At 56.4% G+C, this 50,902-nt stretch carries 48 protein-coding genes, 2 tRNA genes and 1 riboswitch (1 of these 51 running past the window's edge); of the genes, 37 read left to right on the top strand and 13 right to left on the bottom strand.

Features of this window, described 5'->3' with window-relative positions; all coding sequences use genetic code 11:
- The first annotated feature begins 62 nt into the window (after window positions 1–62).
- A tRNA-Leu gene (locus Q7U76_12175) sits at window positions 63–152 on the top strand.
- A gap of 642 nt (window positions 153–794) precedes the next feature.
- On the top strand, window positions 795–1,247 hold the full coding sequence (locus tag Q7U76_12170; GenBank protein ID MDO8357138.1) for a site-specific integrase: 453 nt from the start codon (window positions 795–797) through the stop codon (window positions 1,245–1,247).
- Window positions 1,248–1,340: 93 nt separating this feature from the next.
- On the opposite strand, the gene Q7U76_12165 is transcribed toward Q7U76_12170, so the two are convergent.
- The 3 genes from Q7U76_12165 to Q7U76_12155 all read right to left on the bottom strand — a co-directional run bounded on the left by Q7U76_12165 (window position 1,341) and on the right by Q7U76_12155 (window position 3,824).
- Window positions 1,341–2,405 carry a hypothetical protein gene (locus Q7U76_12165; protein ID MDO8357137.1) on the bottom strand — a complete coding sequence of 355 codons (1,065 nt, stop codon included), beginning with the start codon at window positions 2,403–2,405 and terminating at the stop codon, window positions 1,341–1,343.
- Between the two features lie 437 nt (window positions 2,406–2,842).
- The gene (locus tag Q7U76_12160; protein MDO8357136.1) at window positions 2,843–3,037 is read right to left on the bottom strand and encodes a hypothetical protein; all 195 of its coding nucleotides are present in this window, start codon (window positions 3,035–3,037) and stop codon (window positions 2,843–2,845) included.
- Window positions 3,038–3,269: 232 nt separating this feature from the next.
- On the bottom strand, window positions 3,270–3,824 hold the full coding sequence (locus tag Q7U76_12155; protein MDO8357135.1) for a hypothetical protein: 555 nt from the start codon (window positions 3,822–3,824) through the stop codon (window positions 3,270–3,272).
- A 123-nt stretch (window positions 3,825–3,947) separates the two neighbouring features.
- Between Q7U76_12155 and Q7U76_12150 the strand changes: the two genes are divergently transcribed.
- Window positions 3,948–4,355, top strand: a complete 408-nt coding sequence (locus Q7U76_12150) for a DUF423 domain-containing protein (GenBank protein ID MDO8357134.1) — start codon at window positions 3,948–3,950, stop codon at window positions 4,353–4,355.
- Here Q7U76_12150 and Q7U76_12145 read toward each other — a convergent pair.
- Both Q7U76_12145 and Q7U76_12140 read right to left on the bottom strand, forming a co-directional pair.
- Window positions 4,352–5,326, bottom strand: a complete 975-nt coding sequence (locus tag Q7U76_12145) for a hypothetical protein (GenBank protein MDO8357133.1) — start codon at window positions 5,324–5,326, stop codon at window positions 4,352–4,354. The genes Q7U76_12150 and Q7U76_12145 overlap by 4 nt on opposite strands.
- Window positions 5,327–5,398: 72 nt before the next feature.
- Window positions 5,399–6,196: a dienelactone hydrolase family protein gene (locus Q7U76_12140; protein MDO8357132.1), complete on the bottom strand. Its 798-nt coding sequence runs from the start codon at window positions 6,194–6,196 to the stop codon at window positions 5,399–5,401.
- A 187-nt stretch (window positions 6,197–6,383) separates the two neighbouring features.
- Here Q7U76_12140 and Q7U76_12135 point away from each other — a divergent pair, with 187 nt between their 5' ends.
- Entirely contained in the window at window positions 6,384–7,370 is a 987-nt protein-coding gene (locus Q7U76_12135) for a Gfo/Idh/MocA family oxidoreductase (GenBank protein MDO8357131.1), read from the top strand.
- A 121-nt stretch (window positions 7,371–7,491) separates the two neighbouring features.
- Here Q7U76_12135 and Q7U76_12130 read toward each other — a convergent pair whose 3' ends face one another.
- Entirely contained in the window at window positions 7,492–7,728 is a 237-nt protein-coding gene (locus Q7U76_12130) for an Lrp/AsnC ligand binding domain-containing protein (GenBank protein MDO8357130.1), read from the bottom strand.
- Between the two features lie 18 nt (window positions 7,729–7,746).
- Complete coding sequence (locus tag Q7U76_12125) at window positions 7,747–8,229, bottom strand: hypothetical protein (protein ID MDO8357129.1); 483 nt, start codon at window positions 8,227–8,229, stop codon at window positions 7,747–7,749.
- A 578-nt stretch (window positions 8,230–8,807) separates the two neighbouring features.
- Here Q7U76_12125 and Q7U76_12120 point away from each other — a divergent pair.
- Genes Q7U76_12120 through Q7U76_12110 form a run of 3 tightly spaced genes read left to right on the top strand, consistent with a single transcriptional unit; the run spans window position 8,808 to window position 11,024 of the window.
- Window positions 8,808–10,337, top strand: coding sequence for a YifB family Mg chelatase-like AAA ATPase (locus Q7U76_12120; GenBank protein ID MDO8357128.1), 1,530 nt, complete (start codon window positions 8,808–8,810; stop codon window positions 10,335–10,337).
- Between the two features lie 7 nt (window positions 10,338–10,344).
- Entirely contained in the window at window positions 10,345–10,560 is a 216-nt protein-coding gene (locus Q7U76_12115; protein MDO8357127.1) for a hypothetical protein, read from the top strand.
- Between the two features lie 38 nt (window positions 10,561–10,598).
- Window positions 10,599–11,024 carry a hypothetical protein gene (locus Q7U76_12110; protein MDO8357126.1) on the top strand — a complete coding sequence of 142 codons (426 nt, stop codon included), beginning with the start codon at window positions 10,599–10,601 and terminating at the stop codon, window positions 11,022–11,024.
- A gap of 23 nt (window positions 11,025–11,047) precedes the next feature.
- Here Q7U76_12110 and clpB read toward each other — a convergent pair whose 3' ends face one another.
- Entirely contained in the window at window positions 11,048–13,642 is a 2,595-nt protein-coding gene (clpB, locus tag Q7U76_12105) for an ATP-dependent chaperone ClpB (GenBank protein MDO8357125.1), read from the bottom strand.
- A 131-nt stretch (window positions 13,643–13,773) separates the two neighbouring features.
- Here clpB and Q7U76_12100 point away from each other — a divergent pair, with 131 nt between their 5' ends.
- From Q7U76_12100 to Q7U76_12015, 18 genes are all read left to right on the top strand, one after another.
- A complete protein-coding gene (locus tag Q7U76_12100; GenBank protein ID MDO8357124.1) occupies window positions 13,774–14,595 on the top strand; it encodes a hypothetical protein in 822 nt (273 codons plus the stop codon).
- Window positions 14,596–14,834: 239 nt separating this feature from the next.
- Entirely contained in the window at window positions 14,835–16,286 is a 1,452-nt protein-coding gene (locus Q7U76_12095) for an ATP-binding protein (protein MDO8357123.1), read from the top strand.
- Window positions 16,283–17,065, top strand: a complete 783-nt coding sequence (locus Q7U76_12090; protein MDO8357122.1) for a hypothetical protein — start codon at window positions 16,283–16,285, stop codon at window positions 17,063–17,065. Before Q7U76_12095 ends, Q7U76_12090 begins: the two co-directional genes overlap by 4 nt.
- A 10-nt stretch (window positions 17,066–17,075) precedes the next feature.
- Window positions 17,076–18,494 carry a sigma-54 dependent transcriptional regulator gene (locus Q7U76_12085; GenBank protein ID MDO8357121.1) on the top strand — a complete coding sequence of 473 codons (1,419 nt, stop codon included), beginning with the start codon at window positions 17,076–17,078 and terminating at the stop codon, window positions 18,492–18,494.
- Window positions 18,495–18,860: 366 nt separating this feature from the next.
- The gene (locus Q7U76_12080) at window positions 18,861–19,853 is read left to right on the top strand and encodes a hypothetical protein (protein ID MDO8357120.1); all 993 of its coding nucleotides are present in this window, start codon (window positions 18,861–18,863) and stop codon (window positions 19,851–19,853) included.
- Between the two features lie 91 nt (window positions 19,854–19,944).
- Entirely contained in the window at window positions 19,945–20,235 is a 291-nt protein-coding gene (locus Q7U76_12075) for a type II toxin-antitoxin system RelE/ParE family toxin (protein MDO8357119.1), read from the top strand.
- Between the two features lie 14 nt (window positions 20,236–20,249).
- Window positions 20,250–20,537 (top strand): HigA family addiction module antitoxin, encoded by a 288-nt coding sequence (locus tag Q7U76_12070; protein ID MDO8357118.1) that lies wholly within the window; start codon window positions 20,250–20,252, stop codon window positions 20,535–20,537.
- A gap of 299 nt (window positions 20,538–20,836) precedes the next feature.
- Window positions 20,837–21,088: an AbrB/MazE/SpoVT family DNA-binding domain-containing protein gene (locus Q7U76_12065; protein ID MDO8357117.1), complete on the top strand. Its 252-nt coding sequence runs from the start codon at window positions 20,837–20,839 to the stop codon at window positions 21,086–21,088.
- Entirely contained in the window at window positions 21,081–21,491 is a 411-nt protein-coding gene (locus tag Q7U76_12060; protein ID MDO8357116.1) for a type II toxin-antitoxin system VapC family toxin, read from the top strand. The genes Q7U76_12065 and Q7U76_12060 overlap by 8 nt, the downstream gene beginning before the upstream one ends.
- 373 nt (window positions 21,492–21,864) lie before the next feature.
- Window positions 21,865–21,963: riboswitch (SAM riboswitch) on the top strand.
- Window positions 21,964–22,082: 119 nt separating this feature from the next.
- A complete protein-coding gene (gene metK, locus Q7U76_12055; protein ID MDO8357115.1) occupies window positions 22,083–23,228 on the top strand; it encodes a methionine adenosyltransferase in 1,146 nt (381 codons plus the stop codon).
- 82 nt (window positions 23,229–23,310) lie between these two features.
- Window positions 23,311–23,613 (top strand): hypothetical protein, encoded by a 303-nt coding sequence (locus tag Q7U76_12050; GenBank protein MDO8357114.1) that lies wholly within the window; start codon window positions 23,311–23,313, stop codon window positions 23,611–23,613.
- A gap of 22 nt (window positions 23,614–23,635) precedes the next feature.
- Entirely contained in the window at window positions 23,636–24,280 is a 645-nt protein-coding gene (locus Q7U76_12045) for a hypothetical protein (GenBank protein ID MDO8357113.1), read from the top strand.
- Window positions 24,281–24,337: 57 nt separating this feature from the next.
- Window positions 24,338–24,736: a hypothetical protein gene (locus Q7U76_12040; protein MDO8357112.1), complete on the top strand. Its 399-nt coding sequence runs from the start codon at window positions 24,338–24,340 to the stop codon at window positions 24,734–24,736.
- A gap of 32 nt (window positions 24,737–24,768) precedes the next feature.
- Window positions 24,769–25,002, top strand: a complete 234-nt coding sequence (locus Q7U76_12035; GenBank protein ID MDO8357111.1) for a hypothetical protein — start codon at window positions 24,769–24,771, stop codon at window positions 25,000–25,002.
- A 48-nt stretch (window positions 25,003–25,050) separates the two neighbouring features.
- Window positions 25,051–26,145 carry a hypothetical protein gene (locus tag Q7U76_12030; protein ID MDO8357110.1) on the top strand — a complete coding sequence of 365 codons (1,095 nt, stop codon included), beginning with the start codon at window positions 25,051–25,053 and terminating at the stop codon, window positions 26,143–26,145.
- A gap of 135 nt (window positions 26,146–26,280) precedes the next feature.
- Window positions 26,281–27,138, top strand: a complete 858-nt coding sequence (locus tag Q7U76_12025) for a hypothetical protein (protein ID MDO8357109.1) — start codon at window positions 26,281–26,283, stop codon at window positions 27,136–27,138.
- Window positions 27,139–27,986: 848 nt separating this feature from the next.
- Entirely contained in the window at window positions 27,987–28,247 is a 261-nt protein-coding gene (locus Q7U76_12020; GenBank protein MDO8357108.1) for a hypothetical protein, read from the top strand.
- A gap of 18 nt (window positions 28,248–28,265) precedes the next feature.
- Window positions 28,266–28,502 (top strand): helix-turn-helix domain-containing protein, encoded by a 237-nt coding sequence (locus Q7U76_12015; protein MDO8357107.1) that lies wholly within the window; start codon window positions 28,266–28,268, stop codon window positions 28,500–28,502.
- Between the two features lie 184 nt (window positions 28,503–28,686).
- Here the strand turns inward: Q7U76_12015 and Q7U76_12010 are convergent, their stop codons facing one another.
- The 5 genes from Q7U76_12010 to Q7U76_11990 form a co-directional block, all read right to left on the bottom strand.
- Entirely contained in the window at window positions 28,687–28,941 is a 255-nt protein-coding gene (locus Q7U76_12010; protein ID MDO8357106.1) for a hypothetical protein, read from the bottom strand.
- Between the two features lie 706 nt (window positions 28,942–29,647).
- Window positions 29,648–29,722: transfer RNA gene (locus Q7U76_12005), tRNA-Thr, on the bottom strand.
- A gap of 202 nt (window positions 29,723–29,924) precedes the next feature.
- Window positions 29,925–31,409, bottom strand: a complete 1,485-nt coding sequence (locus Q7U76_12000) for a CYTH and CHAD domain-containing protein (protein MDO8357105.1) — start codon at window positions 31,407–31,409, stop codon at window positions 29,925–29,927.
- A 150-nt stretch (window positions 31,410–31,559) separates the two neighbouring features.
- Window positions 31,560–32,363, bottom strand: a complete 804-nt coding sequence (locus Q7U76_11995) for an outer membrane beta-barrel protein (GenBank protein MDO8357104.1) — start codon at window positions 32,361–32,363, stop codon at window positions 31,560–31,562.
- A gap of 188 nt (window positions 32,364–32,551) precedes the next feature.
- Window positions 32,552–33,427: a type II secretion system protein N gene (locus Q7U76_11990; protein ID MDO8357103.1), complete on the bottom strand. Its 876-nt coding sequence runs from the start codon at window positions 33,425–33,427 to the stop codon at window positions 32,552–32,554.
- 261 nt (window positions 33,428–33,688) lie between these two features.
- Here Q7U76_11990 and Q7U76_11985 point away from each other — a divergent pair, with 261 nt between their 5' ends.
- The 12 genes from Q7U76_11985 to Q7U76_11930 form a co-directional block, all read left to right on the top strand.
- Window positions 33,689–35,518 (top strand): ShlB/FhaC/HecB family hemolysin secretion/activation protein, encoded by a 1,830-nt coding sequence (locus Q7U76_11985; protein ID MDO8357102.1) that lies wholly within the window; start codon window positions 33,689–33,691, stop codon window positions 35,516–35,518.
- 20 nt (window positions 35,519–35,538) lie between these two features.
- The gene (locus Q7U76_11980; protein MDO8357101.1) at window positions 35,539–39,891 is read left to right on the top strand and encodes a filamentous hemagglutinin N-terminal domain-containing protein; all 4,353 of its coding nucleotides are present in this window, start codon (window positions 35,539–35,541) and stop codon (window positions 39,889–39,891) included.
- Window positions 39,892–39,910: 19 nt separating this feature from the next.
- Window positions 39,911–40,693: a MotA/TolQ/ExbB proton channel family protein gene (locus Q7U76_11975; GenBank protein MDO8357100.1), complete on the top strand. Its 783-nt coding sequence runs from the start codon at window positions 39,911–39,913 to the stop codon at window positions 40,691–40,693.
- 149 nt (window positions 40,694–40,842) lie between these two features.
- The gene (locus tag Q7U76_11970; GenBank protein ID MDO8357099.1) at window positions 40,843–41,259 is read left to right on the top strand and encodes a biopolymer transporter ExbD; all 417 of its coding nucleotides are present in this window, start codon (window positions 40,843–40,845) and stop codon (window positions 41,257–41,259) included.
- A gap of 258 nt (window positions 41,260–41,517) precedes the next feature.
- The gene (locus tag Q7U76_11965; GenBank protein MDO8357098.1) at window positions 41,518–42,153 is read left to right on the top strand and encodes a TonB family protein; all 636 of its coding nucleotides are present in this window, start codon (window positions 41,518–41,520) and stop codon (window positions 42,151–42,153) included.
- A gap of 699 nt (window positions 42,154–42,852) precedes the next feature.
- Entirely contained in the window at window positions 42,853–43,614 is a 762-nt protein-coding gene (locus Q7U76_11960; protein ID MDO8357097.1) for a hypothetical protein, read from the top strand.
- 72 nt (window positions 43,615–43,686) lie between these two features.
- Complete coding sequence (locus tag Q7U76_11955) at window positions 43,687–45,285, top strand: substrate-binding domain-containing protein (protein ID MDO8357096.1); 1,599 nt, start codon at window positions 43,687–43,689, stop codon at window positions 45,283–45,285.
- A 118-nt stretch (window positions 45,286–45,403) separates the two neighbouring features.
- Window positions 45,404–46,048: a hypothetical protein gene (locus tag Q7U76_11950; protein MDO8357095.1), complete on the top strand. Its 645-nt coding sequence runs from the start codon at window positions 45,404–45,406 to the stop codon at window positions 46,046–46,048.
- A 394-nt stretch (window positions 46,049–46,442) separates the two neighbouring features.
- Entirely contained in the window at window positions 46,443–47,093 is a 651-nt protein-coding gene (locus Q7U76_11945; protein MDO8357094.1) for a hypothetical protein, read from the top strand.
- A 308-nt stretch (window positions 47,094–47,401) separates the two neighbouring features.
- Window positions 47,402–48,628, top strand: a complete 1,227-nt coding sequence (locus Q7U76_11940) for a glycosyltransferase family 4 protein (protein ID MDO8357093.1) — start codon at window positions 47,402–47,404, stop codon at window positions 48,626–48,628.
- 61 nt (window positions 48,629–48,689) lie between these two features.
- Entirely contained in the window at window positions 48,690–50,075 is a 1,386-nt protein-coding gene (locus tag Q7U76_11935) for a lipid II flippase MurJ (GenBank protein ID MDO8357092.1), read from the top strand.
- Window positions 50,072–50,902, top strand: the 5' portion of a protein-coding gene (locus Q7U76_11930) for an O-antigen ligase family protein (GenBank protein MDO8357091.1). The gene runs 459 nt beyond the window's last position; the window shows 831 of its 1,290 coding nt (coding positions 1–831); it begins with the start codon at window positions 50,072–50,074; the stop codon falls past the right edge of the window. Before Q7U76_11935 ends, Q7U76_11930 begins: the two co-directional genes overlap by 4 nt.

Here is a 50,902-nt window from a genome sequence, read left to right as displayed (position 1 = left end):
GCAACACTGGCCTTGACCGACCTGGACCCCGATGCTAGAGTCCGGCCACTGCGGCTTTTGCTGCCGGAGTGGCGAAATTGGCAGACGCAAGGGACTTAAAATCCCTCGGTTCCAAAAGGACCATGCCGGTTCAATCCCGGCCTCCGGCACCAGTCGCTACCATTTTCCCAGCCATAACCCCTCGATAGTTCACAGACTATTCCTGCAACGTATGCAGCGGAAGCCGCTTGGATACGCTGTTTTCTTTGCGCTGCAACTGTTGCAGGCAAACACAATGTTGCGGGAAGTTGCGCCGCAACATGTGGAGGGAAGGGGACGCAGTGGGAATTAGACAACGAGAAACACGCTACTTTGTGGATGTGACCGTGCGGGGTGTGCGCCAAACAGCCACCTGTCTGCACTAAGCAGAGGCTGAGCAGAAGCAAGCAGACCTCCGCGTTTTCCTTCTCCGCAGTGTGCAACCTGAGGCTCCCCATACCTGGACGCTTAGGCAAGCCCTCGACAAAACCACAACGACCGCCTGATGACTACGCTGGACACCTGGCTATCATCGACAACAGTAACGCGACGATTAACCGCAAGCTCGCCGCCGTGTCTCGGATGCTGTCCCTTGCGGTGGAACGGGGAAAACTCCAGACCCGCCCCACAATTCAGCGGAAGCGTGAAGGGGAGGGAAGGATACGGTTCTTGAATGAAAGAGAGGAACTCCAGGCACTACACCTCCTCGACCAGTGGGGTAAGCGACCATCTAGAGGCCCTCTTGTTTTGGTCGATACCGGCAGCGTGGCGGGGAATTGTGGAGACTGGAAGGGCGGGACTGTGACACAGTGCAAGGTCTTCTGCGCATCTGGCAGTCGAAGAACGGTCGGCCCAGATCTGTGCCTATGACCGAACGAGTGAAGGCAATTATTGAAGGACAAAGGCTGAAGCATCACACAGGACCTCTCTTTCCAGGTTTTAGTAATTTCTGGTTTGAGCATGTCAGGAATCAGATACGTGAGCTGATGGGCGTGGAAGAAGATCGGCAGTTCGTGCCGTATGCGCTGAGGCATACGTGCTGCTCAAGGCTGGTACAGCGAGGAGCAAATCTTAGGGTGGTTCAGGAGTGGATGGGGCATAAGACCATTACGGTAACCTTGAGATCTGCCCACCTGTGTCCGACAAATTTTCTCAATGCTGTGAAGGTGCTGAATGCCAAACCAATCGTAGCGATGAAACCACTATCTCAGGCAGCATCGGTCGTCTAGGTCTTTCCGAGACTTACAATAAGTCCATGTCAGCACAGCGAAACGCCCACATAGTCTGGGTTGCCGTGCTCTGTCCGGAAACTCTTTCAGGAATTACTCCAAACAAGTTGCATTCTCATTCTTGGTTTTGCGTTGGTAGGCCAAAGTGATGATCTCGCTTTTCGGTATGGCAATTGCGGTCTCATCAGCTAAGTAGCCGTTTGGCAATACATAAAGTAGTTCCGAATTTTCATGAATCAAAGAAATGTTATGCATGACGCATTTCCAGTCCTCCCGACCCATTACCCTGCCGATTGCCTTTCTGTTGTCTGGCTTGATGGCTATTGATATCAGCAGCGGCTTTCCACCACCAAAATGAGGAGAGATGAGCGGATAGGTAAGTGTGGCGTAGGCATATATTGAGAGACATATATTACTAATCCCCCAAAATAGCCCATGTGTATTCTCGGAGGTAACCGACTCGACCTTCTGATCTGGGCGGAAACCTGATAAGAAGAACCACACTCCAATCAAAAACAAAGGAAAGAAGAAAAAGGCCTCTCCCAACCTTGCTGAAGCATTAACAAGCATCAGCAGTAATACAACCCGCGATAGCCGCCCCGTTTCCCACATGTGGATTCTCCACCAGAGCGACAACTTGCCAAAACGCGCTGGAAGCGGAAGAAGGGTGGTGTTAAAAGCGCCCACCACTAGCGCGAGTACAAAGGACGGGTACCGTAGAGCAGAAAGCCACCCGTCAATGGTATTGGATTTTGGTAGTAGCCAGTTGAGGTAAGCACCGGACATGCCGAAAATAAAAAAGATTATCCAGGCACTTCTTATTTCTGCATTGGTTACGTCACCAAGTAAATGCTTTTTCTTGGTTAGATGGATAAGTAGGAAAATTGCGCCGGTGAAACCAGTCGTTGCAGCGAAATAAAGCAAGCCTGCAGAAATATAACGTGGTTGGAGAAAGTCATACGGAACCATTCCGTACTGGAACAAAGATGAGTTAACAATAATAAACCCGATCAAATATGCTAAAGCAGCAGCGATGACCGTAAACGATGATAGATAGGTAACCCATTCAAGCTTGTCCGCTCTCAGCTCTCGCGGCGGAAGGACGGCCACTGGAGTCGGGGGTTGCGGTTCTTCTGTTGATGCCTGGATTTCATTCATAAGGGCGACAAAGTACTAAGGACAGTTACCCGCTCTCGATATCCTGCCGTTTCTGCCTCTAGGGGGGCTATTAAACGCTACTCTGTTATGTGGCGCAACCTCGCTATAGTTCGGGCAATCTGGACGGTGGTAGATGTGGCTTTTTCGGTTACCGATGACGGGGGTAGGAAGAAGTAGGAGGAGAGGAAGAAGGGTCTTGCTTGATAGCTCCCATGAGTATTTGTCTGTATAGAGTCGCTTGCTGTGTTCGTTCCGCATCACTCCCGATCAGGTTGGGAAGAGGGGGGGCGTTTAATTTTGGGGATAATTGTTTCACGGTATACGCATAGAGCACCCGCGCCACCTCACAGACACCAGAGGCGCGGCATAGCGTCACAGGAAGCGCCACAGACACTCCCGCAGGTTACGCCCTGTGGTGGTCTGTTGTGCTCAAGATGCTAGGAAAGAGGCGTCAATTGCAAATTCCCAGATTGGTCAATGATCAGCGTGTGGGATCCTTTACCAGAGGAGGCCTGGATCAAGACCTGATGACCAGCATTGATTGCCCGCTTAAGGATTTCAGGAATCTCAGATTCAGCCAAGGGGTTGTTTGTTTTGCCACTCATGAGGTCAGTAAAATCATCGTCAGTCATATTGGCCCTCCTTGAGTCTCGCCTAAGATAGCGGATTGTAGGAGCATACTTGATAAAGATCAATTTGCATGGCGGTTTAGGGATCTTTCAGCGGCTATTTACTAATCCCCTCGAAAACTGCCTGACAAAATCCCTGTGTTTCTGTGGCTCACCCGGCCTAACGTGTCTATTTACAATATACTCGGTTCCAAAAGGACCATGCCGGTTCAATCCCGGCCTCCGGCACCAGTCGCTACCATTTTCCCAGCCAGCCTCGACAGCCTGCAAAGTAGGCAAAGACGGCGATGCCCAGGATAATCGCCATCTGTATCACATGTTGCACCAACACATCCGGTGCAATCCATCGACTCATAAATAAGAGTCCGGCTGACACGATGGTGACCGCAAGTGTTGTGCGTTTCGGGCAGGGGCGAAGACGACGGCCCTCATAGGACAGGATAATCCACACCACGATCCACCCGAGTGCTCCGATAATCAGGGCACCGGCTAAGTCGGTGAGGCTGAGGAGGGTGCTGTCCTGAATGAGATTGAGGGATTTCCGCATCCCTAATTCCGGACGAATGCGGATCCATTCTCCGATCGTCAGGAGCATCCATACTGCAACTATTCCGAGGGCAAACCCTTCTTGGGTCATGCCGGAATCTTCGATCCGACGGTCGACCCTTCGGAATATGACGGTCGTCGCACCAGTGACTTTGCGGATCTGCGGAGTCAGATCGTACCCACATTCGCAAGTGGAGGTGGAGTCAGAATTGGTGAATAAACAGCGGGGGCATTCGAGCGGCATATCGAGACTCAGTGCTTTCTGCTAGAATCCACTGCCGATGCGGCTATCGGGATGTGGGACAAGTCCGCTATCGGATCTCTCTCTTGCCACAATAGCTTTTGAGAAATCTGCTCAGAGGATTCCATGATCAGTCGGTCGCTCTCTCAACGTTTTCTGGTACTGGGAACGGTCTTCGCCGGATCTGCTGTAGCCGCAGGCGCCTTTGGCGCCCATGCACTCAAAGAGATTCTGGACGCACACAGCCTGCAAGTATTCGATACCGCCACCCGCTATCAAATGTATCATGCCTTTGGGCTTTGTATAGTGTCTTGGGCAATTGATCGCTACCCGGAACAGCGACTTGAGCAGACAGGATGGCTCTTTACCCTCGGGATTCTTCTTTTTTCAGGCAGTCTGTATGTCGTGGCTCTGGCAGGGATACGATGGATGGGAGCTGTGACCCCGATCGGCGGGTTGGCATTCTTGGCAGGTTGGGTTCTTTTTGGTTGGAGAATCTGGCGGGATGCTTGTATCACGAGGTCTGCAAATTAGGGCGTACAGCCGGCTGTTCTCTTACCGCTGATTGATCCCCACCCTCCTTGGGAGTTCACAAAGGTCCCTTCGAGTCCCTTGCCTTCTTTGCTGAATTGCAGGCTGTCTTCTTGGACCCGACCATCGATTTCCCACCGTAGATAGACGTTCTCGCCCAACACGATTGTTTCTACGAGTCCCGGCAACGTCGCCTGCATATTTCCAGTTGGAGGAAAGAGCAATGACAGTTTTTGCTCTTGATGGTGTTGCTGATGGTTATGGATGATCCATTGCCAGGTTCCGCAGAGGCGGGCCTGCCCACGGAGCCCACGCACCCGATCCTTCCAATTCCGTATCCGATCCCATTCCTGATAGCTGGCTTGTATGGCGTCCACTTCCATACGAGTAGCTCGTTCTAAGACTGTGATGAACAGGGGCGATGCAGATTCTCCCTGATTCACCTTGGCCCATTCCGGGGAGGTTACCACAGCCGCGAGTTGATTCAGGGCCTCATGCCAGGAGGCATTGCCTTGTTGATCGAGCCATGCGTGAGATGGTGTGGTTCCGGATAGTCGTTCGGTTATCGTCGTGAATTGCTGTTCTGTCACAGCCTGCCGGATGGTAGCTGCCAACTGCCAGGCGGCTAGACTGCCCATCAGCCGCTGGACTGCCGTCGTCAAATCCGGCACCAGAAGTTCCTTCGAGAGTTTGGCAGGCAAAGCGGTGGCTCCCAATGTCCGCGCGGCATCCATCATGTGAATGGCGGGACCGATTGCCGACACAAAGAGGGTAATGGCTCCCTTGTCGGACTCCAGCTTAGCCAGTTGATCGGAATGAGCCTGGATGATCGATGAGAAACCCGGTATGGCAGTCGGAAGCAATTCGTCTGCCTTGGCATTCAGGCAGGCCCCGAATACAGAGACAATCAGGATGGCAAAGACGAAGCCGATATGAGATTGAGCTGGTCGAATGAACGGGATGTAATGGCGCATGACGTTACTGTATCCTGCCTCTGCTCGCAGCCTCAAGCCTGGACTCTTCACATCGCACTGTGGGGTATTTCGCTAAAGGCCCTGGAAGCAGGTTTTGAGAAAGGCCGCGGTTGCTTCCCAGGCTTCCGCCGTCGCATCGGCACGATAGCTCTCCACACGTTGCTCGTTGCAAAACGCATGGGGGGCATTGGGGTAGGTCCGGATCTCGACACGCTTTTTATATTCCGTCGCAGCGGCACGTAACCGATCGACATGCGAAGCCGGCGCCCACTGATCCAGCCCGGCTTGGTGATAGAGCAAGGGAGGATACAAGCTGCTGATCTCTGTTTCCAGTTGCGGCACTCGCCCGTAATAGGAGACTGCGGCTCGAAGCCGTTTCCGTTGACAGGCAAACCGGATCGCGTAGGATCCGCCCATGCCATAGCCGACGACGCCATGGATATTTTGCTTGATGTGGTCGCGCGTATTGAGAAACTCACAGCAGGAATTGATGTCTTGGAGAACGAGCGTCTCATTCAGCTTGCCCATCAGGGCATCGGCCACTTCTGCATTGGCCGTCACCATGCCGCCTAGCCGCCCATATAGGTTTGGGATGATGACGCCATAACCTTCACACGCCAATCTGGCACCGAGATCTTTGATTTGTGCGGTCAGACCCCATTCTTCGTGCAGGAGAACAAGCCCGGGGTAGAGTCCTTTGGGCTGAGGCCAAAACTGGACGCATTCCACATGGACGTGTTTCGAGACGCGTGTCTGGATATAGGGATCGACGGCGGCATCTGTCAGCGTAGGAATGGCGACGCCGCTTGGAAAGCGTGCCGTGCCGGTACCGATTTGATCTAACGTAAATGGGGCGATGGTGGATATCATTGCGGCAATCTCTTTTCCGTCAAGGCCATCTGAGTGTTGTCATCTTGAGACGGGATTCATGCGATGCGCGCGTACTATAGGGACCAGGTTGTCGGGTTGTCAATCTTGCGGCAAGGGGTGAGTGGTAGTTGACCCTGCTTGTGCGGCGGACTACAGTTTTCACATCGATAGGGTTTGGAGGGAGGCGATGTCACTGAAAATCGGTCTGATTGGTGTCGGTCGGCATGGCAGCCGGTACATCCATCACCTGCTCCATGATCTGCCAGAAGCGAGCCTCGTCGCGCTCGGTCGAAAACGAATCGGAGAGGGGCTACCGTCACTCTCGACGAAAGACATTCCTATCTATGGGGACTATCGCGATTTGATCGCCGACCCACGGGTAGAAGCTATCGTTGTGGTGACCCCTCCGTCGCTTTCATCTGAGATCTGTCTCCAGGCTGTGAAGGCGGGGAAGCCGATTCTTATCGAAAAGCCGTTAGCGCCGACAGGTCATGAAGCTGGGGCGATGGTGAGGGCAGCAGAAGAGGCAGGTGTAATGCTCATGACCGCACAGACCATGCGTTTCGACTCAACGATTCTGTTGCTGAAAGATCACTTGCCGGAGCTCGGTCGGCTCCGGTACGCCACCTTCACCAGCCGGATTGAAACGAAAGCCAGCGCTCAGGTTCAGGCATTGATACCAGGTCAACGCGGGGCGCTCTTGGAATTCGGGGTTCACCTGTTGGATTTGGTGCCCTTTCTCACCGGCGAGACAGTGGTCAATGTCCGGTGCGAATTGGACCAGCTCCCGACCATTGGACCAGAGACGATGGCGATCGTGCAGGCTCAGACGACGAGCGGTCTACGATGCGTCATGGACATTGCACGAGTGTCAGTAGGGCGGGTGGCGAGAACGGAATGGGTGGGAACTCATGGGCAACTTGCCGCCGATTGGTGTCACCATCGAGTGACCGCGGTCATCGGTGACCGCGGCCCTCAGGAATGGGTGGTCCAACCGCAGCAGACGATTCTTGCCACGCTCCGGGCTTTCGTCCATGCCATTGAGACGAAGACCCCTCCGCCTATCACCGGGCATGATGGCTGGCGAGCCGTCGAGGTGGCCGACGCCTGCTACCGTTCGGCAGAACAAGACGGGGCCACCGTCACCGTCACCTTCGACGCCCGTGAAACGTAACTCGTGGGAGGGCGGAGCTAATAGCAAATGGCCTATAGCCAGGATTCAGACAACTACAACTCTGTGTTGAATCTATAGACCTGCTATAGGCCATACGCCATACGCTATATGCTCTTTTCTTTTAGGCATCGGCGACGATGTGCGTATCGGTTTCTTCTACTCCCTCGATTTGATGAATCTTTGTGATCACGACATCCGAGAGGGCTCGTTCATCCGTGACGCTGATGAATACAATGATGTCAGGCCGTCCGAAGCAGGAATGGGCTTGCTCGACGCCGGGAAGGCGTTTGAGTACCTGGAGCACATCTTTCGTTCGTCCTGCTTTGACCTTGATTAGGATATACGCTTTCGTGGCCATGGTGTCCTCCTGTTGCGGTTACTGTGCGCCGCCCGGCATTTCCCGCCGTCGTTGCGCAAAGACCTGGTGAATATGCTGCCCCCCTTGTTCGAAGGCGATACGTGCCTTTGCGACGAGCTCCATCAACCAACCGAAATCCTCCAGGCTCACGTTGAATTGACGAAAGCCTGGCGTTAACCGCTCACGCTGATCGCTCGCCATGACACTCCAGGCTCCATTGAGCGCCTCCAGTACCTCTGAAGTCCAGCCTGACGAACGGAATCGTAACAGGGTTTCGTCTGTAGCGGCTTTCTCTTGTGCCGCCAACGCCTGATTCAGAAACCCTTGCACATTCGGATCGGTGCTCTTCATGAACACCGATTGAAATTGAATGACCGCCTTGATGACTCGATTTGCCTCGGGAGTGCCTTCAGGTGGAAGGACATCGGCATCTTGCAGGATCGCGAGTACGGCCATCGAGGCGCCAATTGGTCCGGAGGCGGTGCCTGTTCGACCAGGCATTTGGGCTTGGACAGGACTACCAGCACCCATGATGATGGCACCAAGGAGCACATAGATAGGGAGGGAACCAGGCAATATGATCTGTGAAGTACGTTTCGATAGGTACGACCACAGGGAGTGGGAGGGCACTGACATAGGAGGGATTATACAGAAGGGGAGGAGGGGGTACTAGCAGGATGCTGAAAAAGTCCGCCAGCAGCATTCTCGCATTGTTCAGACCCTCAACGGGGACCCGGCCGCCTCACCACTCGGCGGCGCGCACAGGCGTGGTGCTTCTTATTCGTCGCACCGTGCGCCCCGAGGGTACGTTGAGGGTCTTCACTCGCTGCGGCCTTGCTGAACGGACTTTTTGAGCATCCTGCGACAGTGTTCTCTTCATTGTGTTACACAAACGGACCCTCGAAGTTCTCGCGTGAGAACATATTTATTGCAGCCTACTGGAGTCCAAGTCGACGTCATTGCTGTAACCATAGTAGTCGAAATGGAACCATATTCCGTGGCCACTTGTTGTTTCGATTGAAACAGAGGGAGAGGGTTTCTATAATCCATCAGCCTTCCGTCTTGCACCGGAGTGATCCATGCTTGCTAAGGTTCTGAGTGCGGCGCTCGTCGGGATCGATGCGCATCTGATCGATGTGGAAGTCGATATTGCCGGAGGGCTTCCACAATTCTCGGTCGTTGGTCTTCCAGATGCCACGGTCAGAGAGAGCCGTGATCGGGTTCGCTCCGCGCTCAAGAATACGGGCTTTCATTTTCCTGCTAAGAAAATCACCGTCAATCTCGCTCCTGCCGGCATCAAGAAGGAAGGGTCCGGGCTCGACTTGGCGATTGCCATTGGGATTCTTGTCGCGGAAGAGGTTATTCCGGCTGAGCATGTACGAGGCTGCGTCTGTGTCGGTGAGCTCTCGCTGGATGGACAGATCAAGGCCATTACCGGTGCCTTATCCATTGGCATCGCCTGTCGGTTTGACCATCGTTTGCTCTTGCCGGCGGAGAATAGCCAAGAGGCCGCGATGGTCCAGGGCGTCATGGCCTATCCACTCCACACGCTCCCCGAGGCCGTGGCATTTCTCAATGGTACGGTTACGCTGACTCCGGCCCAGGTAGACCGGGACCGGTTCTTTGCCATGCGTCCTGCGGAGGATGACGACTATGGCGATGTAAAGGGGCAGGATCACGCCAAGCGTGCTCTGGAGATTGCTGCAGCTGGAGGCCACAATCTCTTGATGGTGGGGCCTCCCGGTTCCGGCAAGACCATGTTGGCCAAACGGCTCCCGACGATTCTTCCCCTCATGGAGCAGGAGGAAGCGATCGAGACGACTCGCGTCCATAGCATATCGGGACAATTGACGGCCGATCGTCCGCTGCTGACCGTCCGTCCCTTTCGCGCACCACACCATAGTATTTCCGATGCCGGACTTATCGGAGGCGGGACCGTTCCTAGGCCTGGAGAAGTATCGCTTGCCCATAATGGTGTGTTGTTTTTGGACGAATCGCCCGAGTTTCGACGTCCCGTCTTAGACGGATTACGACAACCTCTTGAAGACGGACATGTGACCTTGACCAGGGCCAGTGGCTCGCTCCGCTACCCAGCCCACTTCATGTTGATCGCGGCGATGAATCCCTGTCCTTGCGGTTATTATGGGGATCGCACGCGGGAATGTGTCTGCAGCCCGCAGCAAATCCGCCGCTATCGAGCCAAATTATCGGGGCCTCTCCAAGACCGTATCGACATGCATATCGAGGTTCCCCCGGTCTCCGTGCGCGATCTGCACGAGCAGGGCCCTATCCCCGAAAGTTCCGCCACGATTCGATCGCGCGTCCTGGCGGCACGTGATCGGCAGCTCCACCGGTATCGTCAGGATGGGATTCACACAAATGCCCAGTTGAAGCCGCGGCTCCTGAAGCGGTATTGTGGCCTGGCGGCTCCGGCTCAGGAGCTTCTGGAGCAGGCACTGACGAAGCTCGGATTGTCCGCTCGAGCCCATGGGCGCATCGTGCGTGTGGCGAGGACCATTGCCGATCTCGCGGGTTCTGATACGATTGAGCCTATGCATCTGGCCGAGGCGATTCAATATCGCAGTCTTGACCGTCGAATGGATTTTTGAGGTGTAGATGGTATCGACCCTGAAAGTGTTTCTCTGGTGGTTTGTGGTCGGCTCGACCATGGCGCTCGCCGTGATTCTCCTGCAAGGCGGCATTAGGGAGGTCATGCAGGCGCAGGGATCGGTCTGGGAGCTGAAGTTAGTCGAGCTGCTAACGACCATCATGGGAGGAGGACTGCTCGGTGGATGTCTCGCCTTGATTCTGGATCGTATTAAAAAGTCATAACCGATTCTTACTCACATTGAAGTGAAATGAGGCCAGAGATGGACGTGGAAGTAGGTTCGAACCTGTATCGCAACACCGACGGCACGATTGAAGTCGAGGGGATCCCGCAGATTCAGATCGCCTTGAAACCGGCCACTGGTGCATTACTCGTGAATTTTGCGTTGTTCGATGCGAACGGGAAAGTGACGGCGAAGCTCAACGATAGCACCTTGATGATCAATGAGAAACGAGCTTACGAAGTGAGCAGGACCCCGAAGAGTTTGCTGCTTACACATCTGGCCTCGGAAGCCGTTATCCTCAAGATGGAGCTCAAGACGCCGGACCTGGTGGCCTTCACAAAGGGGTCATTCCATACGATTAAAGGCCACCTGTTCGAAGTCTCTCCCACCGAATGGAAAATCGACAAGCTTCGCGCTACCGGCACAACGCAAGATGTGAAGGGCGGATCCGTCGTCCTCGGCTGAGACGCAGGACGACGGACCCTCTCTTAGGCTGTAACCGTCGGCACGATCACGATGTGCTGGTCTTTCAGGTCGACGGTCGCCGTATCTCCATCGCGCAACTCGCCCTTGATCAATTGACGCGCCATCGGCGTTTCCAATTCCTGTTGAATCAAGCGCTTCAAAGGCCTCGCTCCATAGATCGGATCGTAACCCCGCTCACCCAAATGTCGTAACGCGGCCGGTGTGATGGTCAGAGTGATTCGCCGTTCCGCCAAACGAGCCCGTAACCGCTCAAGCTGAATCTCCGCGATCTTCGCCAGTTGCTCCGTTTCCAGTGGATGAAATACCACCGTCTCGTCGACGCGGTTCAAGAATTCAGGACGGAAATGCTCTCGGAGCTCCACCATCACGAGGGAGCAGACCTCGTCATAGGACGCGCGCCGTTGCTGTGCCTCAAGGATCTGCGGGCTGCCGATGTTCGACGTCATGATCAAGACCGTGTTCTTGAAATCGACAGTCCGGCCCTGAGAGTCGGTCAATCGTCCGTCGTCCAAGACTTGAAGCAGGACATTGAAGACGTCGTGATGGGCCTTTTCGATCTCATCGAACAGGATGACGGAGAAGGGATGTCGCCGAACCGCTTCCGTCAGTTGGCCTCCTTCTTCATAGCCGATATAACCAGGCGGGGCTCCGATCAGACGGGCCACCGTATGTTTCTCCATGTACTCGGACATGTCGATCCGAATCAGGTTGGCGTCGTCATCGAAGAGCGTCGCGGCGAGCGCTCGGGCCAACTCGGTCTTTCCAACCCCGGTCGGACCGAGAAAAAGAAATGAACCGATGGGTCGGTTCGGGTCTTTGATGCCGGAGCGCGCGCGGAGAACCGCATCGGCTACCGCTTCCACTGCCTCATTCTGGCCGACCACACGTTGATGCAGTAGTTCTCCCAGCTTGAGGAGCTTTTCCGTTTCGCCTTCGACCAGCCGGGAGACGGGGATTCCCGTCCAACGGCTCACGATGGCCGCGATGTCGTCTTCATCCACCTCTTCTTTGAGCAACCGGCTTTCGCCCTGTTTCTGGCCGAGCTGTTCCTGTTCCAACGCCAGTTCTCGCTCAAGGCGCGGCAACTCTCCGTAGCGCAGCTCCGCCACACGATTCAGATCGTATGCCCGTTCGGCACGCTCCATCGATTGCTTGACCTCTTCCATGGCCTCTCGCATTTTGCGCAGACGGGCCACCGAGGCTTTCTCCGAGTCCCAGCGCGTTCTGAGCGCCTGTCGCTCTTCTTGTTTCTCGCCCAGTTCCAGCTCCAGCGTCGCCAACCGCGCCTGGCTGGCTTGATCCTGCTCTTTCCGCAAGCCCTCCCGCTCGATCTCCAACTGCATCACCTTACGGGAGACTTCATCGAGTTCCGCCGGTAAACTATCGATTTCCGTCCGCAAGCAGGCTGCCGATTCATCGACCAGATCGATGGCTTTGTCGGGAAGAAACCGATCGGCGATATAGCGATTCGACAGTTTTGCCGCAGCGACCAGCGCGGCGTCTTTGATGCGCACCCCATGGTGCACTTCGTAACGTTCTTTTAGCCCTCGTAGAATCGAGATGGTGTCTTCCACCGTCGGTTGATCGACCAGCACCGTCTGGAAGCGCCGTTCCAACGCGGCATCTTTCTCGATATGTTTCCGGTATTCATCCAACGTCGTCGCGCCGATCAAATGTAATTCGCCGCGAGCCAGCATGGGCTTGAGCAGGTTGGCTGCATCCATCGCCCCTTCCGCTGCGCCCGCTCCCACGACCGTATGCAGCTCATCGATGAAGAGCAGAATTTGCCCTTCCGATGTCTGCACCTCCTTGAGGACGGCTTTTAATCGTTCTTCGAATTCGCCGCGAAACTTCGCGCCGGCGACTAACGATCCCATGTCGAGGGTGATGACGCGCTTGTTCTTCAGACCTTCAGGCACGTCCCCTTTGATAATGCGAGAGGCCAGTCCTTCGACAATCGCCGTCTTTCCGACGCCCGGTTCGCCGATGAGCACGGGATTGTTCTTGGTTCGCCGGGAGAGAATCTGCACGACTCGCCGAATTTCTTCATCGCGCCCGATGACGGGGTCCAATTTTCCTTGTCCTGCCAACCGGGTCAGGTCGCGACCATATTTTTCCAACGCCTGGTAGGTGCCTTCCGGATCCTGGCTCGTCACACGTTGCGATCCTCGTACTTGTTGAAGCGCTCCCAACAACCGTTCCTTCGTCAGTCCCAGCTTTTTGAACACGCCTCCTTCTTGGACCATGGCGAGGATGACATGCTCGACACTGACATAGTCGTCTTTCAATGCTCGTTGTTCGTCTTCGGCTTTGCTCAACACCTGGCTGAGCCGCGATGCGACATGAAGTTGTCCGGGCGCTGCCCCGGCACCCTGCACTTGCGGCAACTTGGCGAGTGCCTGCTCGACTGTCTGGCGAACGGAGGGCACCGATAATCCTGCCTGTTCGAGGAGGGAGGAGGCGAGACCGCCTTCCTGCTCTATGAGCGCAAGGAGGAGATGCTCCACATCGATTCCTTGATGACTTCGCCGTGCGGCATGGGACGATGCGGCTTGGAGGGCCTCTTGTAATTTGATCGTCATGCGGTTCATGTCCATTGGATCACTCCTCTTCGCACATCGGTGTGTACTGCTCCCATTCACATAATCATAGGATAGGGGAAGTCAACGGCCCAGGAAGGGGCACGCCGCGGCTTGACCCGAGAAGTTCGCACAGACTATTGTCTCTCATGTCGCGCATTGTAGCTGAAACCATAGATCTCTATCGGAGCGCCTTCCGCAAAACCGGAGAGTCGCTCACCCGCGGATGGATGACGATGGTGGCGGTGGTTGGATTTGGACTGCTGCTGGTTCTCGCCAGCCAAATTGCCTCGCCCCTTGGCATGATCGGCGGCTTTTTGCTTGGCGCGGTGAACGCCCTGTTGGTCGGCGCCACCCTGAGCCTGGTCGAGCAATCGATTACCCATACACGCGTGCTCACCCTCCACGACATTGTTGACAGCATCGGTCACTACTTTGGGGATGTGATCGGCATCGGGTTTGTGCTCTGGTTGCCGCTCATGGCGCTCGACATGAGCCTGCAGACGAACCCCTATGGGCAACTCCTATCGTACGCCGTCCTCCTGCTCATATTTTTACTGCTGAACCCGGCACCGGAAATTGTCTATCAAGTGCGGCATGATTCTCCGCTCGACGTATTCAAGACCTCGTATGAGTTTGTTCTGGAGAATTGGATTGAGTGGTTTCTTCCATTTGCCCTGATCCTCATCCCGATCGTCCTCTCGCCCATGGGCCTGCAATCGTTTTTCTCCCTCTCCAGTCGAGTGGGGAGAGGGGCGGGTTTGGATTTTTTCCAACTCCTTGTGCTGCCGTTCACGATTCTCGGCAGTTGGCTGGACTATGTGGGAATCCCTTCGTCGATCAGCTGGTATCTTGGCCTGCTCCTTACCCCGCCGCTTGCCGTCGCCATGTTATTGTTTCGTGGCCATCTCTTTGCATCACTCCATGGCGTGTCGCGACGCCAGCGCCGATTTGCCTCGCCTTTCAAGTAGGGACGAGCGGTGTGGTAGGATATTTCAGCTTCCACCACTCCTGATTCAGACGCTGCTCAGCCATTCCTGGCTCCATTGCCCTCGCCAGGGTAAATGACACCGCAAGAATTTGTTTGCCTGATCCCTTGAGTGGCATGGGAAAATAGTGTATGGAAATACCTACAGTCTCTACAGTTATCCTCGCATCTCAAAGCCGGGAAAGAGCGTCGCTCGTGCGTTTATCTATATTTTGGCGAATCGTGCTTACGTCACTTGTCATCATTGTGATGATGGCAGGCGTAAATTTATACGCCCTGTTTCAGTTGCGCCAGCTGACGGCATTGAGTGCCAATATGGCGGCACATCATTACCCGGCGATCGAGTCGGCCAAACGTCTGCTCACCGTGCTCTATGCCCAGCTCAATAGCGAGAAGAAGTATTTGGCTGTACGCGATGCGACGTTCTTGCAGCATTTTGATGAAGAGGTCGACGAGTTCCATCGGGGAATCCAGGTCCTTGAAACCCAGGAATTGACGCCGCAAGGCCTGCAGTTGCTGAAGGAGGTTAAGCACCTTCAGCAAGAACGGCTCACGATCTTTCATACGGAGTTAGAATCGCACCACGTCCAGGGGTCTTCTGCGACCTTACCAGTCGACTATGAGCGGCGTCGCGACGCCTTGATGGATCGCATGAGCGCGACACTTCAACAGTTTATCGATCTGCACGAAACGGGTATCAGTGTCGGGGTTAGCCGGTCGCGGGAGAGTTCGGCGCAAGCAGAAGCCGTCACGGAGCAGCTGGTGCTGCTGGCGCTCGTGTTCGGGATTGCGCTCGCCGGCTTTGCCAGCTACACGGTGCTTCGCCCGCTCCGTCAATTGCAGAACCATATCAAACAAATCGGGCAGGGGGATTTTCGCACGTCGCTCAACATTCGAGCCCCCAGCGAGTTGCGAGACCTCGTCGATGCAGTGAATTGGATGGGAACCAAACTGCAAGAGCTCGACGATATGAAGGGGGAGTTTCTCGCCCACGTCTCCCATGAATTGCGCACGCCGATGGCTTCTATCCAGGAAGGCACCCATTTGCTCTTGGATGAAATTCCCGGTCCCTTGACGCAAGAGCAGCGCACAACCTTGCGTATCATGGCCGACAGCAGCCGAAGGCTCATTACCCTCATCTCGACGATCCTCGATCTCTCCAAGATGGATGCCGGGATGATGGAGTATCGAATCGTCCCTACGGATCTCAAACGCATCACGGATATCTCGGTCAATAAAGTCCGGCTGCTGGCCGATGCCAAACATGTGCAGCTGTTGGTCGAAGGGCCAGTACAGCGTGTGTGGGTCAAGGCCGATGCCCTTCGCATCGAGCAGGTGCTGGATAATTTGCTCTCAAACGCCTTGAAGTTCAGCTCGGAAGGGGGCATTGTAAAGGTGTTGATGAAGCCTGACCCGAAAGCGGGAGTGCTGGAAGTGAGTGTGTCCGATGGCGGACCAGGCATTCAGGCCGAAGACCTGCCCTATATTTTCGAACGCTTCTATCAAGGACGTACCAAGGCCAAACATGCAACGCCGGGGAGCGGTCTCGGGCTGGCACTGGCCAAAAAAGTGGTTGAAGCACACGGAGGACGAATTTGGATCGAAAGCGAAGCCAAGAAGGGGACGACCGTACGGTTTATTCTTCGGGCTGCAAAACCGGAAGGGTCGGCATGAAGGCGCTCCAGCACGGATTCATGGCAGCGATCCTGTCCTGTCTCTTCGTCACGGGATGTTCGACATGGCCTGCGCCCCCGCCCATGTCGCAGCCCTATTTCCTCGTCGATGCGGGAGAGGCGAAATCCCTCCATGCGCTGGCGAAAAAGCAGGATGCGCTCGCCCCGAAATGCGCCGAGCACAACTCCTGTGATCACGTCTACTTTTTGCGGGCTCTCCTGGGGCTTTACGAAAGTCGAGAGAGCGCCATCAGGAACTTTGAGAAAGTGATCGCCGCCGCGCCCAAGAGCAGCCTGGCCTCTTCCAGTAAGGTCTGGCTGCAACTGCTTCAGCATCGTGCCGTTCCCGTTGAGCAATCCTGGATGCAATCGGTCATGGCGGCACCGGCCATTTCAGAGAATCAGGTGATCCTGGCCCAGGCGTCAGATCGTCTGGTGCGAGACTTGCTTGATAGAGAGTTGACCGTCCAGCAATTGCGGGCCATGAAGGATGCCGATGCCCAAACGTTGGACAGTCTCCAGCGAGAGTTAGCCGAACGCGAACGGAAGTTGGACGCCGTGAGCGGCAAACGGGACAGCACAAAGGGTTCGGCTGAAACCGGCATTCTGTCATCATTACAAAAGCAATTGACGGATCGAGATAAGAAAATAGATGAATTGACGAGCCAGTTGGAGGCGCTGAAGCGTATCGACCAGGAAATGCGGGATAAAGTTCGTCCGATTCGTCCCCCATCGACTGGCACATCGCCTCCGACTATGCCTGAACAGACGATACCGTAGAAGGAATGTCATGGAAAAAGAGCATATTCTCGTAGTCGACGACGAAGAGGGCCTCCTGCATCTCGTGAAGATGCGGTTGACCGCCATGGGTTTTGCCGTGACCGGCTGCACCAGCGGGCGTGACGCGATCACGGCAGCCAAGAATAACCGGTTCGACCTGGTTATTACCGACCTCCGCCTGGGTAACGAAGATGGCTTAGATGTGACGGAGGAATTGTTGCGCATGCAGCCTGGCCTTCCGGTCATCATCCTGACGGCCCATGGCAGCATTCCCAATGCCGTGGAGGCGATGCAGCGCGGGGCCTTTGGCTATCTCACCAAACCGTTCGATGACAAGGAACTCAAGGCCAAGATCGAAGAGGGGCTTTCGCCGCAACGGATGCGGGGAGAAATCCAACGCCTGAAGTCGCTCGTCAACGAATTGTATGGTATGGAAAACATCGTCGCACGGAGTCCTGCGATGCAGCGATTGCTCCAACAAGTGGTGCAGGTGGCAGACTCCGATGCCACCATTCTGCTCTTTGGAGAAACAGGGACAGGCAAAGAAGTCTTCGCCCGCGTGATCCATTCGAACAGCCGACGGAATAAAGGGCCTTTCATTGCGCTCAATTGCGCGGCCATTCCGGAAGCACTCTTCGAGTCTGAACTCTTTGGACATGTGCGTGGCGCCTTTACCAGCGCCCATGGCGCCAAGCGAGGCCTCTTTCAATGTGCCAACGGCGGGACGCTGTTTCTCGATGAGATCGGCGAGATGCCGCTGTCCATGCAGGTCAAACTCTTGCGGGCCGTGCAGGAACGGGAAGTCCGCGAAGTGGGTTCTGAAACGACGACGAAGATCGATGTGCGGATTATTGCCGCGACCAATAAAGACCTCGGCGAAGCGGTGAAGAATGGTTCCTTCAGGAACGATCTTTTTTATCGCATTTCCGTCGTCCCGTTGTTTATCCCGCCGCTGCGTGACCGACGGGACGATATTCCCTTGTTGGCCCAACATTTTCTGACCGCGAGCGCCAAACGAGCCAATAAAGATTTGCGCGGCTTTACACCGGCCGCGCTCAATCGGCTGCTCACGCATCCCTGGCCAGGCAATGTCCGTGAGCTGGAGAATGTCATTGAAAAGGCTTCCGTGATGACGCGCCAGGACATGATTACTCCGGACCTCCTGCCTTCGATGGGCACTTCACCGGACGCGCCGCTGAAGCCGTTGACCGAAGCCAAGGAAGAGTTCGAGAAGACCTATCTCAAGAACGTCCTGCAATTGACCGGCGGCAATATCTCCCGCGCCGCCCAATTTGCCGGTCGCTATCGGGCAGATTTCTACAAAATGCTGAAGAAATATGGCCTGCATCCCTCAACCACGAAGGCGAAGGCGGAAGCCGACCTTGAAGATCTGGAAGAGGCAGGCGATCTCACGGAAGCCGAACGTTAGGCCGGTATCCCACGAGCTGAACGATTCGACGGAATAGAACCATCCATGAGTCACCCAGCCATCGACAGCCCCGATGACCGCAGCTCAATTGTGAGTGGAATGTAGGGGATCTGTCAGGTGGAAAGGGGGCGAATCGTCAGCGGAAGTTGTGGAGCTGGCGAGAGGAATTGAACCCCCAACCTGCGGTTTACAAAAAGCTACAGAGCCATTTTCAGACCCTTCCGTACCCTCATCAGAAGCAACAGAATCACTAATAGATTGGCCTGGTTAGATGAGTTCACCACGTTGCGCACTGTTGCGTGGTGAATGAGTGAAAAAGGCGTTTACGGTTACATTTATGGTTACACTTGCGAAAGTGAATTTACGATGAAAACAGAGAACGATCAAGCGCTGAAAGGGAGGAATGTCGAGAGAGGAATAGCGGCCGATGCGCCAGCTGGCAATCGCCAGCGGCGCACGGTCGCCGGTCCGCCGGCGGCTCCTAAACTTGTCAGAAAGACATTTCTCGTCGATCACACGGAATCCAACTCAGACACACAGTCAGTAGGCGGTACGACGTGGTCAGTCAAGATTCACGACTTTGGGAAGCAGTGGATTGAGAGTTCATGGGGAAAGGTTAATCTGCAACCGGGCAAGCGAGGCTTCAAGGGCAAGTCACTGAACAAAGAACAGAACGAAAAGCGTGCACGCGCGCGGGCGACCGGCGAGATCAGAAGGAAATGCCTTTCAATCGGAGCAGACCATCTGGTCACGCTGACCTATCGCGATAATGTAGAGAACCGAGAGCGAGTCTTGACCGACCTAGAACGCTTACGGCGCATGCTCGCGCGCGGTGGCTACTCAATGCCCTATGTGGCGGTGTTGGAATGCCAGAAGCGCGGAGCGATCCACCCGCATTTGGCTGTTCGTGGATTTCAAGATATTCGTCTTCTGCGCCGCTGTTGGTACAAGATCGTTGGAAAAGCTCAGGGCCAAGTAAATGTGAAGGGGCCACGGCCTGGAACCTCCCCGGTCAAACTGGCCCGCTATCTCTCCAAGTACATCAGCAAAGACATCGACAGCCAGCCGCGAGAGTTTGAGGAGCACCGGTACTTCTGCTCGCTAGGGATCAGAGTGCCAACAGAACAGTTTCAGATTGTTCTGACTCGCAACGCGAGAGAAGCGGAATCGAAACTCTTCTTCCTCATGTTCAACGACACGTTACGTCGAGTTGGAGACTACTGCATGGTCAGGCATTGGATTGGAGGGGCGGGGACGTTTGGATGGATCTCAGGCTTCGAAGACCCGACGTGTCACTGGATCAGAAACACAGCAAGCCCTCCGCAAGATCCGGGGCAGGAGTTACATTCGTCGATGTGAAGGAAGTGGGTGCCAACCATCCCCTACTTTACAAACCATCCCTTGACATGTACGGCTATACCGTACACAATGGAATGATGAAGGGAATTACATGCGCCTTACCAAATTTCGCCATAAAGGGCTCCTGCAGCTCTACGCAGAGGACAACCCGAAAGGCGTCTCTGCTTCCCATCTGGATAAGGTGGGAAAGCTTCTGTTAGCCCTTGAAACCGCCCTCACCCTTGAACAGGTGGGACGCTTTCCGGGCTGGAAGCTTCACCCGCTGAAAGGTGACATGAAGGGCTATTGGAGTTTAACCGTGACTGGAAACTGGCGCATTGTGTTCCGCTATCACGAACCAACAAACACCGTCAGCGACATTGATTTAATCGACTACCACTGAAAGGAGACTGTACAATGACCATGAAGAACCCGCCCCATCCGGGCGACCTTATCAGAACCGAGATCATCGACGCTCTGGGCTTGAGCGTATCCAAAGCCGCAGACATTCTCAAAGTTCGCCGCGCGACCCTGTCGGATCTTCTCGCCGGCAAGGCGTCTCTCTCCCCTGAAATGGCCCTCCGCATTGAGAAAGCGTTCGGCCCTGACATGGACCACCTTCTTCGGATGCAGCTTGCGTACGATGTGGCACAGACCCGCAGCCATGCCAAGAAACTCAGCATCAAGCGTTATGTCGCCGCATAGGATCATTCGCTAAGTTTCGCTCAATAGCGCCGGTCCATCCGTGGATCGGCGTTTTTCATTTTTACTCTCGTCAACGAACACCTGTGATTTCTCCTGTCCCGATTATCAACCCGTAGAGTTCCCTAACTGGGTTAGATGATTGCAAATCGCCGGCGGCAACGCGGGCGCACCATTGTTGGGGGGGGTAAGGGGGTGTCGTGAGACTCCCCCCGTGGTTCACCTCTTTTCAGGGTAGAGATTGACTCGATCGTGATGTAGTACTAAAATATAAAAGTACTACAATAGCGATGGAGGTTCACATGTTGGAATCTACGATAACCCGGAAGGGGCAGGTGACGATTCCCAAGGCGATTCGTGACCGCTTGGGAGTAAAAGAAGGGGAGAAGGTTCTCTTTGTGATGCGAGGTGAGGAAGTGGTCTTGAAAGTTATCAAGGGGACGATTCTTGATCTCAGGGGCTCAGTTCAGCCGTCAGCGCACCCGGAAGATTTTGAAAAGATTCGTCAGTCTGTGAAGCAGGCTGTTGCCAAGAGGGTGGTCGGGCATGGCTAGTCTCTTCGTGGACACCAATGTGTTTCTCCGTTTTCTGACCAACGACGACCCGGCCAAAGCCAAGCGCGCCGAGACACTGTTTCGCGATGCGCTACGTGGCAAGATCAAATTAGCGACGAGTCTGCTGGTCATCGCCGAGATTGTTTGGACACTGGAATCCTTTTACAAATTAGAGAAACCGGATATTGCCGCGAAAGTTGAGAAGATTCTGAATACGCCCAACCTGGAGTGTCCAGAAGCCTCGCTTCTCTTTATGGCTCTCGATCTCTATGTTCATGCAAACATTGACTTCATAGACGCATACAACGCCTTCCACATGAAAGCGCAGGGACTCACAGAGATTCTCACCTATGATCGGAAGCACTTCGCCCGCATTCCGTGGGTCCAGATTGGGGATTTGTGATCACACGGCAGTGGGGCTTTTGAAGAGGAGCAGAACCTATCAAGTGGTCTAGCTCTCTGCCCCTGTCAGCGGACACACGGGCGCCCCATCAAAGGGGAACGGAGGTGTCGAAGCCTCTCCCCGCTCGCAGTCATCCTGAGAATCCTTTCTCGCCCTGCTCGGTAAACTCTATGAACCTGAGTGTCTCACCCATATTGATACGGAGGGCTTTCCAGAGCCCGTTGTCGATGTGTTTGAAGGCTTGTTAAAACATGCAGGAGTTCTCCAGAGAGAGCTCTACGGCGATTAGCACTGCCGCATACTCATTTCCCAGCGGGAAAGCACCCCGTTTATAGGCTTGACATCAGTACAATAGAAGTTCATTAATAGATTATAAATATTAAGAGAGCGCGAGGGTTCTGGCCCAGCGACCGCTCGGCAACCTGGTGATAGCCGCCAAGGTGCCAATGCCAGCCCGGATAGGGAACGATAGGGCTCACGAGCAACCAACGGCGTGAGACCCCTCAATTCGAGGGGTTTTTTATTTCTACCCTCATATCGTCCTCCGCTGGGTGCCAGAACCCTCCTTCTCATTCACACAAGGAGGTTGTAGTGCCCATCAAGAACTTGGCTCATCTGAGAATCAGCCGCGACACGACGGCGATCTTCACCTCAGAATCTGTTGCCGAAGGCCATCCCGATAAGGTTTGTGATTTTATCGCAGACTCGATCTTGGATGCCTATCTCACCGAGGACCCTTCCAGCCGAGTGGCCTGCGAGGTTCTCTGCAAGAGCGATCTCGTCGTGCTGGCGGGCGAGATTACCTCACTGGCCACCGTGGATCACGAGAAAATCGCCCGCCAAGCCATTCGAGCGATCGGCTATACAGATACCACTGAATCGTTCAACGCTGATCATATTCGTGTTCTGCAAATTATCTCCAAACAGTCACCAGAGATCGCGCAGGGAGTTACGAAAGACAAGGGTGAGCAAGGCGCGGGCGATCAAGGCATCATGTTTGGCTTCGCCACCGACGAGACACCGGAGTTGATGCCGTTGCCTATTTTGCTCGCCCACCGCTTGGCGCAAGGATTGGCTGATGATCGCCACGGAGGGACTGTGCCCTGGCTTTGCCCCGATGCCAAGACCCAAGTCTCGGTCCTCTATGAAGGCAACACGCCCACACGCGTGACGGACATCCTCGTCTCGACCCAGCACCGAGCGGAGGTCGGACAAGACACCATTCACGCCTATGTCGCACACCAGTTAATCCCTCGCATACTGGGCACCTGGCATCACCAGAGCATTCACGTCATGGTCAATCCCACAGGGAGCTTTGTACATGGCGGCCCATCGATCGACTGTGGAGTGACGGGGCGAAAGATCATTGTGGACACCTATGGGGGAGCTGGCCGGCACGGGGGAGGAGCCTTCAGTGGGAAAGATCCCTCGAAGGTCGACCGCAGCGGAGCCTACTTCTGCCGTTATGTGGCCCGTCAGGTGGTCCAAGAGGGCTTGGCGCGAAAAGCCGAAGTGCAAGTGGCGTATGCCATCGGCGTTGCACAACCAGTCTCAGTCAAGGTGGACACCTTCGGAACCGGGGATGACAATGTCGCGGCAGACTTCGTGAAAGGATTCGATTTCCGGCCTGGCGCCATCATTGAACGGTTTGACCTCAACCGACCGATTTATCGGCAGACGACGAACTACGGGCATTTTGGGAAATCTGAATTGCCGTGGGAGCAAAGATACGTCTAGTTCGATGAGACATCGCTGATACAGAACAGAAGACACGCACACGTGAGAATAGTTGGAAAGAATATTCATACGGAGGTAACAAATGGCCACATCAAAGCAGACTGTACAAAACTCAAAGGGATCTCCCGAACGGCATCGAAGAACGGATGCTAAGGCTCCAGCGCAGGGGAGAATCGCCGCGCAAACACAGCAACAAGTGGCCACACAAATAGAGGCGCTGGTTGAACAGTTGGAGCAGGCGCCTGAGTCGAACCTGGACCAGTGGTATGCAGAGAATTTCGGAAAGTTGACGCAGACCATGGATAGAGTGTTCCAACTGCTGGGGATGCCGACTGCTGATTGTGAGAGTCAGGCAGCAATTGCAAAGAAAGAGGAGTCGCTATGAGTTTCATTGAATACGGATCTCTATGCTGCCGCGAGTTGCCATGATGAGTTGGAACCAGGAAGCCAATATCCGTTGCCTGCTGAGCTACACATGTCCGCAACTCTGGAGCCGGCTTGCGGCTACCAACGCCCCAGATCGTCGCCACTGCAGGGAGTGCAATCGGGATGTGTATCTTGCTCACGATGAGGAGGCATTTTTTCAACACGCGGCACACGGACATTGCGTGGCCGTCCTGATCATGCCTGAACCCTCATCCCGTCAGGAAGGTCATCTCCTTGCTCTCCAAGCCGGACATGGAGATAGCTTCGACTTGTTGCATCGGGCCTTGTGTAAGGAAGGGGTGACCATGAAAGTGATTCGCATTAGGATCGGGCTTCTCCAACCGGACGCATTGAGGTTGCAGAACCGCCTTGATCACCGGTTGGGACGCGATGAGGCGGATTCGACTCCGCCCGACGACGATTGCCATTACTGGGCTGAGGCCATCGAGGATGGCGACAAGTTCTACTATCTGGTCAATGACACCATATTAGAAATCTCCGAATACGAGTTTGGCAAAGTGATTCTCAATCCGTACCTATACTACTTCTCCACGGCCTTGAGGTTGCACAACAGAATCAAGCGGGCCAAGCAAGCTATAGAGAGTTGGCCGTTGGAAAGGACGTGACGCTGCCATGCTTTACCAGCTTGAACGATAGGACTTAATGCACATAGGGAGAAAAGCATGAACCTTCAAGGCCTCGCTCAGCAGTATCGTGGGACAACACTGCCCAAGTTGGTTGAGAGCCAAATCAAATCACTAAACGAAGACGCATTGGTGCACGCTATACGCGGCACCTACGAGCATTTTCCAACAGAATTTCGCCTACAGGTTGATGCTTTTACGCTGGCCTATCCCGGTATCAACTGGGCTGGCCCCCACATCGCTAAAACGGACCTAGGCGATATCTTCAGTGACGCTATCCAAGCCATAAAGGATATGGCTACTCAAGCTGGCGTTTCACTGAATGACGAACAAGTATTCGACGTGTTCAATCTCATTGTTATGAGAGTGTCGTATTTCGCCAACTCTAATCCAGATTTTCGCAAAAGCTTGGGTATAAAGAAGGATTGGTTTTCATGACCTTTAACTAATCATTTGATGGGACTTAAACCATGCTGCACACCGTCGCGGAAGCAGAACAATTGATCATCGCCGAATGGCGCGCTTGGTCCAACCAACGCAGCACTTACTCTGTCTATGCTATGCAGATCTTTTTTGGCTGGCTGCAGCAGGACAAGTCGTATCTGCTTTCGTTCCGATGCAGCGGTGACAAATGGCAAAGGGTTCACGGGTGGCTTCAGAGCGATGAAGACATCCAATCGAAAATTCGGAATCCAAGAGCCTAACTTGTTGTTCCCGTAGACCGTTTCTCACGAATATGGAGGAGGAATAGTATGAGCTTTCTGAGTAGTTTTTTTCGGAATGAAAAAGGTAAGCAGGTCGATCTTGAAAAGCTTGCGGTGCAATTCGACCAAGCACAGGACAAATATCTAAAAATGCTGATCGATGGCTTGTCGGCTTCGGAAGTGGAAGAAAGAAGGGCATGGGCGCGGGTGATAGCTGACACGGTGGTGCCTGCTCTCGTTGATGATATCAATCTGGAAGCCAGATCTCGTTCGCATAAAACACTCAACGCTCTCATAGCGGAGTTACGCCACCCACAAAACGAGAGCGAAATGCGTGACTTGAAAAATGCTTGTTTCTTCGCTGTTAGGCGGATTTTAAAATCGACTGAAAAGCAAATCCCGACTGACCGTAACTTCGAAATGAAGGAGCACCTGACCAGGGCGTGGAATGACAAGCAGTTCCAGGCCAGGGTCGTGGAAAGGATGCAACGGTACGTCCCCTCGCTGCTCCCGGACTTGGCGACAAAAGCGTGTCTCGGGACGATCGCAAAACTGGTGTCCGCGATTACGTCCGGTTGGAGCCGGGAAGCGTGGGAGAAGAATGTCTGCGACATGCTCCAAAATTCACCGCCTATGAAGTTGTCGTCGGGAGAGTCGCTAACCATATGCAGGCTGGTCGAGAACGATCTGCGCCGGCTATTCGGTTGGCGGATCGAGATTCCAGACACATCTGAGCCAAACGACAATACGGTCTACATCAACGCGGGAACGGGCGGAATTCGCTGGCTACTTTCCAGGGGCAGCGACAAGCTGGTCGTTGTCGGCGCCATGATGACATCCCTGTTTTTGTCGTCGATGCAAAATGGATGGGTCGCGAAGGGCCTGCAGCCCACCGAAAATGGCTCCGGGATGATCGGATTAAACCTCAGGCCCTGTGAGATATCTGATCACGAAGCCCGCGATTTAGGCAGGATACTCAGGGCGGCGTGTAGCATTTCCACCGACAAGAGAATGCTACCGGTGTTCCATCAGGTCGAGACTCTACTCACCTTTTTCGAGGGGGGTAGGTTTCGAATCGATCGGGCACCGGATGCTGTCGCCCAACCACAGACGGAAGGTACTTTAGTTTGGAAAACATACTGAGCCATCTTCCCCCTGAGGCCCCACATATCGCTAACTTGCCCATACCTGCCATGGGAGAGATAATCTTAGTGGCCGCGCGGCGTCATCAAGCCAGGGCAGGAAACTGGCATCTCAACAATTCGGAGAATCCACTCTATGAGTCAGCAGAAGACGTGCCAAGTCATTTCCGTTGTAGGATTCGTACTAATAGGGATTCTCCTGTCCACTTCTCTTGCGTTGGCAGCCAAAGATGCTCGTCCATTTTGGACTGAGAAATCATCCTTCATCGAAGGAGAAGAGCTGTTCGTAGTGGGGGTGGCGTCAAGGGCACGGACGGTTGAAGAAGGCCGACGGCAGGCGTTTGAACAGGGCAAGGTTGAGCTGATGAATTTTGCACAGATCACCAGCCTCGAAGCTCAGGGGCTCGTGATTGAGACGCAAATGACCTTTGAGGAGCCGAACGCGGATGGCACCGTGACGGTGTATCGGCTCTTGCGAGTCCCCGCATCCAAGCTGGTGGGTATTCAAGGCCGTCTTAAAGCGCAGAGTCAAGCCCAGGAGCAGGCCATAGAGCAGTCACGGAAGGAACTGGCAGTCATCCAACAAGCACTTGGCGAGAAAGCCACAAAATTGGATCAGCAGCAACGGCAGGTCGAGCAGATGTTGCAGCAGATTAATGCGAAAATCCAGTCGATTAGCACGCCCACCAGTCGGTCAGCGCCAAGCAGGTCTTTGGTGGACCAATTCAAAGAGACAGATGCCAAGCTCGACGCGAGCGAACAAGAATTGAGTCGGCTCGCCCGGCAGATTCAGGAGCGAGTACAGTCTAGCTCTCAGAAGGCTTGTCGGCATATCACGCCTGGGATGACACCAACGGAGGTGACAAGACTCCTGGGGAGCCCGGATGGTCGTCAGAAGGATCCATTTACAGACTACTTGGACACTTGGGCATATGGGAAAAGCATTGTGCACTTTAGCAGGCAAGGCGTGGCCGGCTCCATTTCTGGATGTTGATCATAATGTTTGTTCGGCGACGGGCGAAACTGCACGAGCTGATCTAAGATGAACGGGCTTGCTTTACTTTATCTCGCTCCCATGCCTACGATTACGTTAGAAATGGGTGAGCCCAGACCGTCGAGCAAGTTCACCGCGATGGTAGGTGCGATCACGAGGAGACCAACCGCCAATACAAGCACTGTCCTGGCCATCCATCGGATTCTTCTGTCTCTTTGGTATCTTCGTGTTCTGCCAGCAGCTGCACGCCAAGAACTTCCGCGGTTCGAGTCAGGGCTTCGCTTTGGCGCTTAACATCTCGGCGTTTCTTGGCATGCTCACAGGTCTCGCGTATTTGGTCTCCTACGGTTGGCATGTTGTCTGGTGGGCACCTATCGTCATTTTTATCATTGGCATCTTGGCGTCTATGCTCGGATTTTTCGTCGAACAGATCGTTGGTTCAATGGCCCTTAGCATGAGTGCATTTGTTGGGTGGCCTATCTGTGCATATTTCATGTTCATCTACGTTCCAAATGGCACCTAACCCTTTCATGAAGGGGATAGCCACCTTGCGGGCTGGGGCCTGTTGTTTAGGCAAACGTTATGCCCTCAGCCACAGAACCTACGTTCTACTCTGTGATGGATGAAGTGTTTGGAAAACACTAACCAGTCAAACAACTGGGCCGTCAACAAAGCTGCGCTTTTTGTCGTCCGGTTATTTCACACGTTATAGATTTGCAGCGTTACTCACCACCCCTGGCCCGATAGTTCCAATACCACCCGCACACGCAAAGCTCCCTCTTGACAGATAATACCGCGAGTAATACTATATTCGCGCTAATACCACACGTATTCCAATGGAGGAGATAATGGGACCATCACGCACAGAGCTCATGCAGTTCAAGGTCACGCCCGAGGAGCGAAAGTTGATTGAGCAATGCGCCAAGAAGCAAAGCCTTTCAGTCTCCGAGTATGTACGGGCTGCCGTCATCATGGACATGATTCTGGAGGGTAACGTGGGAGCCATGAAGATTGCCGTCGACACCATTGGGCGCAAAGCAGTCCAGCTGCTCAGGAAACGTGCAGATCGATTGGCTGATTTGGGAGCAGAAGCTACAGATTCACAATAAGGGAGGGAGGTGATTTAGATGAGCGAACAAGTTAGTAAGCGGTTGTACAGCGTGAAGGAGGCCGGGAAATATCTCGGCAGAAGCCCCTGGGCGATACGTCACTTGATTTGGGAAGGGCATCTTCCGCAAGTCCGGCAGGGGCGACGCGTCATGGTCGATGTGGTGGACATGGATCGGTTCATCGAGAAACACAAAATGGAGGTTGGGGATGGGCATGATCTACCGCAGGAAGCAGAGAGAACCTGCATCGCGTAAGTTGACCGAGGTCGGCCCGTACTGGATCAAGTACTACATTGAAGGCCGGCCGATTCAGGAAAGTACAAAGACATTCGAGAGAGAAGAAGCCAAGAGGCTCCTCAAGGAGAGGGAAGGGGACGTTGCGAAAGGCCTGTATCGTGGACCAAAGGTTGAGCGAACCAAGTTCGAAGACCTCGCGGACCTAGTGAAGCAGGACTACCAGCTGAATAAACGAAAGACGCTGCGCCGCATCGGCGAATATCTGCTTCATCTCAAGCCGTTTTTCGGGAAGATGCGTGCGGTCAGAATCACGACCGAGCGAGTGAAAGCTTACATCGTCAAGCGTCAGAGTTCTGGAGCGGCCGACGGTACGATTAATCGCGAGCTTGGAAACCTCAAGAGAATGTTTAGGTTGGGGTTTGAGCAAACACCGCAGCTTGTGGCTCGGATTCCCCATATTCCACAGTTGAAAGAGCATAACATCCGATCAGGGTTCTTCGAACATGAAGATTTCCTTGCTCTCAGGGGCGTGTTACCCGATTACGCACAAGTCGCCGTCAGTCTTGCTTACTACAGCGGCATGAGGATGGGCGAAGTCTCCTCTCTTCAGTGGCGTCAGATTAACTGGACGGAAGGCAAACTCTTCCTTCAAGCGCAGGATACCAAGACCAATACGCCCCGCGTTCTCTATCTGACCGGTGATCTGTATCGGGTTCTTCAGACATGGAAAAGTCGCTGCGACCTGAAGTGGCCGGATTGTCCCTGGATCTGTCATCGAGGCGGGATTCGACTCCATACCCTCCTGCACTCGTGGAGAAAGGCTTGTGAGGCAGTGGGACTTGGACAGATGGAGAAGGATGCCACGAAAGGGCGGAAGGTCTGGAAGGGCAAGATCCCTCATGATTTCAGACGCACTGCCGTACGGAACATGGTACGCGCCGGAGTGCCTGAAAAGGTGGCGATGGCAATATCCGGTCATAAGACCAGGAGTGTCTTTGATCGGTACAACATCGTCAACGAGAAGGACCTCGAACAGGCTGCGCGGTCGCTGTCTGCCTATTTCGAGAAACAGACGGTTACAATCGCGGTTACACTGGCTGAGTTGAAGGGGGAGAGCAGAAGTGCTGTAAGCTGCAAAGGGGTTGATTTGTCAGCGGAATTTGTGGAGCTGGCGAGAGGAATTGAACCCCCAACCTGCGGTTTACAAAACCGCTGCTCTGCCATTGAGCTACGCCAGCCTGAAAATATCGGTCTGCCAACCTATCCCGACATTCGTGAGCGAAAACCTAACAACTGCGTGAGCCACTGTCAAGAGAACGCGTACTCGACGCGATCGAATGTTTTCGAATTCTTGACAGACTTTTCTCGTGACCAGGAGGCATGGGCCTAGTCTCGATCGCTAGCGACTCATGGCTGTGGAGACTTCTTCTCATTCCCTTCTTATCCCCAAGCGTTTTCCCCTCGCTTCAACAGCCCTTCCCAGAGCGCCCGCATCTCTTTGCTCGCTTTCGCGCGACGCTCTCGCTGACGTTCGACCATGCGCCCGGCAACGAATGCCGCCCTCACGCTGGCCGATTGCTTGAGGAAGGCCCTGACAAAGGCTTCGGCTTGAATGGCATCCTGATACATCCCTAAGACATCCTGGACGACTCGCGCTTTTTTGATAAAACGAGTAGCTGGTTTACCGACGACCGGCTCCGCCAGTTCCGCTGCATAGCGAGCCCGTTTAGTTTTGATCCTGATTTCGTGGATCATGGCACTGGTGGGTGACGCACCGACCAGGCGAAGCACCTTCCGCAGTTTCTTGAACGTGCCTGTGGCGAGGTCGTGCAAGGTCACGGCAGATTCGACAGCGGTGGGATTCACCGTTGCGTCCTGGAGCCGCCTGATGAGGTCGAGATATCGTGCGCCCTGTAACTCCCGCAGCAGGACGTCGTGGGCATGGTTTCTCTGGACTTTCAGGTGGGCGATGAAGGGTGCCAGCGGTCGGCGGTCTCCCGCATCGAGTGCCGTACTTTCTTCCCGGAAATAGGCGAGTTGGACATCGAGATCGCGAGCCGGTCCCAATAGTTGGCCGAGCCAGCGCAGCTCATCGTGCAACGAGTCGGCCCATACAGGAAGGAGTAGGGGCCTGGCGGTGCGCAGGACAACGCGCAACTGTCTCGTGGCCACGCGCATTTGGTGCAGGCTTTCGGCTTCCCTTCCGAGTCTGGCGCCTGGGTCATGCGCCAGCAGCCATCGGAGATGACGTGCAAGGATCCACTTCACATGATCGATCACCGGCGCATCAGGCGCCGGAGGCGGTTCAGGTTTTGGCGCAGGCAGGGAGAGTGCGCGAAAGAGCTTGGGGCGCCCGTCATGATCGTGGGCTCCCGCTCGACGAAGCTGCCGTTCGAGGTCGAGTAGCATCGCGTCTGTCCCATTTACTTGTTCGATTTCGAGTTCTCGAAAACGATCAAGCACGACTCCATCCTTCACGACCGACACCTGGTCGATCGTGACCGCTGCGATATCGATCTTGTCTATGCGCACGCGGACGCCGGCGCGCCAGACCCGTAGTGTTGCGACCGGCAGCAGCTCTCGTTGTCTCAAATGGAGAAAGAGCAGATCGCGGAAGGTGGCCGGTGGAATGGATTGGCGATCGACCAGCTCGATTTCTTGCCGGTCTTTCATCAGAGGGAGTTTCAATTGCCAGGCCTGTTTTCCTCGCACGATGCGATGGCGGAGGGTGATCCCCGCATGGGCCAGGTCGTACTGGGAGGTGTCGTAGTAGGTCGAGGTCAGTAGGTGTCGCGGCAGCGGGATACCGGGAAGAGTGGGCAGGCGGAAACCAGGATCGATGGCCAGCTTGATCTCACGCTCGACTTTCGAGGACAGGGCACCGGAAGGACGGCGAACCGGGGGACGGCTGTCGGATCGAGTCATGCTGGTTTCCTCACCGCAGGCGCTACAGCGCCGAGTATCCTCGCCCGAAGGATGGGAACGCAATCGCTAAAACGTGCTGGGCCTGTGGTGGAACTCGTGCCGTGAAAGTGGAGCCGGGTGGGGACGTAATGTACCCGCGTTCATGGTTCGTTAAAAGTGGTACGCGACCCCCGCGACGAGGTGAAAGATGCTGTACATGCCGCTCAGGCCGAGGGTCGGATCGAAGTTGCCGACATTGGCAATATTGTACTTTCCTTCCGCGAACAGCCCCCACTCGTCTGTAACGCGAACTTTGGTTCCCGCGAGCAGATTAAGGCCGGGACGGAACTGACGGCCTTGGATACTCCCATTTGAGGAGGAAAAATAGAAGGCTCCGGCTCCGACGCCGGCGTAGGGCTGGAAGAATTGTCCCGGATAACGGGCAATGAGGTTGAAGGCCACCGTTGTGACGCGCAGGGACGACTCCTGTAAGGTCAGGCTCGATCTATTGAGCACAGATGCCGGGCAGTTCGGCTGGGGATTGATGATATTTTGAGGCGGGCATTGGTTCGCGGCTGCGGGAGTGTTGGGTTGATACTGAATATCTTGGGTGGTCGTGAGTGTTTGGGACTTGATCTTCGGGTTTGTGGTGAAGGCCTCCAGTTCGACGCCGAGCCAGGAGAGTTTCTCCTCGGTAAAAAAGTATCCGACCTTTCCTCCAAAGATGACAGAATTTTTGAGCGAGATATCCGATGTCTTGAACGTTTGGGTCAGCGTGCCGCGACCATTACTATTGAGCGGTTCATTGGCTTGCGGAAATTGTTGCTCTGCGAGCCGTTGTCCCCTGAGCGGCATGGTGGCGTCGGTGATCGAGCCCGACGTGCTGAGCCCTCCATATCCTCCGGCATACCATTCCGCCTGCGCAATGGAGTGGGTGCCCGTGATTGCGACACCTAACAGCAGTACCCTGATCATTGCTCGCCATTGCACCGATCTCAAAGCCAGCCTCCTCTCGTCCTGTTTCGTATGGATCCTGTGACGAAGCCAGGATGGAGAGAGACGATAACGACCCAGTTACGCCTCGATTAACTTCCGGTTACATTCGGGCGAGACAACCGTTGCCGGTATGGTCCAGACATGGATGGTGAGCGAGACGGACTGGCCTAGCGGAGATCGTAGGTGAGCGTCGCGTTTTGCGCGGAACGGATCAAGTCGACTTTCACGGTGCGTTCGTTCACGACCTGCTGAAACGAACTCAGCAACCATCCAGGATCGCGAATCTCGACTCCGTTGATGCGTTGAATTACATCGCCGTATAGAAAACCCGCTTTCTCGAAGAAGCTGGCCGGGGCAACGAAGTCGAGGCGAAACCCGTTCAGAGTCCCGTTCGTAATGTGCGGCACTGCGTGGGCCTGCATCATCAGCTTGGTGGGGTCGCTGACGGCCTCCAGCACTTCCCGGCGATCCAATGTGCGTTTCAGCAGCGGAACGAAGGCCTGTTGTGATGAGGTCATGGCAACGGGCACCGGCCGGGCCTGATCCTGTTGCAGCACGGCCGGTTCGAGTAGTTCTTCCTGGTCATCGAGGCGAATCACAACACCGTCGCGTCGGATCGCATGGATCTCACCGAGATCGGGGATGGTGTCGTGGAGATGGAATAAACCCTGCCGCTTCGAGGCGATATCCTCGATCACGGCAGCTCCGCCCTCCCGGTCGCTCACAATGGTGCCAAGCAAGCGGAGCTTCTTGGCAATGTCGAGCGGAGGCTTCGGGAGTGCGGCCGGTGCGCCGTTAGCTGAGAGGACGGACGGTTGTGTCGGAAGCGGAAACAAGCTGCTGGCCCTGATCTGCTCGACAAGCTGAATCGAGGATTCAGTGCGTGGGGAACCCGGCTCGGTCGTCACAGTCTTGTCCGAGCCGGACCCGGGCATCGCGGTGAGCTCATGCTCGACAAACGCGTTGATCGAGTGCGCAAGGAGCAGTGTGGCTGCGAGGAGATACAGCACGATGACGAGACGCCGGATGTGAGTCGATTTCATGAGGCGATGTGTCCTTGGTCTTTCTGAAGTCGAAGAGAGCCTATGCCGAGCGACGGCCAATGGCAATGGGGGAAAGGCCTGTTTGCCAGAAGTTAACAGCGCCACAAGTTGTCAGTAACCCCGCCGTAACAATTGAACGATACTTCTTTACGCGTAGCATGCAGCAAATGGACTGCCGGGCTGTCCCTGTCCTGCAGGAGCCCAGACGAAGAGCAGACAGGCCGACAACAGGGGCTCGGTTACCAGAGGAAATGATGAGGCATGGCGAGACGGTTCGGAGGTGTCATTGTGGCATTGGGACTCATGATGGGCGGCGGAATGGCAGACGCGTGGGCTGTTGCCGATGTCTCCGTTCGACCGGTCCTGCCGGATCGGCCGACCCTTCCAGGCCCGGTCCGGCCGACATCGCGTGCTGAGTCGGCTGCAAAGAGCACTGGCTCCAACGGGGCAACTTCGGCTGAGCCGTCTCTTCCCACATCGAATCAAGTCGAACCGGTCGGGTTTTCCATTCTTGAATTTGTGGTAGACGGCAGCACGCTCCTCTCCCGCGAGAAGATCGATGAGGTCCTGAACAAGTATAAGGGACCGGGGAAGACGATCAAGGATATCGACCGGGCGAGGGTCGAACTGGAAAAATCCTATCAGCAGTTGGGATATCCGACGATCCTCGTCGTCGTGCCGGAACAATCGGTCGAACAGGGCTCCGTGCGGCTCGATGTCGTCGAAGGCCATCTCTTGGGCGTGACGGTGACCGGCAACCGCTATTTCTCCCGGTACAACATTCTCGGGAAACTGCCCTCGGTACAGATCGGCGCGCTGCTCTATGAGCCGGATTTCGTGAAACAACTGGATGCCGTCAACGCCAATCCCGACCTCAAGATCGCGCCGGTGCTGAAGCCCGGTAGTGAGCAGGGCACAGTGGACTTGGAATTGAAGGCGAAAGACCGGCTGCCGCTCCATGCGAAGATGACGGGCGATAACAAAGGCCCGTTCACCACGCCGGCTGCCCGTATGACCTGGGAAGCGCAATACGGCAATCTCTGGGGACAGGACCATATCCTGACGCTGCAGACGACGCAGACGCCGACAAATTGGGGAGCGGTGCAGGCCTACGGCTTCAGCTATGTCGCGCCGCTCACCTGGCCCGACCATTTGCTGGCGGTGTATGCCTCGAAGGTGAGTAGCAACTCGACTCTGGCCGGAACCTCGTTGCCCATCAGCGGGGGAGGCGACATCGCCGTGGCAGGAAATGCGACGGTGGGCGGCTTTCGCTATCTCTTTCCGATTTTCAAAGGCGGCAAGGCCGGGCATCAGCTCTCGATCGGCGCCGACTTCAAACGGCTGGAGAAAACGGAAGCCACCTTTCCCGGAGATCTAGGCACCGCGATCGTGTTGAGCCCCATCCAATATCTGCCGGTTTCGGCCGGTTACACGGGAACCTATCCCGACTCGTACGGGATGACGACCTTCACCACGACCCTGACCGGCTACGTCGCCGGACTCATTCCTGGCGGAGGCAAGAAAGACTTTCAAGGAGACCCGAACAATCCCGACGAATTCCCCGGGAACCGTGCCGGTTCGACCGGCACATTCGGAGTGGTGAAGAGCGGCATCAGCCGTATGCAGCCCTTGCCGAACGAGTTTCTGTTGTCCGCTCGAGTCGATGGGCAATGGGCCTCTGAGCCGCTGATTCCTGCCGAGCAGTTTTTTGCCGGTGGAATGGATACGGTGCGCGGCTACATTCAAAACCAAGCGTTGGGGGACAACGCCTTGCTCTGGCGCGCGGAACTGTACACGCCGGACTTGCCATCCATTCCGATCGATTATTTCTGGCAACGGCGGCGGAGTTCGGAGGTGAAGGCGACGATGAAGTTGGTCGCCTTCTACGACTACGCCAGGCTCTGGACCAAGCGGGCACCGGCCGGGCAACAAGACATCTCCCGGCTTGAAGGCGCCGGCGGAGGCCTGCGGATGAGGATCGAGCCGATCAACCTGAATCTGCAGCTCGATCACGCGATGGCGCTGCAGACGACCGGCACGACCAAGCGTGGCGATACGTTTACGCATTTTATGGTCAGTGTTGGATTTTAAGATGAGTGAGGAGAATCGCGATGAATAGGACCGGGCGCCGATTGAATGCCATCCGCCAAGGGACGACGGTAGGATTGGTCTGGGTGCTCTCTGCGACTCTTGCGCTGCCGGTGCAGGCAGCCGTCACGATCACGAATGGTCCGGTCGAAGTCCTTACCCCTCAAATCCAGCTCGATGGGAGAATTAGAACCGACATCGTGACATCAGCTGCCAGGGCCGTCGTCCACGCGACTGACTTCAGTATTGCGTCGAATCACATCGTCAACGTGATCCAGCCTAACGCGGCGGCATGGATGCTCGTCAGGGTGTTCGGGCCTGCCACGCAAATTGACGGGATGTTGACTGCCACCGGGTCGTTGATCTTACTCAATCCCAACGGTGTCTTTATCGGTCCGACCGGCCAGGTGAGTGTCGGAGGCATGTTTGCCGCATCGACCCTCAACCTCAGCGATAGTAATTTCTTGAACGGCCTGTATCTCTTCCAGAACAGCGGGACGAACGGAGCCATCAGGAATGCGGGCGCCATCAATGCCGGAGTCGAAGGCGTCTATCTCTTTGCACCGAACGTCGAGAACGCGGCGACCGGCATCATCACCAGCACGAACGGGCACGTGTCCCTGGGAGCCGGAAGCACGGCCTTTCTCTCCAATCGCCCGGATGGGAGAGGCTTTCTCTCACAGGTGACGGCGCCGGTCGGGGAAGCGTTGAATCTCGGGCAGTTGTTCGCGGACGGCGGGCAGGTGACCATGGCGGGACGGGTCGTGAATCAGGGGAATCTGATCCAGGCCAACAGCGTCGTTCAGCGGAATGGCCGGATCGAGCTGGTGGCCAGCGAGCAGGTGACCATGAGGGCCGGCAGCCGAACGCTCAGCACCGGTGGTGAAGCCGGGGCCCACGGAGGCACCGTCATCGCGACGGCGGCCACGCGCGATGCGTCCGGCATCCGCACTGGGGGAAGCGTGCAGGTAGAGTCCGGCGCGACGATCGATGTCACGCCCGGCGCCGGAGGCGTGGCCGGTGAAGTCTGGCTGGGCGGAACCACTGTGAGCTCGAACGGGACGGTCTTGGGGACGACCCACGGGCGTATTCCTGATCGATTCGATCTTTCGGATGCCGAGCTCTTGTCGCTCACGCCTGGCGCCGCCCGCGGCGAAATCAACGTGCTGGCAATGGACGACATCAACGTCACGACCACCACGTCCCTCGACTCACTGGGACTTCCCTTCGGCCAGGCGGGGACGTTTCATCTGAATGCGGGACGAAACCTGACATTCACCAATAGTGAGTTTCAGTCAATGGGGGCGCGATGGAACATCCTCGGCCGCGCCGGGAGAGATCTCACGATTACGGCCGGCCAAGTCAGTACGGCAGGGGGAGGAACCATCCATCTGCATGCGGGAAACGATTTGGCACTGGTCGATGGGCCCAATGGTTTTGCGAGCGTGAATACGGCATCGGTGGGGGGAGACGTCAGTCTCTCCGCGGTGAACGACGTGGTGATTCCCAGCCCGTTTGAGCGTTATAGCAACAGCCGTAGTTCCCTTTCCGGTCTTCCCGGTGTTCATGTGGGGCTGCCGGGAAACCTCACGATTCGGGCCGGCAACGATGTGCGTGGCCCAGTCTCGACGAGAAACCAGAGAGGGCCTGGCTTTACTCTTCAGGGTGGCATTGCGGACGTAGCCGCCGGGCGGGATATCGGAACGGAACTGGCGCCGGTCAATCTGATCCTTGGCGGACGGATCGACAACGGCGACGGGACCTTCACTGTTCCTCGCAATACGGCTAACCTGAATGCAGGCCGATCGATCTTTTTCAGTTTGGCGGAGGATTTCGGCTTGCGGGAGTCCGGATTTCTCTCGGCCAACAGCAGCCTGAATCTGACAGCGCGGACCGGCAACATCCTGATTGAGCCGGGCAGACCAACCGGAGAATTTGCCGCTGCGAGACGGCTCTTTCCGGCCAACTTTTCTGCGACAGCCGACGAAGGCAGCATTATTCTCGTCACGGACACTAGGGAGTTGTCGTTCTGGCCGTCGCCGACCGGATCGATCAGGCTCTCCGCAAGGCAGGAGATTAAGGGGCAGGGGCCGTTACAACAACTGATCGTTCAAGACTCTGTGTTGATCTATACCGGCACCCCTGGCGATCCTGCTGCCCGATGGGTGAGGGTGAATGAGGCCGTGGCCTTGGCGGATCCGAATTTGAGACCATGGCTGCAACGGTGGGGAGATCTTAGTTTTCAGGGGAGCTCAGAGAATGTTCCAAACGTGCCAGGATTTTCCTTCATCCTGGCAGGGTTTCCTCCAATGGATTTACGGGTGAAGCCGACGGTCCTAGGGCGAGCCGGGATTCCGGCAGTGCTGAAACTTAACGAGGGAACAGTGGAGTCCCTCTTGGGGCAGGACGTTCAACAGTTCCAGATTGATCAGGCTCTGAGGACCGCCTTCACTTCCACCGCTCCTCCTGCCGCCACGATCAATTTGTCTACTCAGCTAGGGGATATCTCAGGGTTGCTGCTGACGTTTTTGAGTCCCTACTTGAGACAGACGACGATCAGCTCCGGGGGGGATATCAGAGGAATATTAGCCACGGGTATCTCTCTGCCGCAATTGGCCAACGGGGAAGCTGCGGCGCGTATTCATGCCGCTGGCTCGATCGAACTGAGGAGAACGCCGGGGTTTACCACATCGGGAATTACCTTCGTGGGTAATGGCAATGCCGAAGTTCGGGCCAATCGCAACATCGATCTTGGCGATAGCATCGGGATCGTTCATAGGATCGGACTGACACCGGCGACCATTAATCAACGGCAGCAAGGCGGATTGCTCGATATCGGGGCCGGCGGAAATGTCGAGATGACTCAATCGCAGATGGCCACGTTGAACGGCGGAAACATCTTCATCCATGGGGCGGATGGGGTGCGGATCGTCGATGCGACCGGCAGGCCCATCCCAGGCGCAGTGGAGACCAGGGCCCTGCTGATCGACCAATCGGGGAGACTGATACTTGCCCTGCCGGATCAGAACGGAACCGCCGTGCCGATTCAAGCCTATAAGACGACTCTGGTCCCGGATCAGGCCAGCCTGTTCACCGCGCAGGACGTCATCAACGGCCAGGTGGAGTTGGTCTGGAAACCGCTCTTTGTCGAACAAACCGGCCAACTGTTCTTGATCGGCGGGCAGCGCGTCCATCAAGGAGAGCAGATCGTCTTTCAACAAAAGGTCGTGCTCGTCGATCGCAATCCGGTTCGCGACGCGAACGGAGCAGTGCTGTTGGTGGATGGCAGGCCCGCGCTGGTCGATGGGAGGCTCATGCTGAGCATTGGCGGGCAAGACGTTACCGTGATTACGCCGGTCGGGGGCAAAGTCAATGTCGGCGGCACTGTGGCGGGCGGCAATGCCGAACAGACCGGCATCGTCACGCTGCGTGGAGGCAGCATTAGAATTCTCTCGACGGGAGATGTGGACGTGAATAGGTCCCGCATCGGGACGTTCGATTCCGGCAACATTCTGATCAAGTCCACGGCAGGGACGATCAACGCCGGCAGCGGGAGTAAGGATGAGCGCGCGCACTTCGTGATCAACAACGGCGACGGCACCTCCACCACAGCGACTGTGCCCGGGAGCGGAATTTTCACCTGGGAGCGGGACGACCCTGATTTTTCGACCTTGCCCTTTCCGGCATTCAATACCCCTCAGATGAACGCGCTTTTCGCCCGCATTACTAAGCGCAGGTTTTTGGGCCGGGACGCGACCGATCTGGTTGCAGAGTTCGATCGGCTCACGGAAATCCGCAAAGTCGAGTACGACAGAATATTTGAGGAGTTCATTCAAGCGCCCTTCGGTCCCGGCAGCCGTCCGCTGCAACTGGGAGATATTTCACTGATAGCGGCAAGAAACATCGATGTGCCGCAGGCCGGCATCAGAGGGAGGCGCATCAACCTCGAGGCGGGAGACGCGCTCAACCTCCTCGGTGGATCGATCATCGGGAAGGCGACGTTCAGTGCCTCATCGGTCTCCGGCTCCCTCGGCGCCTTCGCCGGCGCCGCGGCAGGCTCGGTGGGTGGCGCATCCGTGTCGGCAGCCGGCGGCGCCGGCGGCGGTTCGGTCGGAGGCTTGAGCGGAGCCACCTCGACCGTGTCTGCCACCTCAGCCTCGACGAGCACCACCTCCTCGACGGCAGCCAAGGCGGTCGAGCAGGTCCAGCAAACGACCGCGGAATCGACCGGGTCGCCGGCCTCGAACAGCGGGAAACAGGTGGCGTCGAAAGACGGCGAGAAGGATAAAAAGTCTCAAATGGCCAGATCGGTCCAAATGAAACGCGGTGTCATCATTCAAGTGGATGTGAAGCCGCAGGCCCAGCCGGGCGGCTAACGAACAAGGGAGATGCAGTATGGAAATGAGTTCAGGAGGCGTGGCGTTTGCGCTCAACCACGCGACGCTCGAAGGCAAGATTACCATCGGGGTGTTGTTGTTGTTTTCGCTCGTCAGCTGGACGGTGATTATCAACAAGTTCCGCCAGTTGGCCAAGGCCAAGAAGCGGAATGGCCTGTTTCTTGGTTATTACTCCAAGGCGAAAGGCCCGCTGGTGATCTTCGGGAAAGGCCCGATCAAACTGTTGCAAGGCTCGCCGATGTACGAGGTCTATTTCGGGGGGTGCGAAGAACTGAAGGTGCAGCAGGAAAAGTATGGGGTGGAACAGATTCCGCATCATGGCATGAGCGCGGTGCGAATTGCCCTCGAACGGGTGTTGGGGGAAGCGGCCGTCAGCCTTGAGTCCGGCATGATCGTGCTGGCGACGGCCATCAGCGGCGGCCCCTTCATCGGATTACTCGGAACGGTCTGGGGAGTCATGGATACCTTCGCCGGCATCGGCAAGGCCCAGTCGGCGACCCTCGCGACGATGGCCCCTGGCGTGGCCTCAGCGCTCATCGCGACGGTCGCGGGGCTCATGGTCGCGATCCCCTCCCTCTTTTGCTACAACTTTCTCGTGACGAAGACCAAAACGCTCACGATGGAACTGGATAACTTCGCAGCCCATCTTGAAACCGTGTTCATGACGGACTATCTCCAAGAAAAGAAGGGCGCGGCTGCTGCGACCGACGATATCGAAGACTACCGGCCTGGCGGGCACCGTCAAGAAGCCGAACCGTCCGCCGCGGCGACAGGGCATTGAGTGCGTGAAACGTGAAGCGCCAGAAGAAGGTACGTGAAGCGTTGGTCGTGAAGCGCGAAACGCGCGGGGAAGGACAAAGATGTGAAGCGTATCTCGTTTCGGATTCGGGCGCTTCACGCTTCACGTGAGACGAGATACGGAGGGAAGACATGAGACGATTTTCGAGAAAGAGTCACGGCGCGGTCGCCGATATCAACATGACGCCCCTGCTGGACCTGGCCTGGGTGCTGCTCGTGATTTTCATCATCACGACGACGGCGGCGGTGCAGGGGATCGAGCTGAAACTGCCTGAATCCACGCCGCATGAAACGGAAATGGAAACCACCACGCCGACGATTTCCGTGAAGAAGAACGGCGACGTGTATATGGACGAGGAGCGCGTCAAGCTCAGCGAACTGGAGAAACTCATTCGCGATTTAAAAGCGGCCAAGGGCGGCAAGTTGCCGCTCGTCCTTCGCGGAGACTCCGGCGTCGAATACAAACATGTCGTCGCAGTACTGGATATTCTGCAACGGATTCCGGTCGAGGATTTGGCGATTGCGACGAAACCGACCAATGAACCGTAGCGGGATGCTGAAAAAGCCTGCCAGCGGCGTTCTCGCATCGTTCGGACCCTCAACGTACCGCAAGGGTACGCCTCAGGTCTTCACTCGCTGCGGCCTTGCTGACGAACTTTTTGAGCATCCCGCAAGTTGTTCGTGAAGCGCAGTGAACAGACATGATACCTATCACATTAGTCTAGTCTCGCTTTTCGCGTATGCTGCACGTTTCCCGCGCGGGGCAACGTCTCACGTTTCACCGTTCACGTTTCACGAATTGAAGAGATGGCCGGCTACAAGGGTTTTGAAAAAAAGAAGAGCAAGCTCGGTACGACGCTCCTGATCGTGGGCGTGGTGCATCTTGGCATCGGGGGTGGTTTGTATTGGGTGTCCCAAACCCAATGGGGCCAGGACTTGATCAAGGTCTATAAGCTGAACGCGTTCAAAAAAGAGGAGCCGCCCCCGCCACCGGAAAAAGAACCGGAGCCGGAGCCTGAACCGGAGCCAGCCAAGCCGGAACCCAAGCCGCAAGAGGCCCCGCCGCCACCGCCACCGACGGCGGAAGCGCCGCCGCCTCCCAAGGCGTCGGATGCGCCCGGTCCACCACCGGTCAGCTCGGACCCCTTTGCCGTCGGCAAGGGCCGGGGACGGTTCGCCGGCTACACGGATATTCTGACGGCCTCAATTCAATCGAAGTATCAGCAACCGCCGTCGCTTCAAGACGATCTGGAATATGCGGTGCTGTGCGAACTCATCATCGATGAGCAGGGCCGTGTGCTGCAATATCGACTCATCAACTCATCCGGCAGCCTCTTGTTCGATCAATCCGCGCTCGACGCCCTCGCGAAAGTGGCCGAAGTCCGGCCTCCCCCTCCCGGCATGGACCGCACCATTGTCGTCAAGTTCTTTCCCCCGACCTAGGAGCCTGTCCGACATTGGCCGTTCTACTAGGGCGAACGATCCGCACCCACCTGCGTCGTTCTCGGCCAGAAAAAATCCTCAATGTATTCCAGCGAATACACCTCCGGTTTTTTCCGGCTTGCGGCCTTGCATCTGGCTGCGCCTCTTTCGCCTCGTCACGAAGGCAATGTCGGACAGGCTCCTAGCAGGATGCTGAAAAAGTCCGCCAGTCTTGAAACGATGAACGTGGAGCGATGAACTCGGAGCGAAAACGATACTCACTTCAGCGTTCATCGTTCAGAGCTCAGCGTTTAGTCTGCGATTGAAGAATTTCTGCTTCGCGAGATCATTTCCAGCCTTCAGCCTGAATACCTGAGTCGGTACTCAGAGTTTACAGCACCTAAAGACAACGTCCACGGGTTTGTAATCGTACTCGCGTAGAACAGGTATGCGGTATAGGGGTTACCTGTCCGATGTGCACGAGATCTTCATACAGGGTTAACCGTCAGGCAAGGAGGAACTGATCGCGAGGTAACACCGACATGAGACATATGACCCCGTGACGTACCGATGAAGGAACGTACAGGGGGAGGAGGTGAACGGAGGCTCTAGGAAACGGAGCCTGGTCATCGCGGGCAGAAGGGGTGGATCAAGAGAGTCGCATCCTGTGCAGGCAGAGGCAGATCGGTCAGACATCATCAATCACTGAGGAGGAAGACCATGAAGAGACAGAGTCATGTAAAGCGGCTGCTGGCGGCACTCGTCGCTGTGTCGGCCGTCGCCGTCGCTGGGGTACCATCGAACGCCTTGGCCCTGGGGTTCAATTTCGGGGACGCAGGGTTCTTCGTGTACGGGGGAAATGACCAGCGCTATGAGAATTTCGGGCCGAACTCAGCCCTTCCGACTTTCGAAGGGACTTCGCCGATAACTCGCGACATCAGTGGCAACCTCTCGACTCTGAACGTTGGAGCTGCAACGGGGCTGCGCTATTCAGTCATGGGCACCTCGACCGATGGCCAGACGTTTTATGTATCGTCGACCAGCTCTACGATTACCGCGTCCCAGGCCAATAACAGCTTTGCCGTCAACGCGGCGGGCGAATTTCTGAATTGGGCAGGGCAACATGCCGCCGCAACTGGTGGTGCATCTGCATCGAATGCTTACCTCAATAATCCCTCGCTCACCTCGACCGCGGCTCCTCATTCGTTCACGAATTTTCTCGGGACGGCCGGTGTCGTCAACGGCCAATTGGGCTTTACAACCCATGGCACGCTCGGGCAGCTCCTCAATATCTTCGCCGTCAACATCAACGGGGAAGCAGAGACCTATGTGAGAGTCGCAACAGCCTTCTTGTCAACGGCCGGGCAATTGACCATCACGCCGGCGGCAGTGCCGGTGCCGGCTGCGGTTATTCTGTTCGGAACCGGTTTGGTCGGACTCGTGGGCATCGCCCGCCGCTCGATGAATAGAATGGCGGCATAGGTCGATCTGAAGCGGGAGTCTCGACAAGCAACGTTCAGAGAGTAAAACACCATAATCACAGGAGCGGATCATATGAGATCAATGAAGACATCCATGGCAATCCTCGCTGCGCTGGCGTCGATTGCAGGAGTGGCTGTGTCGGCCCAGGCCCAGACGGTCTTGAACATCGCCGGCGCCTCGGCGGCCAAACCATTCGTCGAAGAAGTGCCGGTCACCCTTTGTAACAATCCAACGGGGACGGGCGCGACCCTAGTGCCTGGCGCAACTGCGCCGCGTATTTTCATGGACGGCTCGCTCGGCCCGGCGGGGAATCGTCTGGCCAATTCTAAGTTCATTACCTGGGTCTGCGAAGCCACCAACGTCGTTGGCTTGCCCAGCATCGTGGTGCGGTATCAATCCACTAGCTCATCAGGCGGGATCGATAAACCGAACGCGTTCCCGACGGTCAACAATGACGGCGTGACCCCGAACCCGGCGGCCCGGGAGGTGTACGTCCTTGAGAATCCCGCGTCTTGCGGCGCACCGACGACGGAACTCGATGCGCTGGGTCGGACGAGACAGTTCTATCCCAGCTGTACGCAATTCAGTGCAAACCCGACCACCAATGCGGCAGGAGCTCTGGTGGTGAATCTGGGCGTGTCTGACGTGGCGGCCACCTCATTCGGCCAGACCTCGGTCGGATATATCGGGTCGACGTTACAGGGATCGATCGTCGTCGGTCCTCGCGCCGACGGCAATATCACTTCGAGCCGTCCAGTCGTGGTGCCCTTCTCCATCGTGCTGGGCAGCGCGGTGAAATTGATCAATCCGGCCGGCGGTTCCGTGATCGGCCCGGTTCGCAACTTGACGCAGTTGCAGATCGAGGCGCTCTTTTCCCGTAACGTGACACGTTGGACCCAGTTCAGTGGAATCGGGGCCGATACCAACGGTGACGGGGTCGTGAATGGCTCGGACAATCAGACGATCGTCTTGTGCCAGCGTCGTGCCGGATCCGGCACGAAGGCGGCCTTCGATCAGACCTTGATGAAGGATGCGAACGAGCATACCGGCCAAACGCCAACCGGCAGCGGCAGCTTCAATTTGACGCTGGGTACGCCGGCGACTCCAACAGCAGGGCCGACGACGCTGTCCGGTATCTCGAACAGCGATGTGCGGGACTGCATCCAGGGCAACGCCAGCCCGACCATTCCCTCGAACGATCCGTTCCCATTCCCGGGCGCGCGCCCGGCCCATCCGTCCGCGGCCGCCTATATGGAAGCGGAACAGGCTGCAACTGTGAGTCCGGCTGCCGGCTATGTGGTGGCGGTGGACGGTGGCAAGGCGTTGCGCAACGATAGCGCCAACGGCCATGTGCCCCCGGTCGAAGAAGCGGCCTATTTTGGCAACGAGAAGGAAAATGTTCGCTGCGGCAAACAGCAGTACTGGGTGTTCGAAGCGTTCAACACCCGGAATGTGCCTCCAGCCGGCGCGAACGAACAGATTCTCATCAGTGCATTCTTGAACCAGGCGGAAAGCGCAACCATCATCAACAATCTGCCTAACGTCGGGCGGTATTGGGTTTCGCCACAGGAAATGCACGTGACGAAGTCCCAAGACAAGGGCCCGGTTAACTGGAAGTCCAACGTGACTGGCGTGCCGGCATGTTTGACAGCCGTGAACGATAGGCCATAAGGGCAGACAGGGGCGGGGCCTGGAGGTTCTCTCCAGGCCCCGCCCCTGGGAACCTGGATTCTGTTGCGATGACGCGAGCCATAACGACTCATTCGTGTGAGCAGCACGGGAGTATTTCATGACAACGGCAACAACGGGCAAAACAGTCAAGGGGAGCGTGATGGCTCTCCTGATGGCGTCGGTACTCTGGGTATTACCGGCACCAACCCAGGCTGCGTCCGTCACGCAGCTGGACATCACCGGTGGATCGATGAATCTGAATTTTGGATCATTGGGGAGCATCATCGGCAACTTCAATGCCAATGGGCAGCTCATCATGAACCAGTTTCAGCCGCTGCCGAACATCTTCAATCCGATTACGATTTCCCACCTCACGTTTTCGATCTTTACGAGCAACGGAGGAGCCCTCAACCTCCCTGCTCCAACCGGAGAGACCTCCGGGGCCGCCCTGACGGCGAACCTCCAATCGCTTTTCGCAGGGGTCACCAGCACTGGCTGGGGATGGGTCAACACGAACCCATTGATGGCGTCGCTGAACATCGGCGGGAATGCGGCAGGCTCGTTCAACGAACTGACGAATGCCTTCGACATTTCCTGGACCCGCTCGTTCTCGGGCGTGCCGTTCCTGACCTCCGGGACCTTCACCTTGCAGGGAACGGCGCAGGTAGCGGCCGTTCCGCTGCCCGGAGCACTGCTCCTGTTCGGCAGTGGGCTGGCTGCGTTGGTCGGACTTGCCAGACGCAACGCGGTCCCAGCTGTCTAGAGAAGAGCCGTAAGAAGCGTCTGTTTCTGCCATACGCCGTGCCGGGTGCTGTGACGCCCGGCACGGCGTATCATTTTGATGCTCGAACCATGTGCGCGTCATTCGAGACCATCTAGACCGACAATCTCTCGGTATTCCGCCTCAATCCCCGTGCCGTGTTATCCCAGGTAAAAAGCGGGCTCGATGTGCGTGGACCCCACTGCAGCCGTTCTGTAGGCTGACGTGGGCTGTTGCCTGTGGCGATTGTTGCCACTCGTCAGAGCTTCTTGATGAAAAATTAATCGAATCCAAACAAAGACGTTACGCCGTTGTTGTCGCTGGCTTGTACCATCAGTTTGCGGGCATCGATCATATTTCTATTTGGTTACAGCCTATGACTACAAAGGAGCGTCTTATGGCACCTCGCGCCCTTCTTCTCACATTCGGCATGACAGCAGTCGTGGCGATATTCGGATCTGTCCCATTCGCAGCCGCGATGGGGGTCACTCCCACAGATTTCATGGGCGAGAAGGCTTGGGACGGAGGCCAATTCCATCGGGTCGCCGATCGCTTGTTGGCTCAAGAAGGGACGATCACAGTGGGCCAGTATCAGTCCATGCCGGATATCGTCTCGCCGATCACGAAGGGACATCGCACCTTCTCGCTCTTTACTTCCGGTGTGAACGGCGCGGTTGCGCCTTCTGCCACCATCAGCGGTTCTTCAATCACGATGGATCTCACGTCGCTATTTTTCGGCGTGAGCCGCGGCGATTCGTTCCGGGCCTGGAATATCGGTGGGATCGCCCAGGGAGTCTTCAACCCGGAGACGTCCGAGTTCAGCCTTTCATGGACTCATGTCTTTGACCCTGAGAGGGGCAGGGGAAAGCATGGATGGTCGCACGACGATCGAACCGCCAAATTATTCCTGCAGGGGAAGGCTGTCGGGCTCGCTCCGACACCAGTGCCGCTTCCCGCCAGTCTCCTGCTCTTTGCCAGCGGCTTCATGGGCCTCGGTGGTTTGGCCTTTTTGAAACGACGTGCTCTAGCGACCGGCGCGATGGCATAAATGGGACACCCCTCTGCGGGGTCGGGCATCCGTCCTCGCAGCACCCATTCTGGTCGCAGCTTCTTCTCCCTGCCTGAACGGATTCGGCCAGGAGCCTTCAGGGGACAAGACCTCCCATCTTTCCTGATCCGCCTTTTAACGATTTGTTAACACAAACTTGAGATCTGCGTGGCCGTTCCCTCGCACCTCCAGCAGTAGACTGCATCTCTCGAAATAGAGCGGCATGACGACTGTGTCAGGCCCTCAATGACTCCTGTATTTCTTGCGTAGCGGTGACACCCGCGTCGAGGAGAGGCTGCCGTACTAGCATGAAGATCAGTTGCCTGGAACCGGTGCTTGCTCCCTATAGCATCCCTCGATTCAGGGCGCTTCAGTCTTTGCGAAGAGACGATACCGTAGAGCTCATGGCGCTGGGCGCCACCGAAAGGATTCACGAGTGGCAGGTGCGAACAGCAGATCTGGGATTCGACTATGTCGAAGCCTTTCCGGGAAAAACTGTTGATCAGATCGACTCGAAGGCTCTGGCCGCACGTGTGACTCGTTGGCTGGATGACTCGGATCCCCAGGCGGTCGTGATCACCGGTTATTACTATGCCGCCATGCGGGCTGCCGCCCGATGGGCCAAACGTCATAAACGCGTCAGTATCTTCTTGGGGGATTCTCACTGGGAAGATCGGCCTCGAACGGCAATCAAAGAATCCGTAAAAGGCTGGTGGGTTCGCCGGCATTTCGATGCGGCGTTTGCGGCCGGAGAGCAGACCGCCGCCTACTTGGTGCGGTTGGGTGTTCCCCGCGAATGGATCTGGACGGGCTATGACGTGGTGGACAACCAGGCATTTGCGGATGGGGCAGCGGCTGCGCGCTCGCAGGGAGATGCGCTCCGTGACCGCCTTGGCCTCCCGGAACGCTATTTCCTATTTGTCGGACGGTTTGCGCCGGAAAAGAACGTGCTCCGCTTGCTTGAAGCGTATGCCACGTATCGGCAGACGGCTGGGCCGCGGGCTTGGGGTCTAGTGCTGGTCGGCGGTGGACCTCAGGAGCCGGTGTTGCGAGAGAGGGCTCAAGAACTGCGCGATGTCGTGTTCGCCGGCTTCCAACAGGCAGATGCGGTCTCAGCCTACTACGGGCTTGCGTCCTGTCTGGTCCTTCCGAGCGTGAGTGAAACATGGGGGCTGGTGGTCAACGAAGCGATGGCGGCGGGACTGCCGGTGCTTGTGTCGCATCGCTGCGGATGTGTGCCGGAACTGGTGCGGGCTGGGGTGAACGGATACGTCTGCGATCCGTTCGATATCGACGGTATGGCGCGACTCTTGGGAGTGGTGTCGTCGGATACCGTCGATGCAGGCAAGATGGGCGAAGCATCCAGGCAGATCGTCGCGCTCTATACCCCTGAGACATGGGCATTGAGCCTCGCGGACTGCATCGAGCGGACGTTGGCCTGGAAGCAAGAACAGGTGAAGGCGCCGGCATACGGGTGGTTGAGTCCAGGATCCTGGCTCCAGAAGCAGGCAGCCGAACCGCAAATCCGGAACTGATGCTCGATGCCAGGACCTCTGTGGGAGGCCAGGCGTTTGTTCGCAAACGGTGGTGGTGTCCATGTCGATATCGCAAAAAGCGTTCGTCTCGCAGGGCCGAATTGATCGGACTTTGGATGAGCTGCCTTTTGGGAAGGTGCAGCGGGTGCTTGCCGATGTGCTGGGCCCTCTTCGTGAGGCATCAGGATATTCCCTGCTGACGGGCATCGGTCTTGCGCTCGGTTTTGTGCGGGAGCTCACCGTGGCATCCACGTTTGGTTTGAGTCCACAACTGGATGTCTTTGTCGCGGTCATGAGCCTTCAGTTGTTCTTTGGGGCGCAGATCGGGAACGCGCTGGAGACAGCGTTCATCTCCCGTGTGGCGAGAGGGGGCGGGGCGGCCGCCGTCAGCCGGGCCGTGCAACCAGCACTCTGTGGCCTTCTGCTCGTGAATCTCGGCGTCGTGCTGTTTCTATTAGGAAGCGCCGGGCTCTTACTGAGCGTTTTTTTCCCACGCTTCGATGGGACGCAAGAGGCACTCGGCGTCCGGACACTCCATTTCCTCACGGCGCCGATCGTGTTTGCGAGCACGGCAGGTCTCTTGCGCGGAGCCCTTTCAGTGCTGGGGACCTTCGCGCCAGGATTTGCGGCCGGATCGATTATCTCGCTTTGCTCCATTGTCTCCCTCACGCTCTGGTCCGAAAAGCTCGGGGTCGACGCGCTGACGCTGGGCGTGGCTGCGGGAAATTTTCTCGTGATGCTTCTGTTTGCGATTCGGCTCGTCCTGATGACTTGGTCCGTCCCCTCGGAATCCAGACCCCCTGTTCGTGAAGGATGGTTCCTGCTCTGGGGAGCCGCAGGGACCATTCTGGTCGGTGAGCTCATCTATGCCGCTGTCTCGGTGACAGAGCGAAGTCTCGCGTCCTCGCTTCCGGGTGGATCCATCGCCGGGTTTTTCTATGCCAGCACGATTGTGTCCGTGCCGCTCTCCCTGCTCGTCATGCCGCTCACGACGATGGCGTTTCCTCGCCTGGTGGAAGCCTTTGGGCAAGATAAATCGATCGGGTTCGCCATGCTGTGGAAACAAGGGCTCTTGCTCCTCGCGGTCAGCGTCACGGTCGTGGCCTGCGTATCCATTTTTGCAGAGCCGATCGTGGAGTTGATATTTGTGCGCGGCAAGTTCTCACTTGAGCATGCCCGCTTCACCGCCTCGATCCTCTCGATCACGGTGTGGGCGCTTCCCTTCATGAGCCTGGGTCGGGTCTTCCGGAACTCCTGTTATGCGCTATCGGACTATCGCACACCCATGGTGGGGCTCGCTTTGCAGTGGCTGTTGCTGGCCGGGCTGGGGGCGTTGCTGGTGCCACGCGTCGGGGTGCCGGGGCTGGCGATTGCCATCGTGGTTGGTGAGGCGGCGACGAGCGTAACGATGGGAAGTCGACTCGCGATGGCATTGAGGTCTGCATGAGCCTTCAGCGTGAAGAGGATTTCGACGAAACCGCCACCCCTCTGCGCGGAACCCAGGTCGGCCTGGTTCTGGGACTCTGGCTCACCGGGGTCTTTGCCGCGTCCCTTGGAGGACGGATAGAGGCAGGCCATGAGGGGACGACGTCCATGCTGCTCCTCGGCGCTGCGGTCGTGTGGCCTCTGCTGTATTTTGCGATGGGACGCTGCAGTTTTGTTCCACAAGCCATGCCGCTTGCGGCAACCGGTGGGCTCATTCTCTTCGGTGTGGTTTCGGCCCTATCCAGCTTCATGAGCCCGGTCGCGTTACTCTCGAGCGGTTATCTCGTGCTGACGCTGGCGGGCATCTTTTTGGCTTTGCAATTCAACACCAACCTCGATGCAGAACAGTATGAGCGGGGATTGAAGATATTTGCCGTGTTGACCACCGGCGTGCTCATTGGGCTCGCCTGGTACGACTACGTGCCGGGGACGCGTCTAGGGAACGGCAAAGGAATATTGAACCCCAATACGATCGGGCTGGTGTCGGTGTCGGTCATCCTCGCAGCGATGTCGATCAGGACCTGGGTGCTTCGACTCGCGGTGATAGGCCCGATTGCCGGGATCATCGTGCTCACGAGCTCGCGGGCAGCGGCGGTCGCCGCAGTGGTGGGGCTGGGGATGGTGGTATGGCTTCGCCTGCGGGCCCACCGTCGACCTGTGCTGCTGCTGGCTGTAACGGGTCTCCTGCTGATCGTCGGTGTGACGCTCGCCTACGGCGACGTCATGTATCGAATGTTGGACCGGTTCTATGCGCTGAGCTCCGCCGATCGTGGCATGAGTTCGGGCGCG

The organism is Nitrospirota bacterium, assembly GCA_030645475.1.
Lineage (GTDB): Bacteria > Nitrospirota > Nitrospiria > Nitrospirales > Nitrospiraceae > Palsa-1315.
Note: the sequence above shows the minus strand (reverse complement) of the source record. Positions and strands in the feature narration are given on the sequence as shown.

Excerpts from the sequence above, each read along its gene's own strand:
- Q7U76_12110 (MDO8357126.1), top strand. The coding sequence starts at position 10,599 with ATGGACGTGGAAGTAGGTTCGAACCTGTATCGCAACACCGACGGCACG.
- Q7U76_12065 (MDO8357117.1), top strand. The coding sequence starts at position 20,837 with ATGTTGGAATCTACGATAACCCGGAAGGGGCAGGTGACGATTCCCAAG.
- Q7U76_11945 (MDO8357094.1), top strand. The coding sequence starts at position 46,443 with ATGGCACCTCGCGCCCTTCTTCTCACATTCGGCATGACAGCAGTCGTG.
- Q7U76_11955 (MDO8357096.1), top strand. The coding sequence starts at position 43,687 with ATGAGATCAATGAAGACATCCATGGCAATCCTCGCTGCGCTGGCGTCG.
- Q7U76_12130 (MDO8357130.1), bottom strand. The coding sequence starts at position 7,728 with ATGGCCACGAAAGCGTATATCCTAATCAAGGTCAAAGCAGGACGAACG.
- Q7U76_11980 (MDO8357101.1), top strand. The coding sequence starts at position 35,539 with ATGAATAGGACCGGGCGCCGATTGAATGCCATCCGCCAAGGGACGACG.
- Q7U76_12025 (MDO8357109.1), top strand. The coding sequence starts at position 26,281 with ATGAGTCAGCAGAAGACGTGCCAAGTCATTTCCGTTGTAGGATTCGTA.
- Q7U76_12080 (MDO8357120.1), top strand. The coding sequence starts at position 18,861 with ATGAAAACAGAGAACGATCAAGCGCTGAAAGGGAGGAATGTCGAGAGA.
- Q7U76_12160 (MDO8357136.1), bottom strand. The coding sequence starts at position 3,037 with ATGACTGACGATGATTTTACTGACCTCATGAGTGGCAAAACAAACAAC.
- Q7U76_12075 (MDO8357119.1), top strand. The coding sequence starts at position 19,945 with ATGCGCCTTACCAAATTTCGCCATAAAGGGCTCCTGCAGCTCTACGCA.
- Q7U76_11975 (MDO8357100.1), top strand. The coding sequence starts at position 39,911 with ATGGAAATGAGTTCAGGAGGCGTGGCGTTTGCGCTCAACCACGCGACG.
- Q7U76_12115 (MDO8357127.1), top strand. The coding sequence starts at position 10,345 with ATGGTATCGACCCTGAAAGTGTTTCTCTGGTGGTTTGTGGTCGGCTCG.
- Q7U76_12020 (MDO8357108.1), top strand. The coding sequence starts at position 27,987 with ATGGGACCATCACGCACAGAGCTCATGCAGTTCAAGGTCACGCCCGAG.
- Q7U76_12085 (MDO8357121.1), top strand. The coding sequence starts at position 17,076 with ATGGAAAAAGAGCATATTCTCGTAGTCGACGACGAAGAGGGCCTCCTG.
- Q7U76_11985 (MDO8357102.1), top strand. The coding sequence starts at position 33,689 with ATGGCGAGACGGTTCGGAGGTGTCATTGTGGCATTGGGACTCATGATG.
- Q7U76_12040 (MDO8357112.1), top strand. The coding sequence starts at position 24,338 with ATGAACCTTCAAGGCCTCGCTCAGCAGTATCGTGGGACAACACTGCCC.
- Q7U76_12150 (MDO8357134.1), top strand. The coding sequence starts at position 3,948 with ATGATCAGTCGGTCGCTCTCTCAACGTTTTCTGGTACTGGGAACGGTC.
- Q7U76_12135 (MDO8357131.1), top strand. The coding sequence starts at position 6,384 with ATGTCACTGAAAATCGGTCTGATTGGTGTCGGTCGGCATGGCAGCCGG.
- Q7U76_12090 (MDO8357122.1), top strand. The coding sequence starts at position 16,283 with ATGAAGGCGCTCCAGCACGGATTCATGGCAGCGATCCTGTCCTGTCTC.
- Q7U76_12060 (MDO8357116.1), top strand. The coding sequence starts at position 21,081 with ATGGCTAGTCTCTTCGTGGACACCAATGTGTTTCTCCGTTTTCTGACC.
- clpB (MDO8357125.1), bottom strand. The coding sequence starts at position 13,642 with ATGGACATGAACCGCATGACGATCAAATTACAAGAGGCCCTCCAAGCC.
- Q7U76_12155 (MDO8357135.1), bottom strand. The coding sequence starts at position 3,824 with ATGCCGCTCGAATGCCCCCGCTGTTTATTCACCAATTCTGACTCCACC.
- Q7U76_12125 (MDO8357129.1), bottom strand. The coding sequence starts at position 8,229 with ATGCCTGGTCGAACAGGCACCGCCTCCGGACCAATTGGCGCCTCGATG.
- Q7U76_12050 (MDO8357114.1), top strand. The coding sequence starts at position 23,311 with ATGGCCACATCAAAGCAGACTGTACAAAACTCAAAGGGATCTCCCGAA.
- Q7U76_11950 (MDO8357095.1), top strand. The coding sequence starts at position 45,404 with ATGACAACGGCAACAACGGGCAAAACAGTCAAGGGGAGCGTGATGGCT.
- Q7U76_11990 (MDO8357103.1), bottom strand. The coding sequence starts at position 33,427 with ATGAAATCGACTCACATCCGGCGTCTCGTCATCGTGCTGTATCTCCTC.
- Q7U76_12000 (MDO8357105.1), bottom strand. The coding sequence starts at position 31,409 with ATGACTCGATCCGACAGCCGTCCCCCGGTTCGCCGTCCTTCCGGTGCC.
- Q7U76_12010 (MDO8357106.1), bottom strand. The coding sequence starts at position 28,941 with ATGGGGAATCCGAGCCACAAGCTGCGGTGTTTGCTCAAACCCCAACCT.
- Q7U76_12165 (MDO8357137.1), bottom strand. The coding sequence starts at position 2,405 with ATGAATGAAATCCAGGCATCAACAGAAGAACCGCAACCCCCGACTCCA.
- Q7U76_12145 (MDO8357133.1), bottom strand. The coding sequence starts at position 5,326 with ATGCGCCATTACATCCCGTTCATTCGACCAGCTCAATCTCATATCGGC.
- Q7U76_11995 (MDO8357104.1), bottom strand. The coding sequence starts at position 32,363 with ATGATCAGGGTACTGCTGTTAGGTGTCGCAATCACGGGCACCCACTCC.
- Q7U76_11940 (MDO8357093.1), top strand. The coding sequence starts at position 47,402 with ATGAAGATCAGTTGCCTGGAACCGGTGCTTGCTCCCTATAGCATCCCT.
- Q7U76_12030 (MDO8357110.1), top strand. The coding sequence starts at position 25,051 with ATGAGCTTTCTGAGTAGTTTTTTTCGGAATGAAAAAGGTAAGCAGGTC.
- Q7U76_12120 (MDO8357128.1), top strand. The coding sequence starts at position 8,808 with ATGCTTGCTAAGGTTCTGAGTGCGGCGCTCGTCGGGATCGATGCGCAT.
- Q7U76_12035 (MDO8357111.1), top strand. The coding sequence starts at position 24,769 with ATGCTGCACACCGTCGCGGAAGCAGAACAATTGATCATCGCCGAATGG.
- Q7U76_11960 (MDO8357097.1), top strand. The coding sequence starts at position 42,853 with ATGAAGAGACAGAGTCATGTAAAGCGGCTGCTGGCGGCACTCGTCGCT.
- Q7U76_11970 (MDO8357099.1), top strand. The coding sequence starts at position 40,843 with ATGAGACGATTTTCGAGAAAGAGTCACGGCGCGGTCGCCGATATCAAC.
- Q7U76_12140 (MDO8357132.1), bottom strand. The coding sequence starts at position 6,196 with ATGATATCCACCATCGCCCCATTTACGTTAGATCAAATCGGTACCGGC.
- Q7U76_12070 (MDO8357118.1), top strand. The coding sequence starts at position 20,250 with ATGACCATGAAGAACCCGCCCCATCCGGGCGACCTTATCAGAACCGAG.
- Q7U76_11935 (MDO8357092.1), top strand. The coding sequence starts at position 48,690 with ATGTCGATATCGCAAAAAGCGTTCGTCTCGCAGGGCCGAATTGATCGG.
- Q7U76_12015 (MDO8357107.1), top strand. The coding sequence starts at position 28,266 with ATGAGCGAACAAGTTAGTAAGCGGTTGTACAGCGTGAAGGAGGCCGGG.
- Q7U76_12045 (MDO8357113.1), top strand. The coding sequence starts at position 23,636 with ATGCTGCCGCGAGTTGCCATGATGAGTTGGAACCAGGAAGCCAATATC.
- Q7U76_12100 (MDO8357124.1), top strand. The coding sequence starts at position 13,774 with ATGTCGCGCATTGTAGCTGAAACCATAGATCTCTATCGGAGCGCCTTC.
- Q7U76_11965 (MDO8357098.1), top strand. The coding sequence starts at position 41,518 with ATGGCCGGCTACAAGGGTTTTGAAAAAAAGAAGAGCAAGCTCGGTACG.